We start from the raw sequence: 57,671 nt of genomic DNA, 5'->3' as shown, positions 1-57,671 counted from the left end.
ATCCCTATTCGATTCGGCGAGAAAGAAAAACAAGAAGAAGACGGAGAAGATAAAGATGGAAAGAAGAAGTGGAAGACTGTCAAGGTGGACAACATCATCAACAACCCTACACCACTTTGGACCAGGTCACCTAGCGACCTCACCGATCAGGACTACCTGGACTTCTACAAGGAGCTTTATCCATTTTCAGAGGAGCCTCTATTTTGGATCCACCTCAACGTGGACTATCCATTCAACCTCACCGGAATACTTTACTTCCCTAAGCTGAAAAAGGATTTCGAATTTCAGAAAAACAAAATACAGCTTTACAGCCGTCAGGTGTTTATCACTGATGAAGTGAAGGATATCGTGCCTGACTTCTTACAGCTACTCCATGGTGTGATCGACTCACCAGACATCCCACTTAACGTATCGCGTAGCTACTTGCAGTCTGACAGCAACGTGAAGAAAATCAATGGCTACATCACCAAAAAGGTGGCGGACAAGCTGGGAGAGCTTTTCAAAAAAGACCGCAAGGCATACGAAGAAAAGTGGAGCGACATAGGCGTGTTTGTAAAATACGGCATCATCTCAGAAGATAAATTTGAGGAGAAAGCCAAAGACTATGCTTTGCTGAAAAGCACTGAAGGCAAGTTTTACAACATAGACGAGTACAAAGCTGCTGTGGAGGCTAATCAAACCAACAAAGACAAGAGCGTGGTTTTCCTCTACACTACAGACGAGGAGCAGCAGCACGGCTATATAGAGACGGCCAAAAAACGCAGCTACAACGTGTTGGTGCTCGATGGCCCGGTAGACAGCCACTTCATCAACCATGTAGAGCAAAAGTACGAAGGAGTAACGCTCAAGCGCGTAGACTCGGACGTAATAGACAAGCTCATCGATAAAGACGAGAAGAAAGAATCTGTACTATCTGAGGACGAGCAAAACAAAGTAACCGAGGCTTTCAAAAAAGCAGTAAATGATGAGAAAAACACCATTACTGTAGAGCCAATGGCTACTGATGATCTGCCTGTAACGATCACGCTTCCAGAATTTATCCGACGTATGCGAGACATGCAGGCTACAGGCGGTGGCGGGCCAATGATGTTTGGCGAAATGCCACTCAACCTCTCTGTGGCAGTGAATGCCAACCACGCATTCACCAAGAAAATCGTGGCAGCAGAGAGTGAAGACGAGCAGGTAGCCCTGGCCAAGCAGGCATACGACTGGGCATTGCTATCTCAGGGCATGCTAAGCGGTAAGAAGCTTACAGACTTCATCAACCGTAGCGTAGAGCTGGCATCCAAGTAAAATAGCTATACACCTCCTCTGAGAAGAGGAGACACTACCAAAAAAGCACAGGCTGACGAGTCTGTGCTTTTTTTATGCTCCGCCAAGTGTAATTCGTCATTTTACAATAGATTATTCTATGAAAATAGTGATTTCAAAATAATCCATTGATTTCGGAACGACCTATTGCATTACTTCCATTCAAAGAATAGTTTACAAGGTATTACAGCTAAGACAAGTGAAAAAGTTAACCTAATTCTACTACTACTTTTTGAATAGCTAAACCCCAGATGCATGGCCTGTGTGCCATGCATTGGTTTTTTTTAATTCCCTACTGCACTTTCCTTTCTCCCCTTAATTGTACTTCTTTTCCCATGCATTCGCTATTTTTAGCGCTCTATGAAAATAGCCAACAAGCACTTAACTGTATCGTTTAAAGCCAAAGGAGCTGAACTAACCAGCATCAAAAAGAATGGACTGGAATACCTCTGGCAAGCCAATCCGAAATTTTGGGGGAGACACGCTCCGGTATTGTTTCCGATAGTCGGTAAGCTGGTAAAGGACGCCATGAAGTATCGGGGGAAAACATATGAAATGACCCAGCATGGGTTTGCTCGAGATATGGAATTTGAGCTGGATACTCATACCGGTGATGAGGCGGTGTTTTCACTAAAATCTTCCACTGAGACGCACAAAAAATATCCGTTTGACTTTCTACTTTCCATCAGCTACCGTTTGGAAGGCTCCGGTCTGCGCGTGACCTATACTGTAGAAAATAGGGGTGATCAAGACATGTATTTCTCTATTGGGGGTCACCCAGCATTTAATTGTCCGCTCACGGCGGATGAGTCTCGGACGGATTATTGGTTTGAATTTAACAACGCTGAGCAGCTGACCACACACATTATCGAAGGGGCACACTTTACAGGTGAAACTGAAGAGGTAGCTGCTCCTGATGGTAAAATTGCCATAAGAAAAGACCTTTTTGATAGAGATGCGCTGGTTTTTAAAAACCTGCATGCCGATCGGGTAAGTCTCTGTAGCCCTCAGAAAAAGTGGCTCACCTTTCACTTTGGGGAGTTCCCGTATCTAGGACTTTGGTCCAAAAATCAAGAGTCGCCATTCGTGTGCATAGAGCCCTGGCAAGGGCTTGCGGATCATGAGTTGCACAACCAGCAGTTTGACCAAAAGGAAGGCATCGTGAGGTTAGAAGAAAATGGCCAATTTAGCTGCGGTTACCTGATAGAAGTGCACGACTAAAGTGCCAGCTCACGAAATTTTTCTGTAGGTTTGATCGTTACACCTTCCAAATAGGAAAGCCCAAAGCATAGCCATAAAAGCCTCCGATACACAGGCCATCAGCTATGCATGCGACCTAAAATGTACATGCTACTCATGAAAAGAATACTTGTCATTTGCGCTGTTATTTTTACACTCCAGGTTTCGGCACAGGAGGTAGAGACTATAGACGACCTTTTTAAAGTCAACTACGAAACTCCACTGACGATAGACCTGGAAGAAAACGGACAGGAATCGCTGGACCCCGCAGATGATGACGGTAAGAAAAAAGAAAAAAAGAAAAACCCGAAAATCTACTATGGCATCAAGACCAAGCGTGGGTTCGCCAAGCAGGGATTTGGAGAGCGTACTGTAGTGGAGCTGTTCTTTTACCTAAAAGACAAGGATTACGTGGGGCCTGAGCCTTATGCCCGAGATTTTTACTGGTATAATTTTGATAAGAAAAAGATTGTCAATTCACTGCGGGTCAAGCGTAAAAATGCCGGAGTGCTACATGGCCACTACCAAAAACTGCTAGGTGAGCAAGTGCTAGAAGAGGGCTATTTCTACAAAGGCATGAAGCACGGCAGATGGGTGCGCTACAACAGGCATGACATACTCCAGGACAAGGAGATCTACTGGAAAGGCTGGCCAAAGGAGTCTTTGTTGTCCTATTATGATTTTGAACGCGAAAAATTACGGGAGGTGATCCCGGTGCACTTTGGAGAAAAAGAAGGCGAGTACTTTGCGTACTATCCCGATGGAGGCCTGGCTGCGGTAGGTCACTACAAGTTTGACCACAAAGTGGGCATCTGGAGGGAGTACTACGATAACCGGCGAGTAAAACGCGAAGTAAAATATCCCATAGAGCCATTTGATGACACCCCTCCGATCATCATCAAAGAGTGGGACCGCAAGGGCAATGTCATCTACGACCGCAAGAAGTTTCAGGCCAGCATCAACTAAAACTTAATGAGCGACTGCCGTGCGTAAGCAGTAAGAATGGCTGTGCCGGCAAGCAAGAGGCCTGCTTTCCACCCTATAAAAATAACACCCAGGGCAAATATCAATGACCACCACAGGATGTGAAGTAGCGAGCCCAGCAAGTATTTGATGGACACATAAAACACCTTGTCTTTGATGCCTTTGATGACCTTGCTTACCCCTAAGATGGGAGGTAAATTAAAGATGGACATAAACCCAATGAGTACTTTGGCAAGTATGCCCTTTTTTCGAGGCTTACGAGGCTCACCCGGAGTGCCCTCACCCATGGCTTTGAGCTCTTCGAAAGACAGGTGCTCATGTCTCGGCTGAAATATCCAGTCGCGTTTCTGCTCATAGTCCTCCCCATCTTCAGGAAGAATCAGCGTACTTTTCATCGCTTCGGCAAGATCTTGTCTGAGCTTATTGTACCCTTTTTGTTTGTGCTCGCGGTATAGCTCCATGTAGTCCTGCAGCTCAATGGGGTCTCCATATTTGATGAGCACCTTGGCCAGCGGACGGTAGTGCGAAAAGTAGTTGATCCCCGTGGGAATGATATACACTTTTGTTTTTGGATCTATCCTGTCACGCGCATCTAATGCAAGCCTCGCGGTTCCTTTAGACAGTGGACGTAGGTAGTACTCTATGCCATGGTTGCCCTCCGGAAAGATCAAAATGGACTTGCCCTCTGAAAGCATTTTGAAACACGTCTCAAAGACCTGATCATTTTGTGACAAGCTCTTGATACCATCACGAATTCTATAGATGGGCATCATATTGAGTGCATTCAGTATAGGGGTTGACCACTTGTTGAATACATCAGATCGGGTAAGAAAGGATACTGGCTTTTTGGCGTATGCCCCTACCAGCATGGCATCCATGAATGCCCCCTGGTGATTGGGCGTAAACAGCAGCGCTCCATCGTCGGGAATTTTCTCTTTGCCTATGAGTTTTACTCCACCGAAAAAAAACTTCAACCCAAGCCAACTACCATATTTGGTGAAGTAGTAAAACCAATGCTCTTTCATATTGAATATTATGCTATCGAAACGCGATAATTCCACCAATAGGCCATGGTCATGCCGCTGATAATGTGCCAAATGCCCCACCAGGCAGCCACTATCGCCATACCACCAAGCCCTTGAAAAAATGCAAATATAAGGAGTAATCCCAGTCCTGAATTTTGGATGCCTGTTTCTATAGCTAAAGACCTGCAATCTGCCTCGGGAAGTCGAAAAAGCCTTCCCAACTGATAACCACTCAACAATGCGGTGGCGTTATGAAAAAACACCAGAAAGACGACCAGGTAGATGTAGTTTAGAAAAATATCGATATTGGCTGAAAAGGCAATGATCACAATGGCCGCAAAAATCAATATGCTACCGTAGTGCATATAGGGCTGGAGCTTTTGAGCAAACGCCGGAAATTTCTGCCTTACACTCATGCCCAATACCAGAGGAATTCCCAAAATAATCACGATGGTTTTGAGCACATCACTAAAGCTCAAGCTCACCTCTCTTAACAGCGCGTTGGTAGGCTCATACATGCTCGCCCAAAAGGACAAATTGATAGGCGTCATAAAAATGGCCAGTATACTAGAAATAGCAGTTAGGCTAACAGAAAGCGCAATATTTCCTTTGGCCATGGAGGAAAAGAAATTGGAAATATTACCTCCCGGGCAGGCCGCTACCATCATCATACCCAGCGCAAAACTTGGGTGTGGCTCAATAATATAAACCAATAAGAAGGTTAAAAAAGGAAGTACCAAAAACTGAGAAATCACCCCCACTAACGTGCCAAGAGGCTGCGCCAAAACAAGTTTAAAATCTGCGGGAGTCAGCTTTAGTGCCACTCCAAACATGATAAAGCCCAGGCTGATATTGAGGATCAGGATATTCTGATCTGAGAAGTTGAGGTTTATGCTATCTATCGCGTCCATAATCAACCGCGAAAGTTAATGATTTCGCAATACATGCTCACTTCTGCAACGTATCAGCCAGTACTTTCTTGTATCAGTTTTTCCAATGGTATGCTTTCGGCTTGGTAAATGTACGAATGCCAGAAGCTCCCAAGGTGGACCCAAGCCCAGAATGCCTCCTCCCCGACCAGGGCACATTGGGGCTTACCCGATCGCAGCAGTTCCAGTAGGCGGTACCTACATCCAGCTGATCGAGGAGTGTACGTGCACGCGATTCATCTGCAGAAAACACTGACGCAGTAAGGCCATACTCTGTGTCATCCATCAGTCCAAGAGCCTCCGAATCATCAGTCACCTTCTGAATCCCGATGATGGGACCAAAACTTTCTGACTTCATAAGATCCATGTCATGATTGACGTCCACAAAAATGGTAGGCTCAAAGTAGAACCCTTTACCCTGAATGCGCTTGCCTCCAAGCAATAGTTTTGCACCTTTCGCCAGGGCATCAGCGCATTGCTTCTCGAAAACTCCCAATTGCTCACTACGTGTCAAAGGTCCTATAAACGTTTGCTCGCTCATGGGGTCACCGATCTGATAACCTTTCACAGCAGACACAAAATGACTCACAAAATCCTGATAAATGGCTTCATGCACATAGATTCGTTCTATAGCACAGCAGCTCTGCCCATTGTTATAAAAAGCTCCTTCCGCAGCATTGATAGCTGCTTGCTTTACATCTGCCACATCTTCCATCACATAGAGTGGGTCTTTGCCACCAAGCTCCAGTTGCAGTGGCACCAATTTAGGAGCCACAGATTTGGCTATCTCCAATCCTGTACGGTGAGAACCTGTGAAAAAGTAAGCATCCAGGGGCAGCTCCAGCAGCTGCTGACCTGCACTTCCGTCCCCCACTATCACATTAAACAGATGTCCGGGCAGCCCAGATTCCTCAAGAAGCTCCGCAATTTTTAGTCCTGTAAGAGTTGCATACTCTGAGGGCTTATACAGTACGGCATTCCCGGCGGTAAGGGCATACAAAAACACATTGTAACCAACATTATACGGGTAGTTCCATGCGGATATATTGGCTATTACCCCAAGCGGCTCATAACAAACAAACTCCAGTACATCTCCGGTACTGAGCACTTCACTTTCCAGCCACTTATGTGCATACCGCTTGAGATGTCGAACCCTGTCCAACGAACCAGTCACTTCATTTCTAGCCTGGCTAATAGGCTTACCCGTTTCTAGCGTCAGCAGACGGGCCAACTCATCCCTTTGGTCCTTTACGCGCTTTTCATAGCTATCCAATACTTTTAAGCGATCATTTATGGACACCTGAGCCCATTGCTTTTGTGCTTGAAGCGCGTGACCATGATACTGAGCCATCTTTTCGGTAGGAGTTGGCTCCACGTCCTTTATAACTTCTTCCGTAGCTGGGTTGATTATCTTCATAAATCGTCAGATTTCCTTGCTTTTACTTGTTCCAAAAAGTGATGATAGAGCTTTCCAGCATCAATCACACGATCGCCAAGTGTGTGAGAAAATTCTGGATGCCACTGAACCCCCATGACCATACCTTCTGGGGCCTTTGTGTAGCCAATGGCCTCTATGATGCCATCGTCCGGGCATTCAGCCAAAACTTCCAAATGCTTCCCCAGAGTCTTAACCGATTGGTGATGTATGCTATTGACGTGACAGCCATCACATCCCGAATAAATTTTAGACAGAATTTTTCCGGATGTAAAGCGTACCTTATGCATCACCCGATCATATGCTTCGGCATTGCGGTGCTCCAGTACCTCCTGACACTGTGTGGCCGTATCCTGAAACAGTGTACCCCCAAAGTATACATTCATCAGTTGCATACCTCTACAAATACCCAAAACTGGCTTACCACTATTCAGCGCTTTCTTTAATAGCTTCAGCTCGTAGTTATCACGTTGAGGGTCTCCATGCCACTTACCAATCGGTTTTTCGCCATAGCTCTGCGGAGCCAAATCTGTACCTCCCTGAAAGACAAACCCGTCCATTTCATAGAGGATATCATCGAGTAAATCTTCCTCCAGATCTGGAAGCAGCACAGGCAGCACACCTTTCGGGGCCACATACCGGGCCATGTCATTTTCTATATAGCTGAGGGTCTTCGGCCCAAACACCACCCGGGCCGGGTCCGGGTACATAAAACACGACGAAATTCCGATTTTTAGCATCGCTACAGGGCCTTTTGGTACAACATTAAAAAATCCTCCTGAGTCACTGGCTTGGGATTATTAGGGTGAGCAAAATCCATTACTGCTAGCTCACTTAGTTTTTTGAGGTGTTCATTGCCCACCCCAATCTCTCGTAGTTTTGTAGGGAGTCCGAGCCGGCGGTTTAGCTCCATCAAATACTCACTCAGCCGGCTGCCCTGTCCACTTCCTAATCCCATACTAGAGGCCATTTGATCAAACTTTTGTTCAAACCCAGAATAATTGAACTCCATACCGTACGGAAGATTGACGGCATTGGCCAGCCCGTGATGCGTATCTAGCAAGCTGGATAGCGGATGGGCAAGACTATGTACCACTCCCAGGCCTTTCTGAAAAGCCACAGCTCCCATGAGCGAACCCAAAAGCATGTCTGCTCGCACTTGCAGATCTGGCGCTGCCACTGCTTTTTCAATAGCTGCAGCAATAAGCCGCATACCTTCCAACGCAATGCCCTCACACATGGGATGGTAATTTTTGGCTAAAAAAGCTTCTATATTGTGCGTCAGAGCATCCATACCGGTGGCAGCTGTGATAAAAGCCGGCAGATCTACTGTAAGTTCAGGATCTGCAAAAACCTGCCGGGCCAGTAACTTCGGAGAAAACAAAATCCGCTTTTTTCTGGTGTCATCCTCAGCTATAATGGCACTGCGACCTACTTCACTGCCTGTACCGGCGGTAGTAGGTATGGTCACAAAATAAGGAACCCTACCTGTGACCAGGACGCTGCCTCCTTCCAAATCATCATAATCAAATAAATCTCTGCGATGATATACTCGCAACACGATGGCTCTGGCTACATCCAGCGCCACACCACCACCTATACCCACCACACAATCGCACCCACATTCTTTATAAACCTGATCTCCATGGAGTACATCAGATTTTACGGGGTTTTTGTGCAACTCACTGTATACATCAGCTTTTACTCCCTGCTGATCCAGGTTCCTGATTAGCTTTTGAAAGAAAGGAAGAGTGGCCACGACCTCATCTGTGACCAATAGCGGATGGGACAGCCCCTGCTCCAGTAAGTGAGGGCCAAGGTAGGCCACCACCCCTTGTCCAAACTGGATAGTTGTTGGAAAATCGAACGTGTACTGGTGGGGCATGTCACTGATTATTTACCCCACTTAAATTAATGTTTTTTGCGACCAAAGAGAAACCACAAATAGCTTATCAACAGAATCACCAAATAGACACCTGCGAGCGTGAGGTTATACCAGGTCATGGCTATCAGGGCTACTGTGGCTATGCCCAGCGCAGTAGCCGGTAGCAGTGGGTAAAAAGGTGCCTTGAAAGGACGAAGCAGGTCTGGCTCTTTTTTGCGTAGCGCAAAATACGCAATCATACTAATGATATACAGGGTAAGTGCGCCAAAGCATGCGAGGGTAATTATTTCTCCCGTTTTGCCAGTAAGTATCGCCACTATACCGATCAGCATATTTACGATCAATGCATTGGCCGGAGTTTTGGTTTTGGGATGTACAGCGCCAAGCTTTTTGGGTATGTAGCCCACACGGCCGAATTCCAATGTGGACCTGCCTGCAGCCAGGATAATCCCATGAAAAGAAGCCACCAGCCCAAATAAGCCTACGGTAATTAGCAGGTGATACAACACATGACGCTCGCCCACCACTTTGGCCAAAGCCAAAGGCAATGGAGAGTCTGAAGGTGACGAACTGCCAGGAGGATATACTACCGTTTCCCATCCGTCTATACCTACAGCAGATACAAAAGTCAGCAGACATAGTACTACTAGGGTCAGTATGGCAGAGCCAAAGCCTATGAGTACGCTTCGTTGAGGGTTTTTGGCTTCCTCAGCTACATTGGCTACTCCTTCTATGGCCAGAAAAAACCAAATAGCAAAAGGTATAGCGGCAAAAACACCTTCATATCCATTGGGAAGTGCATTGAGCTTTAAGTTGGCGAATTCTACCTCCGGGAGGCACACCCCTGCAAAGATCAGCAGCTCAGCTACCGCCAAAATAGTGATCATCAGCTCAAAAGTAGCGGCTGCCCTTACTCCTATTATGTTTAGCCCTGTGAAGAGCAAATACGCTATGATCGCAATAAGCGTGGAGTCCATTAGTGGAAAAAAAATGCCGAAATAGGCCCCAATCGCAGCGGCTATGGCAGGTGGAGCGAAGATAAACTCCACATTTTGGGCCATGCCGGCCAAAAAACCCATACGCTGACCCAGCGCACGATCTGCATAGTCAAACGCTCCACCGGCGCGAGGTATGGCACAGGCCAGCTCGGTATAGCTAAAGGTAAAGGTGACATACATGATGATAATGAAAAAGGTGGCTATTGCCAGTCCTAAAGTGCCGCCTTCTGCCAGCCCCAGGTTCCAGCCAAAGTACATCCCTGAAATCACATAACCCACACCCAGCCCCCACAGCATTAGTGGTCCGAGAGTACGCTTGAGCTGATTAGAAGGTGGTGGAGTGTTAGACATAGGCTTGATTTTGTACACACACTCTAAATTAGTGCGTACCCATCAGATATATGAAAAAAGGTGGACCTTTTAGGCCCACCTTACTCACTAATTCACCCCCTCACATTCATTTCTTATTATCTTTTCACCACCCGAAAAGTCTTATCCTGATTACCATTCGTTACATGTAGGAAGTAATTTCCTTTTGGGAGTTCTTCTATGTTGAATACAAGCTCACCATTGGCATCAGAGGCCCTTATGTTGAGCAGTTGCCCCAGAGCATTGTAGAAAGTCCACTGTAGTTGTTCAGCTCCCGAGCGCCCAAACTGCACTCTAAACTCTCCTTGCGTAGGGTTAGGAAACAATAGCAATTCTACCTGACGAGCCTGAGGAGCGAGAGCAATGACATCAAAAGTTTCATTTTGGCCATCAAAATCCGTTTGGCTGAGTCGGTAATACGTCATGGACGCTGATCGATAGTAGTCTTTGTACTCATAATCGTTCTGATTATTGGTAGTACCGTGACCTTCCACATACGCTATTACCTCCCAGTTTTCCCCATCGACAGAGCGCTCCACAGTAAAAAACTGATTGTTTAGTTCGCTAGCTGTGCTCCACTGTAGCAAGTGATATTGCCCTTCTATTGTACCAGACCATCCTATGAGCTGTACAGGCAGAGGGCCTTGTTGAGATTCTATCACTCCATCTCCATTTGGGTCGAAGCTAGAGTTGGTAGGTGCAGAGGATCCAGCAGAAGCAGAACCTGCACTGGCTCCGGTTCCATTGAGGCCACCAGCACCCTGGCTGTTGTCTGCAGTATAGTTGGATGCAGGAGCAGCCCCCGAAAAGATGGTGACTCCTCGTCCACCACCACCTCCTCCGCCATGCGGATTGGTGTTTACAGATGATTGCCCTTCACCTCCTTTTGCTTCCGTATTTAGCGGACAGTCCAGTGCCCAGTTGATTACTTGAAAGAGAATAGAACCGCCGGCACCCGCACCAGGCGCTCCTTCATTTCCCGCATCTGTGGAGGGGTAAGGAAACCCTTCTCCGTTTACAGAGATGGTAACGCCTGCCCCACATGGAACATAGATCGTATTTGCTTTGATGATGATGATACCACCACCATCACCGCCAGCTTCAGAAGCTCCTGAAGTGCCATCTTGCTGGCCACCTCCGCCGCCTCCGCCGAGGAATATTCGATCGGCAGAGATATAATCGCTAAGGTCTACACCTCCATAGCCAGCGGCACCTGTACCTGCATCGCCTGAAGGGTCATCATCACAGCCATCAGTTGGTGCGCTTTCATTGTAACCTGGGCCACCAATACCACCGGCAGTGAAATTTCCACCACCACCGCCTCCAGAGTTGTGTCTGCTACCACCTCCTCCGCCATTGGCAGATTTGCCTCTTGCGCGGGCATAAAGTGCATTTGTATTTCGGTAGATACTTTCACCTTTAGCTGCATACTCTCCATTATCGGTCCGATATACTTCTGGATTACATACCCGTGGAGTAGACTCGGCTACATTGTTAAGTGCTCCACCTCGGAATCCCTTGCCATCCAGATTGATGTCGTTATTTAAAGTAAGCGAGTCAAACACTTCCATCGCCAAGACTCCTCCGTAGTTTCCGTTCCAGTCCAGCGCTGTAAGGTCTGAAGTAGTACTGTAGTCGTCACTTTTAGGGAATGTCACCGCCTGAACACGGGCGTTTGGCCCGGTAGAATAACTATTGACAAAGCTTTGAGTCACAGTAATGCTAGTCGGGTTGGAGTAGCCAGTGACCACCACATTGTCGATGCCTGCATATTCATTGTTTTGGTCAATCACAAAAAATACAGCCAGTTGCAGAGTGGTACCGCTCACTTTAGAGGAACTAGCGGTGGTATATCCAAAATTTCCGTTGAGGTAGCTGTTGTTTTCTACGGTAGTAAATCCACCACCATCCAGATAATAGCCAATGAGCATATAATCGTCATTTTCAAGATTTAGCTGCCCTGCCAACAACGAAATATCAACATAAGCATAAGCCGAAATATCTATCGGGTTAGTTGCCCAAAACGAGTAGTTTCCATTATTGGCATCGGTGAAGTATGCAACCATTCCTCTGCCAGTAGGGCCGCCTGTATTTTGTATAGTAGGTGGATTACAGGTGCCTCCACTACAACCAGTAAACCAGTCGTTTACATTGTCCTCAAAATCTTCTGTCCATACCGTAGATGAGGTCCGGGATACGGATTGAATCACGGCTTCTTCGTACAGTCCTGCAGAGGCAATATCCCCAACATCTCCAAAGGAGGGGTTGTTGTTTGTATTGGCTCCGATCACATCATCTTGCATCTGCATGATGAGTAAACTTTCACCAACCTCAAAGAGGTCGTTGGACTCGTCCGCAGCACCCAGTGTAAGGGTAGTACCCGATATAGCAGAAAGGCTCGCATAACCATTGATTATAGATTGAGCGCTGCTTTGAAAGGCTGCCAGACTACAGATGAAAGAAAGAAATAAAAGACGTAAACTCATGCCGTGGGGTATATTAGTGTATGGCAAAAGTAGAATTGACTCAGAGGCTAAATCGGCATCTTTCTTTGTTTAGACTAATTGCTTCGTTAAATAATACAATCTGCTCGGCGAGTGGCTATCGACCATTAAAAAACCCTTCACTACTCATAATGAAGGGTTTAGCACATAAAATACAGGTGTTTACTTCTTTCTCACCAAAATATTTCCATTCATGTTTTTGAAAAGGTACTCTGGCCCTCCACCATTTATTTTTCCATACACCCAACTATTGATAGCCACTTCAAACTCGCCATTGGAGTTGCGTACATCTTTCTTACTGCGCTCCATTTCCATTTCAAAATCTGTGTAGATTTCACCTCTATCGGAGCGCAGCTTCGCTGTAGCTTTTACATTCGCAGGTAGCGTGACATCCACATCGCCATTGAGCGTCACGAATGACATGGGCTCTCCTGCAGTGACTTCCTCGAGTTGAACTTTTACTTTTCCATTGACTGTGTTGGCCACCACTGTGCCCGAAACCTGCTCAAACTCCAGCATCCCATTCACAGAAGAAATTTCAAGTACCCCCGATACACCGCTCACCTTTACCGTGCCATGTACTGTTTGCAGATTCAGGTTGCAGGTTGTTGGCACTCTCAGTGTAATGTCCATTTTACGTTTCCACGATTCTGTATGAATGTCCACCTGATTGTTTTCTTCTGTAGCCCTAAGCTCCACAGGATTTACAGAGATCTTCTTCATTCCGGCGGGCACGGCACTCTCGTCACAGTCATCACAGTCGTGATCCTTGTGATGGTCATGGTCTGTAGTTTTTCCGCTGGCTACTACTGTGACGATAACCTCTGTTCCATTGTACCCAGTCACAGCTATGTCTCCGTTGATATGATTGAGTGAGATGCTGGCTGCCTCTTTTGGGTTCGTCAGCGGTATCACAAATTGTTCTTTTTGGTCTTGCTGCGCCCTGGCCAGTGGCATCAGTGCCACGGCAACTATAAGTGCTATTATTATCCTTTTCATTTTGAGTTTATTTTAAAGTTTTCTTAAAAAAATATCGCCATTAAGTGTCTCGAAGTTGAGTAGAGGTCCATTCTTTCCAATTTGGATTCCATAGGACTCGTCCAACCTGAAGCTGGTTTTTGAACCATTCTTCTGCACTGTTTTAGTCAATTTCGGTGGTATCAGCTCGTGGGCAAATGATGTGTAAAACTGCCCATTCATGCTCTTCGCTGCCACTCTTGCGTTGAGACCTTCAGCAGTAAACACCCTCAGTTTACCATTGATAGAGCTAAACAAGCCATCAGATCGAGGTACCGAGTTATAGTATACCGTTACGTTTCCATTTACACTTCGAGCTTCAGTCACCTCAACGGCATCACGCAGTGTCACCTCCCCATTTACATGAAAAGCCGCCAGTTCACCTGATACTTTTTCTATAGTGATGCTTCCCCTATCCACGGTACTGACATGCAAGTCAGCATAGCTAGGCACCTCCAGCATCACATCAAACTGAAATGTATACCCTTCAGGGCCTCCGTCCCAATTATTGCCTTTACTGCACCCTGTCCACTTGCTACAGATATAGGGTGCCTTCAAGAAAAACAGGATCGAGTCGTTTCGTTTGATGACCTCCATGGTAATTTCATCCCAGCCTTTTTGCAAGGCGCTTTTGGAGTCGGCAGCCAGCTTCTTCTTCACCGAATAAGTGACTTCATTAGCCGTACTTCCCAGCACATTCACACTCCCAAAGACATTGTCTACTACTATCGAGACCGGCTTCCCGTCTATAGAGAGCCTTCCCGAGCCATTTTCCTGTTGCTCTTGGGCATTCGCCAAAATGGGTATGCACAGCAGTATGATCATTAGTTTTTTCATTTCAAATCGCTTTAAGTGTTTCAATAGTCGACTTGATTTTGGACTCCACACTTTCATTTACCTGAGCCGAATCCAGCAGCTGATTGAAAGAATCTACTGCCGCTTTTTCCTGCAGAAGGACCATGGCATCTGCCAGAGCTACCTGCATCAGTGGTGAGCTTTGCCGTGCGATAGACTGAATCAGGGCTCGGCGTACCTTGTCGTTTTCGCCGTAGGCCATGAGCGCTTCCAGCGCAGACAGGCGCACGTTGATACTCGGATCCTGATTGAGTGTGGTCACCAGCGCTTGTACCACTACCTGATCTGGATTTTTAGTAGGTAGTTCACTCGCCAGGCTCACCGCCTTAATACGTTCTTGTGCCTGCGGCTGCTCTATGAGGGTCAGCATGAGCATTTTTTTCATGTCTTTCACCTCCTGAGCGAGCTGCTCTGGCTCCTGACTGCCTGGTAATACCAGCGCCCCTACCAGCAGCCCCACAGCCAAAAAAGCCAGGCTCGGCTGCCAGTGAAGGCGCCACCACACAGTCAGGCGCTCCTGCCAGCCACGCTCTTGACCAGCCGCAGCAGCAGCATATCCATGTAGCCAGCCATCAAACCGGGCATCCATGGCTTCACTCGGCGCTGGCCGCTCCAGCTTTTCCAGCTGGCTCCAAAGTGCCTGATTTTGCTCCAGCTCAGCTTTGAGCTCGGGGTTTCCTGCCAGATACTCCATGAGCTGCTGCTCTTGATCCTCCGAGAGATGGCCCTGGGCCTTGTCCATCCAATACTGTATGGCTTGTTCTTCTGTCAGCTTCATATCTCAGTTTATTCTGTCTGTCAATTTTCCGTCTACCTTGCTATAAAGCTCCCGTAGTTCCTTTAGGGTACGGTGCACACGCACCTTCAGGGCACTTTCGGAAATCCCCAGTAGCGCTGCCACCTGGTCATACTTTAGCTTTTGAAACCGTGTGAGCTCAATCAGCTCACGCTTGGCCGGAGACAAAGCCTGCAGCGCCCGCTCCAGATTATTGAGCTCGTCGGACTTCTGCATATGATGTTCCCGGTTGTCGGTTTCTTTGAGGTGACTCTCCCAATCCGCCATGTCCTCTTGCCAGTGATAGCGTTTGTTTTTTCGGAAATGGTCTTTGTGCACATTGCGCGCCATGTGAAAAGCCCACGCTTCAAAATTTCCGCTTTCGGAGTAACTCTTGCGATACTTAAGCATACGCACGAATACGTTTTGCACCAGGTCTTCACTGGTGGCAGCATCACTGGTCAGGCCAAAGAAAAATCCAAACAGCCGGCGGCTGTAACGATGATAGAGCAGGCTAAGCTTCTCTACATCGCCGGATTTTACTTTTAGCATGATGGCATGATCTTCTAAGGAGTCTATCATCAAGTCATGGTTAACGAAAGGGAAACTGGACCTTTTGGCAGAGGTTACATCTACTTTGATATTTTTTATTCCTTGCGAAATATCGTGAGATCATTTACCAAAACCGATGGATCCCTTAGAAAATTAAAATTTGAAGCCCATGCTACTGAAATAATTACAATAAAGACCAGCGCCAAAAAGGAATATTTGGAAGGAGCATAGCTGCTGCTTAACTTACGAGTCACACCTATTTCACAGTAGAGTATGCCTAAAAAAAACGCACCTGTTCTTGTAAAAAATGATCCCTGGCTGGAGCCTTATGAAGGGGAAATTACTGACAGGATAGAGCGCTTCGAAACCCGTAAAAAGGAACTGATTGCTACCTATGGAAGTGTCAGAGATTTTGCGAGCGGATATGACTACCTGGGGTTTAACTATGACCGCAAAAAGAAGGGCTGGTGGTACCGGGAGTGGGCACCTGCAGCCGAGCAGCTGAGCCTGATAGGTGAATTTAACCAATGGGACCGTGAGGCGACCCCCATGACACGTAATGAAGGTGACATTTGGGAGGTATTCCTACCGGATAGTGACCACAAAGCCTCGCTTACACATGGCTCTATGGTGAAAGTACATGTGCGAACTCCCCATGGTGGTATGGATCGCATTCCTGCCTATGCCCGCTACGTCACCCAGGACGAAAAAACGTACGACTTCACTGCACGACTTTGGAATCCGGACAAGCCTTATCAATGGAAAGTAAAGAACTTTTCTGGCAAGGAAGCCTATGAGGCCCCCTATATCTATGAGTGCCACGTGGGCATGGCTCAGGAAAAAGCAGGTCTGGGTACATACAAAGAGTTTGCAGACAATATCTTGCCTAAGATCCACGAACAAGGCTACAATGCCATACAGGTAATGGCCATACAGGAGCATCCCTACTACGGCTCTTTTGGCTACCACGTGAGCAACTTCTTTGCGCCAAGCAGCCGGTTTGGCACCCCGTATGACCTCAAATATCTAATAGACAAGGCACATGAATTGGGAATAGCCGTAATCATGGATATCGTGCATTCCCATGCCGTAAAAAACCTCGCCGAAGGGCTCAATGAGTTTGATGGATCAGACGACCAGTATTTTCATCCAGGAGGACGGGGAGTACACTCGCAGTGGGACTCCAAACTATTTAACTACGGCAAAGAAGAGGTGCTTCGTTTTCTGCTCTCCAATGTCAAATACTGGATCGAGGAATTCAAAATAGATGGGTTTCGGTACGATGGAGTCACCTCCATGCTCTATTTCCATCACGGCGATGTGTCTTTTGATCATTATGAAAAATACTTCCGAGATGTAGACTGGGACGTGCTCACCTATTTTCAGCTAGCCAACACACTGATCAAGGAGCTCAATCCGCATGCCCTGTCCATAGCAGAAGACATGAGCGGCATGCCAGGACTATGCAGGCCGGTAAGTGAAGGGGGAATGGGCTTTGATTTTCGTCTGGGCATGGGCATCCCTGACTACTGGATCAAACTACTCAAGCACAAGCAGGATGAAGAATGGAACATCCACGACATGTGGGGCACACTTACGAACAGACGCTTTGGCGAGCGCACCATCGCTTATGCAGAATCACACGACCAGGCGCTGGTAGGCGATAAGTCTATCGCATTTTGGCTCATGGACAAGGAGATGTACTCCCATATGCACAAAGACCATGACAGCCTGATCATAGACCGTGGAATTGCTTTGCACAAAATGATTCGCCTCTTTACACTGGCGCTAGGTGGCGAAGGGTGGCTCAATTTTATCGGCAATGAGTTTGGGCATCCGGAATGGGTAGACTTCCCGAGAGAAGGCAATGACTGGTCTTACCAGTATGCACGCAGGCAGTGGAGCCTGCAGGAGCATCCTGATTTGCGCTACCAGCATTTGTACAACTTTGGCAAAGACATGGTAAACACCGCCAGAAACAACGGCCTGGTAGAAGCACTTCCTGCCCGGCAGCTCAATATGGACGAGCAAAACCAAACCCTGATTTTCGAGCGTAATAACCTCATTTTTGCTTTTAATTTTTCACCTACCAATGCGGTGCCGGACTATCGGTTTAGGGTACCAAAGGCTGGAAAGTATCAGGTGATATTAAACTCCGACAGAGGAGAATATGGCGGCCATGATCGTATAGACGATGAGATGAGCTACCCGACGGTCACCTTGTTTGGAGAACACTTTCTGAGTATCTACCTCCCCAACAGGGTGGCACTCGTACTCAAAAGAAAAGACTGACTCATGTAAGGGCATCAAAGGCATAGCGCGCCGTATCCCAAAATCGATCAAGGGCAATGATCCGGGGTTTAAAAAATGAAATAAGCTCCGGCCACTTGTCCTTATTAAACACAGACGTCTTTGGTAGCTCTTTGTAGATCCTACTAATCACCTTGCCGCTTTCGGTGGTGTAGTGCTCCTGCCACTCCCACTCTTCGCCAAGCTCGGTGTGCAGCATAGTTTTAAGTTCTAAAAACTGCTCAAAAAACAATTCTCTTATTCCTGGATCAGAGTGCTCCATGGTGATAGCGATGGTAGCAGCTTTACGGCCAGTATCCATCCGAAAATAAACGTCCTTTAATCGAGTATTGTAGTTGATCCAGTTTACCCGCATATAGTCTACAGACAGCACGGGCTTCATATACAGGCCAAAAGTGGTCCAAAACTCCTGACGGAGGCGCGAAGCTTCTTCTCTGGTAAACATGGCGGCAAAGGTATCGATTACATGATTTTACATTACAGAATCTGCCAACAAGCGGATTTGTCACATATTTGTAATGACCCTGTTTTTTTCAATCAATCACACAAACCCAACACCTCATGAAAATCATTGCGTGCTTCCTTTTGACAATTACCGTACACACGATCAGCGCACAAAACCTGAAAGTGATGACCTACAACATACGTCTGGACTATTCTGCTGATGGCAAAAATGAGTGGTCCGACCGAAAGGAAAAACTACTCAGTCAGGTACAGTTTTTTGAGCCAGACATCATGGGTATACAGGAGGGACTACCGCATCAGGTTGCCTATCTCGACACAGGTTTGTCTCAGTACAAATACATCGGAGTAGGAAGGGACGATGGCAAATCCAAAGGTGAGTTTAGCGCCATCTATTACAAATCTTCCTTGGAGCTCCTTCAATCTGGTACATTCTGGCTCTCTCCCACCCCAGAAAAGCCTTCCAAAGGCTGGGATGCGGCATTGCCCAGGATTTGCACCTATGGTTTGTTTGAGACCAGTAGCGGACATGCCTATTGGGTATTTAACACCCATTTTGACCACCGCGGTGAGCAAGCACGCGTAGAATCCATGAAGGTCATCCTATCAAAAATCGAAGAACTCAACACCGAAAACTTTCCGGTCATCGTCATGGGAGACCTAAATGTAACTCCAGATGAAGCCCCCATCCTGGAAATGAAACAACAACTAAGCGATACACGCGATATCGCCAAAGTGGTATACGGACCAGACGCCACCTTCAATGCCTTCCAATTTGACGAAACCCCTACGCGAAGAATTGATTACATCGCTGTGTCCAACCAAATCATCGTAGAAAAATATGCCGTACTCACAGGGTCTTTTGAGCAAAAATACATCTCCGATCACTTCCCGGTATACTGTGAAATTGGTGTAAAATGATCAAAAGTTGGTGTAAAATGACCTTATGTTTTTTATCAGAATGTCATCCACACTCCCTAATTTTGAGTGCAATAGAGGTCGCCAATCCCAATCGTTTAACTGCAGCCAATCGTTTTGGCATACCCCATGCAACTTGACCCCTGGCAGGCCCTCTGTTATGTTCGAAAACGATAAGAAGACATGATGAACTTTGACGTGCTAAAACAGCAACTAGAGGGGGATTTTTTTACAGACGAGACCACTCGTCGCCTTTATGCTACAGACGCCTCTGCCTACCGCGAAATACCACAAGCGGTGGCCATTCCCAGGTCAGACGATGACATTGAAAAAATTATCCGCTTTGCCAACGAGCACGGCACCTCTGTAATACCACGAACTGCCGGCACCTCACTAGCCGGCCAGGTAGTAGGTGGTGGTATCGTCGTGGACATTTCGAAGCATTTCAATAAGATCATTGAAATCAATGCCGAAGAAGGTTGGGCGAAAGTGCAGCCGGGCATCGTTAGGGATGACCTCAACAAGCACCTCAAAGAACATGGCTATTTCTTTGCACCCGAAACCTCCACAGCCAACCGAGCAATGATCGGCGGCATGATCGGCAACAATAGCTGTGGCTCAAACTCCGTGGTATATGGCAGTACCCGTGAGCACCTCATAGAAGTAGATGCCATCCTCTCTGACGGCAGCCGCACTTCCTTTGGCGAGCTAGACCAAAATGCCTTTACGGCCAAAGCCAATGGCATGCACACATCGGGAGACCTGGAGACCAACCTCTACCTGAGCATTCGCGAAATGCTGTCTGATGCGAAAAATATTGAAGCCATCGAAGCAGACTTTCCCAAGTCTTCGGTGCCGCGCCGCAACACCGGATATGCCATCGACATGCTGGCCAACATGGTGCCATTTAAAACGGATGGCAAAAACTTTAACTTTTGCGAACTAATCGCCGGATCTGAAGGCACCCTTGCTTTTGTCACAGCGGCTAAAATAAAGCTAACTCCAATAGCACCTCCTCACAAGCGACTGGTCTGCATCCATTGCAACTCCATAGATGAGTCGCTGCACGCCAACCTGGTGGCACTCAAATACAAACCCACAGCGTGTGAGCTCATGGACCACTTCATACTGGAAGCTACCGAGCGCAACCTCACGTACCGCGACTACCGCTTTTTTGTAGAGGGAGAACCCAAAGCCATACTCGTAGCGGAGCTAACGCTAGAAACTGAAGAGCAGGCGGATATTACAGCCAGTGCACTGGTAGAAGACCTCAAAAACAACCAACTCGGTTATGCTTACCCAATTGTAACCGGAGACGACATCAAAAAAGTATGGGGGCTACGCAAAGCCGGACTGGGGCTGCTCTCCAACGTAGTAGGTGATGCCAAGCCCGCCCCGGTGATAGAAGACACGGCCGTGGATGTCAATGACCTGCCGGCATACATTGCGGAGTTTAACGAAATTCTCAAAAAACACAACCTCACCTGTGTGCATTACGCGCACGCCGGATCTGGCGAACTGCACCTCCGCCCTATTCTAGACCTGAAAACCGAAGAAGGTGTGAGGCAATTTCGAGTAATCGCTGAAGAAATCGCCCAGTTGGTAAAAAAATACAAAGGATCACTCTCTGGCGAACATGGGGACGGTCGTCTTCGTGGGGAATTTATCCCGCAAATGCTAGGTGAGCACAATTACCAACTCATCAAGCAAGTGAAGGAGACCTGGGATCCCAACAACATCATGAACCCGGGCAAAATAGTCAACACTCCTCCGATGGACACCAGTTTGCGGTATGAGAAAAACCAACAAACGAGAGAGTTTGACACCATGCTGGATTTTTCGGAGACACTAGGCTATCTACGTGCTGCGGAGCAATGCAATGGCTCCGGCGACTGCCGCAAGACCGAACTCAGCGGGGGCACCATGTGTCCATCGTACATGGCCACCCGCAACGAAAAAGAAACCACCCGCGGACGCGCCAATGTACTACGCGAAATGCTCACCCGGTCTGACCAGGCCAACCCCTTTGCACATGAGGAAATAAAAGAGGTCATGGACCTCTGCCTGAGTTGCAAAGGCTGCAAATCTGAGTGCCCTTCCAATGTGGACATGGGTAAGCTCAAGCAGGAGTGGCAGTACCAGTATTATAAAGAAAAAGGCGTACCGTTCAGAAACAGGCTCATTGGGAATTTTTCTAAATCCATGAAACTGGCCTCACTGGCGCCCTGGGGATATAAGCTAACATTTAGCAACAAGCTCACCTCCACATTGGCCAAGTCTGTGATTGGCTTTGCGCAAAAGCGTAGTATGCCAGAGCTCTCCAAAGTCACCTGGGAAAAATGGTTTAAAAAGCAGTTTCAGCCTACGGTGATCAAGCCTAAAAAAACGGTGTACATCTTCATAGACGAGCTGATCAACTATAGCGAGGCGGAGATTGGTATCACTACGGTAAAGTTGCTAGACAAGCTTGGCTACAAGGTCGTTTACCTGCAGCATGAAGAGTCAGGGAGGAGCTTTTTGTCAAAGGGATTGCTGGATCAGGCTAAAAAATTGGCGCAAAAAAATATAGCACTATATCGTGATCACATCACAGCCGAAACACCACTAATCGGTGTGGAGCCTTCGGCAATCCTCACGTTTAGAGACGAGTATCCGGACCTGCTCCGAGGAGAGGAAAAGGAAGCTGCCAACAGCATTGCTCAGCACACCTATATGATCGAAGAGTTTTTGGCGAAAGAACTTGACGCTGGGAATATCGACCTTGAGCTTTTCGAAGAGCAAAAGTCACTGATCAAACTTCATGGACACTGCCAGCAGAAGGCATTGTCGTCGCTCACGCCAGTGAAAAAGATCCTGACCAAAATGGGTAGTAATGAAGTGCACATGATTCCGTCTGGCTGCTGTGGCATGGCGGGCAGTTTTGGGTACGAAAAGGAGCATTTTGATCTATCGATGAAAATAGGTGAACTGGTGCTGTTTCCAACGGTACGAAAGCAACCGGAGGATGTGATCATCGCTGCAGCGGGTACCAGCTGCCGCCACCAAATCAAAGATGGTACTGCGCGCAAAGCGAAACACCCGGTAGAAATCATCTGGGAAGCCATGAAGTAATTGGGCTTAGTGCACGCTATAAGAACGTGCTCTTTTAACCAGAGTACATTAACTTTAGTGTGATGATATTATCTCAAGACGAGACAAGTTTTTGCATAAACACCATCCGTAAGGCTTTGCCTGATGTGCAGGGAATTTACCTGTACGGCAGTGGAGCCACAGACCAATTTACAGATGAAAGTGATATCGACCTGGCCTATCATTGCTTGCCCAAAGCCCGTGTGCTGACGGTAGTAGAAGAATGGGAGTTGGCCGCCAGTCTGGCAGCGAAATTGCTCAGAAATGTAGATCTGGTTAATCTGGGTGCTGCACATCATGTATTGCAAATGGAGGTAATCTGGAAAGGCAAACGCCTATACTCTGCAAAAGAAGATGTTTCCGAATTTTGGGAGACAACCTATTCCAGTATGTACTTACAATATCAGGATGATATGAAAGCGGTAAAGGATGGTATTTACGAAAGAGGTCACATACGATGAGTGATGTATTGCTTTTGAAACTATAATCTTGATAGCGTCCAAAAAATACTGGATCGTGAGTCAAAATACAGTGAAACCTTTACAAGAATAATGCTAATCCTCAGCAATGAAGTCTAGCGCCTGCGAGCAACTAAACCCTAATGCAATGAGCCTTTCAAACAGTCTAAAATTTCTCGATCAGCTAGCTCAAAACAATTCTAAAGAATGGATGGATGCCAACAAAAGCTGGTATCAGGAGTGTAGGAAAGAATTCATTGCTTTTGTAGATGAGCTCATCCGCGAAATGCAAACGTTCGAACCTGCTGTAGCTGGCCTAGAAGGCCGCAAGTGTATCTTCCGCATCAACCGTGACATCCGTTTCAGCAATGACAAGTCCCCCTATAAAATCAATTTTGGAGCCGCTATATCAGAGGGTGGCAGGCACTCAGAAAACCCGTCGTATTACTTCCACCTACAGCCTGGAGAAAACTTTATGGGCGGTGGGATCTACATGCCCCCAGGGGAAGTATTAAAAAAAATACGTCAGGAAGTAGACTACAACCCCGAAGAGCTCAAACAGATCGTAGCACAGCGCAAATTCCAGGACTTGTTTGGGGAGATACGAGGTGAAAAACTCAAGACGGCCCCTAAGGGTTATCCCAAAGACCATCCGAATATTGAATTTTTAAAACTCAAAAGCTACGTGGTACTACATCCGCTTGCTGATGCAGAAATCAGTGGTGAGGCGCTACTAGAGACTACTTTGGAGTGTTTTCGGGTGATGAAACCCTTCAACGACTACCTGGCCGTAGCAGTGAGCTAAAAAATATTTTTAAATTATTTCACTGTGTGTTTGCATTAGTAACTTCTTGTGCTATTTTTGCCATCCGTTTTTGAGGCGCTTATCAAAAGCAACACACAAAAACGACCTAAAAAGGTCTTCAGACGAGAAGATTTTTCAAAGTAAGGGCGCTTAGCTCAGCTGGTTCAGAGCACCTCGTTTACACCGAGGGGGTCGGGGGTTCGAATCCCTCAGCGCCCACTTTTACAAACCCAGTCTTTTGACAGTCTGGGTTTTTTTATGTCTAATTCAGCTCCTGATATTTTTGGCATTTTTCCTTTTTTTGAATGCCATCAGGAATGGTTAATTTTGACAGCACATTAGGGCTCGGGATGTAGCGCAGCCCGGTTAGCGCACCACTTTAGGGTAGTGGGGGCCGCTGGTTCGAATCCAGTCATCCCGACCAAAAGCAGAGCACTTGCGGCTCTGCTTTTTTATTTTCAGGCTTTCCCAATCCCTTCCCCTCATTTTGCGTAAGCTATAAGGCAAAACGGCATACACATCCACATCATGAGCAAAAGCAAAGTAACGATAGGACACGTATTTAAAACCATCGTATGGCCCCGAAGAAAAATCATTGGCGTAGGGCTGGTACTGATCGTCATCAGCAGACTCGCCAGCCTGGTGCTACCAGGAGCCAGCAAGTACCTCATGGATGAAGTCATCGCCAATGGCGACATGGAAATGCTCAAAGTGCTGGTTTCAGCGGTACTGGCGGCTATTGTGGTGCAGTCTGTATCTTCATTTTTGCTAACACGCATACTGAGTGTAGAAGCACAGCACCTTATCGCACAACTGCGCGTAAAAGTCCAACGACAAATCATCTACCTACCCATCCGTTTTTTTGACAACACCAAAAGCGGCGAGCTGGTCTCTCGCATCATGAGCGACGTAGAAGGTGTGCGCAATCTGGTAGGCACGGGACTGGTACAGCTGGTAGGCGGGCTACTCACAGCGGTAATCTCTCTGTTTTTACTGATCTCCATCAGCCCGATGATGACCCTTTATGTACTGGTGCCTGTAGCCATTTTTGCTCTGATCTCCTTAAAAGCCTTTGGCTATATCAGACCTATTTTTCGCGAACGCGGAAAAATCAACGCCGAAGTAACAGGCAGACTCACCGAAACCCTAAACGGCGTGCGTGTGATCAAAGGGTTTAATGCCGAAAAACAAGAAGTCAAAACCTTCGAAGAAGGCGTAGAAAAGCTCTACCTCAACATCAAAAAAAGCCTCACTTCTACCAGTGTAGTTACCAGCTCAGCTACCTTTCTCCTTGGACTGGCCAGCACAGGCATCATGGGCATCGGTGGATACATGATCATAGAGGGAGACATCTCGGTGGGTGACTTCCTGGCATTCACACTGTACCTGGGCTTCATGATTGCCCCAATTGTACAAATGAGCAATATCGGCAGCCAACTTACAGAAGCCTTCGCCGGACTAGACCGCACCGAAGAAATCATGAACATGACCCAGGAAGACGATGGCACGTCACGCACCATCCGTATCCCAAAAATCAAAGGGGACATCCGATTTGAGCATGTCAGTTTTGGCTATGAAGCAAACAAACCTGTCATCAAAGACATCTCTTTTACAGCTCCTGCCGGATCTGTAACTGCACTGGTAGGCACCTCCGGCTCAGGCAAGACTACTATCGCAAGCCTGGCAGCCTCTTTCCTTACTCCAGACGAAGGCACCGTCACAGTAGACCAGGAAGACCTCTCTCAAATCGTATTGGAAAGCTACAGGAGCCAACTGGGCGTTGTGCTGCAAGACGATTTTCTGTTTGAAGGCAGCATCCGCGAAAACATACTTTTCCCCAGACCTGATGCCACGGAAGCTGAACTGGATGAAGCGGTAAAAGCTGCCCATGTAAGTGAGTTTACCGACCGATTTGAGGATGGGCTGGACACGCTGATAGGCGAGCGTGGTGTAAAACTATCCGGAGGACAAAAGCAGCGCATCGCCATTGCCCGCGCTATACTGGCCAACCCTAGAATCTTAATACTGGATGAAGCCACTTCCAATCTGGATACCGAAAGTGAAAACTACATACAGGAGAGTCTCAAGCGACTAATGGAAGGCCGCACCTCTTTTGTAATAGCGCATAGGCTGAGCACCATCAAGCGTGCAGATCAAATCCTGGTGATAGAAGACGGTAAAATAGCGGAAAAAGGCACCCATGAAGAGCTAATAAGCCTTCAGGGCAGGTACTATGAGCTCTACACCTACCAGGCCCGAATTTAGTGGCTTAGCCACTTGTTTCTTGATAATTAACATTGAGTCGTTATCTTTAACGCCCCAGTCCGCTAAAAAGTGAATAACAAAACCTGATAGCAACAATTAACAATACGCTACAACCATAAGATTTAACACATGATTATAGGCATTGGAGGAGTCAGCAGAGCTGGAAAAAGCACTTTAGCGGCACGATTGGCAGATTTTTTTAAACGAAACGGACAAACCACCGATATTTTTTGCCAGGACGAGTATGTAAAACCCAAGATCTCCATCCCCAAAGTACAGGGCGTACCAGACTGGGAGCGTCCCAGCACCATCAAGTGGGACAAGCTTACGAAAGACATTGAAAAATCCACTGCAGACATAAAGGTTGTTGAGGGGCTTTTTTCCTTTTACCCGGCCTCACTGCGAAAAATGTATGATCTAAAAGTCTTTTTAGAAATCAGCAAGGAGACGTTTCAGCAGCGCAAAAACACTGATCAGCGCTGGGAAGAAGAACCTGACTGGTACGCAGAGCACGTATGGAGGTCTTATCTCAAATACGGCCAAACCAAAGGTGACAAAGGAGAGTATATGATACTATCCGGGGAATCTGAAGTAGACCTGCTAAAAATCGTCTCGGGCACCACTTCAGACTAAATGACCTCCAGTATATCAAAAGTTCTACCCTGAAAACTCACTTTATCACCAGGCGTAGCATTCAATAGCGCCTGACCCAGTGGAGCTACAGGTGAGAGGCAAACCACTCCATCCACAGCCCCCAGGCTAACGGATAGAAAAAAGTGGCCATTTTCCGTTTTAATCAGAGAACCAAGTGCGGCTTTGTCCAGCTCTTTTTCGGGCTTAATACCCCGAATAACCTGCTCCATTTTGAGTACCTGATCTAACTGACCAGCGACTTTCTCTTTTTCCAGGTGCATCATAGCCCTGCCGGTTTCATATTTATCACCAGCACTGCTCTTGGTTTCGTTGTTTGCAGCGTCTTGAAAATTTCGGAGCTCAGCCAGCAACCCTTCTTTTCGCTGCATCAAAGTAGCCACACAGGCTTCATGAACCCGCATTTTCTTTTGCATTAAATCCACATCCATGAAGCCCGAATTATTTACAGTTCGAATTTAATTCCCTGAGCCAGCGGCAGCTCTGTAGAATAGTTGATGGTATTGGTTTGTCGGCGCATGTATGCTTTCCAGGCGTCAGATCCAGACTCTCGCCCACCACCGGTTTCTTTTTCTCCACCAAATGCTCCACCAATCTCAGCACCAGAGGTCCCAATATTGACATTGGCAATACCACAGTCAGAGCCTGCATGAGACAAAAACAGCTCAGACTCTCGCATGTTGGTAGTCATAATGGCTGAAGACAAGCCTTGAGGCACGGCATTTTGCATGGCAATGGCCTCCTCTATCGTGCTGTACTTCATCACATACAAAATTGGAGCAAAGGTTTCATGGCAGACAATCTCATAATCTCTCTGCACCTCATAAATGGCCGGCTTCACATAGCAACCCGAGGCATACTGATCACCAGTAAGCACTTCACCAGCAATCACAGGTTTACCACCTTCTGCCAGTATTTTGTCGAGTGCCTGCTTGTACTGATTCACCGCATCTTTATCGATGAGCGGCCCCACATGATTGTTTTGATCTAAGGGATCACCGATACTAAGCTGCCCATAGGCTTTTACCAGCCGCTCTTTTACCTCCTCATACATGCTATCATGGATAATGAGCCGGCGCGTGCTGGTACACCGCTGACCAGCGGTACCCACAGCACCAAACACCGCTCCCGGTATGGCAATATTGAGGTCGGCATTTTCGGTGATGATCATGGCGTTGTTGCCTCCCAGCTCCAGGATGGTTTTGCCCAGCCTGCGCCCTACTGCTTCGCCCACGGCCTTTCCCATACGAGTAGAGCCAGTAGCCGATATCAACGGGAAACGCCCATCATCGGCCATTTTTTGTCCAATTTTAGCATCACCTATCACCAAACCACACACACCTGGGTGCACTTGATTGGCTTCAAACACAGACTGCACTATTTTCTGACATGCAATTGCTGAAAGTGGAGTTTTTTCTGATGGCTTCCACACGCAAACATCTCCACACACCCAGGCTATGGCGGCATTCCAGGACCACACTGCCACTGGAAAGTTAAAGGCTGAAATAATGCCCACCAACCCTACAGGATGCCACTGCTCATACATCCGGTGTGCCGGACGCTCACTGTGCATGGTGAGCCCGTATAGTTGCCGTGAGAGCCCTACAGCAAAATCACAGATATCGATCATTTCCTGCACTTCGCCTAGACCTTCCTGGAGAGACTTCCCCATCTCATAGGAAACGAGTTTTCCTAAGGCGTCCTTATGCTTTCGCAACTCCAATCCTATCTGCCTTACCACCTCACCTCGAGCGGGCGCAGGCTGCATTCGCCAGGTCTTGAAGGCCTCCTCTGCAGCATGCACCACCTTTTCGTAAGCAGCTTCATCAGCAAGCGTAACTTCTGCAATCGCCGATCCATCTACTGGAGAATAAGAGGTAATCCGACTGCCAGTGGTAGGCAGCCACTTGCCGCCAATCGCGGCACCAGGGTTAGTCGCCTCTACTCCAAGGGATTTTAGAATGCCAGCAATGTCCTTAGTAGGGTTGTTCATAAGTCTTTTTTATTTGGTTATGTTGTTTTTTGGGTAAGCAAATCTACAGAAACTACCCACTGAATCAGCACCCACAAAATAAAAAAAGGGTGGATCAGCATTGCCAATCACACCCTTTCAAGGAATTATAACTAAACTACCAACCTATACCGTAATATGCCTTTTCTCCATTGGGATAAATACCCTCAATCAGAATACCTTCCCCCCGAGCAGAGTTTAGTGCTGCAGTGAGATCATCAACAGACCGGATAGGACGCTTATCGATCTTTGTAATCACAAATCCCTCCTCGATGCCTGCATCTTTCCATTTCCCACCAGCTATACCTTTGATTTGCAATCCTGAATCTAGTCCCAGCTTATCTTTTACAGCTCCTGAAACGGGCTCCAGTGTAGCACCCTCTACCTCAAAGGCACTATTGGCTTTTACCACTTCTGTGGTCATAAACTGGTTTTTCAGAGTAGCCTTTACCGTCTTTGTTCTTCCATCCCTGATGAATGTAACATCAATTTTATCACCAGGACGATGCAATGCTACCTGCTCCTGGAGCTGTGCGGTATTCGAAACTTTTTTACCATCTATGGCAATGATCACGTCTTTGGACTGCAGGCCTGCTTCTGCGGCTGCCGTACCATCATTTACATTGGCGATATACACACCTTTTAAGACATTTAAGTCTTCTTTTTCGGCCAGCTCAGCACTCACATCGCGAATTTCAATACCTAGCAGTGGACGCTGTACCGCACCAAAGTCCTTTAAATCCCAGATCACCTTTTTGACCAGGGTTGCTGGCACCGCAAATGAATACCCCGCAAAGGCTCCCGTAGGGGATGCAATGGCTGTGTTGATTCCCACAAGCTGCCCTTTCAGGTTTACCAACGCTCCACCGCTATTCCCAGGGTTTACCGCAGCATCGGTTTGAATAAATGCTTCTATCTGCGTCCTGCTTCTGCCTCTCGCCAGGATATTGATGTTACGAGCTTTAGCACTCACAATCCCTGCCGTCACGGTAGACCTAAACTCGAACGGATTGCCTATTGCCAGCACCCACTCTCCGATCTGAATACCTTCTGAATCACCAAAAGCCATATAGGGTAAGCCTTCAGCTTCCACTTTGATCAGTGCCAAATCTGTATCAGGATCTGTGCCGATCACTTCAGCCTTAAAAGTGCGGTTATCGTTTAAGAGCACCTCCACTTCGGAGGCTCCTTCCACCACGTGGTTGTTGGTAGCTATATAGCCATCTTCGCTGACAATCACACCAGACCCAGCCCCCTGACCAGGAGCACGCTCTCGCCGGTCATAGCGATCCCCAAAATAGTCTCTAAAAAATTCCTCCATAGGATTGCGTGCAGCATTTCCACCAGAGGCCTGATAGGTGGTTTTGATATGTACTACCGCCGGTGTGGCAGACTTGGCAGCATACACGAAATTGAGCCCTTCCGGCACCACAAAGTTTGTAGTATCCAGCTCATAGTTTGTAAAACTTACTGGATTGGGGTTGTTCACAGGTGTCACCCCGTTGTTTTGTGAGGTAGGCACCAAAAGGGTATATCCTCCTATCGCTATGGCTGCCCCTATAAAAGAGGTCAAAATCATAGCCATAAACATCTTTCTATTGCTCATATTCGATCCTGTTTAGTCCCGTTCTAAAGATTATACTGTGTTTAAGGTTACTTTGTTTTCCACTAACGTAGGCTCAGCCCAAAGTGTGGTGGTGGTTAACAATTCTTAACAAGAAAAACCCTGTAACAGCAAAAACCCTGGCTATTGCCAGGGCCTTTACCTTTACTATCACCTAACCTTACTTAATGGATATGGTTTTTTTAGTCACTTTTTTCTCATCCTTCGGAACGACAATGTTTAACACGCCATCCTCATAGGAAGCATCGATCTTGTCAGAGTTTACACTGTCTGGAAGGTAGAATGACCTACTAAACGTACCATAATAGCTCTCTACACTGTGGTAGTTTTTATCATTCTTTTCATTCGCAATCTTTCGTTCCCCACTCACCGTGAGCCGGTCATCATCCACGTCAATTTTGATATCATTCTTTTTTACACCCGGAATGTGAAACTGAATCTCGAAGGCCTTGTCCGACTCAGCCACATCTACCTGAGGTGTGAAGCTTGCAGTTGATTTACTATCAAAAAGCTCATCATTGAAAAACCTGTCAAAGAAACTATTGAATGTTGCAGGTCTGTAACCGTTGGTATTATACTTTATAAGTGCCATAATTTTTAAGATTTAGTTGTTTCAAAATCAAATTCACTGAGGAATAGACGAATTCCATGCCAGCCCATGAATTCCGTAAATTCATGCCATTATGGCCGCTTTAAACAAAATAAGCTAAATTAAGGCGTCATTTTGTCAGTTATAAGCTGCTATTTTGACTAAAATGGAGAAGTTGAAATTTTTTTAACCACAAGCATTGCAGATATAAAGGTGACCGATTAAGTTTGCATTCCTTTTTGAAAGGCACTCCTGAACGGGGAGTGAAAAGAAGACTGAAAACAAATGATTAGCACTTCTATTGTGTCAATAATTTTCAGACTCTTTTAACGCAAATATTCCTCAGTAGCTCAGTTGGTTAGAGCATCTGACTGTTAATCAGAGGGTCGTTGGTTCGAGTCCAACCTGAGGAGCAAAAGCCACTCAAATTTGAGTGGCTTTTTTTGTGCCCATTCGGAACCCTACAGAAATAGCAGCCCACCAAGAATCAAGTCACTAACTCATAACCCTGTACACTGCTTCAACAGGAGTTACAGACAACCTCATCCACTTAGCGGCATTTCGAACCGAAAACACACTTTCACCTTTTATATGACTGGACATTAATCGCTTACAAAGTCTTCTGAACTTACTGTATAAATCCGCTTTTTACAATTAATAGTAACTTAACAACAAGGCCACTTATAGCAAATATTCAAAAGATAGCTTTACAGTCGTAAAATCATGACTGCAAAATCTGTTTTCGCTATAATCTGTACACTTTTTAGCATTCTGGCCTCAGCCCAAAACGATGGTGTAGGCATTGGCACCACCTCCATTTCTTCGGACGCCATATTGGAAGTAAAATCCAACAATAAAGGGCTTTTGATTCCACGACTTTCAACAACGGCCATCAACGCAATGGACGCCAAAAGCGAAGGACTGATGGTATTTAACAACACTACTAACCTCTTTCAATACTGGAACGGAGATAAGTGGCTCCATTTTTTAGCTGTAGATGATACAGGCCCCCTCACGCTCAACAACATACAAATCGCAGGAGTGGCCAATGGAAACCAAGCCCAGGACGCCATCAATAAACGCCAACTAGATACCGAGATCAATGACCTGTACGACTCACTCGCAAGCATTATATGCGCCACACTGAAAGCCACCACCAGCGCAACCATTCATTCCAAAGACTACCGATCCACCAACATAGGCAGACAGGCGACTACCTCCACTGGAGACATCCAAGTCCAGCTATCTGGAGCTGTAAATGGTTTGTCATACAGCTGGAGCGCTTCTACTAGTGCTTCGGACATATCTGTGCTGATACTGGACGGACACAGCCCAAAACCCAGAGTGCGCATTTCATCAGATTCAGAAATTGTCAATGGCCGGAAAATAACTGTGAACCTGGAAGCCACTATCCAATGCTTGCTGTGCGATGAGCAATACGAATTAACAGCCACAGGCTCTATCATTTTTGAAGACGAGCAGTAAGACCATCAATCTTTAAACCCGCCATTTCGAACCTTCTTCCAATGATCGAGAGGGGGCATTTTATCATTAATAACCACCTCAATTTGCCTCTTCATTGCATAAAACGACATTAATCTTCAGATTTAATCACTGAACTAATGTCACACCAACCGTTTTAAATACATGAAGTTACCGCTATTCCTATGCTCGATATTCACCAGTCTCTTAATAGGTCCGCTATATAGCCAATCTGATGGCGTGGGCATAGGCACTACCAATGTAGCGCCTCACGCCATCCTGGAAGTAAAATCTGAATCTAAAGGTGTTTTACTCCCCAGAGTGACATCACTTCCGTCCATCACCGACCCAGCCAACAAAGGCCTATTACTTTATAATAGTATCGAAAGCGCTTTTTACCGTTGGGATGACAACTGGCAAAGGCTTATTCACACCAACAGCTCAGCATCTGTAACCACTCTGACTGCTACAGGTAATATCACAACCACAGCAGGCAACCTATCCATATCCGCTGGAGATGTGCAGGTTTCATCTGGCGACATAAACCTGGATCAGGGAGACCTCCAGCTAAATGCTGGCAATGCCTCCATCTCAGGATTGGTAACGGCAAATGCACTAAGCGTGAGCTCAAGCATCTCTACAAACACAATAGACGCCAATGGAAATATCACCACCGATGGGCAGTTTGTAGGAAATGGGACCATCCCCAAGGGTGGCATCATCATGTGGGCAGGCACAACAGTACCTTCAGGCTGGGCGCTGTGTGATGGCACAAATGGCACAGTAGACCTATCCAACCGATTCGTAATAGGCACGACTACAGACAACATAGGAAGTGGCACGTACCGAGCAAAACTGGACCCTTCGATTAATAGCGACTTTTCGCACTCCTCATCCAACTGCGATAAAGAACCCTACATCTACTCCGGAACTGGCCAACACACCAAAACCGGTACAACAGCTGAAGATTTCACAATCAATAACGTGAAAGCCAATAACATCGTAGCAGCCCACCAAAAGATATATCCTGACTATGAATTGATTGAATTCTACACCCATTCGAAAAATGACAACTCCAACTACTACCTAAACAACGAAAACTGCCGGGCTGGAATACGCTACTATAAACTAGCCTATATCATGCGAAAAGATTAATAAACTTCTTGACACACAGCAAGCGGGGCATTACCTCAAAATTATTTTTCTCTGTAATGTTTCCCGTTATGGCTTACCCACATTATATTCACCGAGTCAAATTTATGTTTCACCTAACCAATCAATGATGAAAAATCTGACACAAATTGCCGCAATTGTATTATTTGCAATCTTTAGCCATGCTACAGTCGCTCAGAAAGGCGCAGCTGTAGCTCCTTCCAATTTTCAGTTTGCACTTTCTGCAGAATTTTATTCTTTAGTATCGCCCAATGCCACGCTCAGCAACATGACCGATGGATGGTCTGAAGCGGCGAGCTATGACGAAACTGCGGAGCTCAAAGAGTCCAATCCGGTGGCCTATTTCAATTACATGGCCAAAACAAAAATGCTCGAGAAGACGAAAAAAACGTTTAAAGAAAAGCTCGACATTGAAATCAAACCATTGGAAACTCTGAAAGGAAAAATTTCCTACAATGGATCTTTTCCGTCAGAAGCCAAAGCCAAAAAAGTGCTCAAGAATGCTCCTGGAGAAGAGTACTATATCTCCTATCGAGTAGACATGTTTAAAGGGGGAGTAGGAGTAGGTCCGGCAGGAGTATCCCTTGGCGGCAACTTCAAGCCCACGACTACCATTACTCTGACGATTTTCAATGCGAAAGGAAAAGAACTTCAAGAGTTTGAAATCAAGGAAAAAACAGACATAGTAGTGGGTAAAACCAAGGCATCCGTAGGAAATGTGGAAATCGGCGATGGGATGGACCCGGACGTAGTGCTGGAGCGAACACTGACCGTCTATGAAAATGCGCTAAACGAACTGGTAGCGGATTACTTAAAAGACAACAAAAAGGCCTATAAATAAGCAAAAATTAAATCAACTAAAAAGCCTGGGCAAACGCTCAGGCTTTTCTTATTTAAAGACTCTTGTTTACTTAAACAAAGGAGCATTTACTCAACTCTCATGATAAATGCTAATATGTAATATTCTGGTCGGTTATCAGTGCTTGATACAAGGTTGACCTCTTCATAATTTTCAACGTAACAATCAGAATTCGTCCGATAGTAGTTCGGGTTGCTTGAAGAAGTACAATTTCGGGTTGTGGTTCCGCCGCAATTGTCATATTTAGAATTATTGGCAATATATGTTTGACCAGCGCCAAGACAAGTATTTCCGGCTACATTACTAAAGGAAACGTAAGAATTTGCATCCCCACAACTACCTTGCACCAAAATTTCACCGGAAAACCTGTATTGGTGATCAGAACACCCCGCAGCCTCATCTATGGTATACTCCTTAACTCTTTCGTAACTCACATTGGTAGTGCTCAAGTCATTTGCGCCTCCAGTTTTTGTGCTCTCACTTCCGGTTCCTGCTAAAATAAATCTACCAACTAAATTAGGGGTGGTCATTGAATTAACTGTTCTCCCATCGCATAGTGCATAGCCATCAGGAACTGCACTCCCAGACCACATCATTATTCCACCAATTGGCACTACTCCATATCCTTGAAATTGTGTCGCCTTCACAGTACCGTTTACCTCAAGCGCTTCAGTAGGTTCCGAAATTGTCCCGACCGACACATTAAAAGGGGTTGCGACATAGGACACATTCGTGTTATTTTGGATTTCTTCCGTAACCCAGGGATTCACATAATTCCATTTATCATTGTAGAAGTATGTTAGGCGATGTGTAACTGTATCATAAAAAAGCAGGCCGTCCTTTGCACTAGATTTAATACCGAATAATGCCTCTGGGCCTGAAGTTGGCAACAAAACACCCCTATTGTGATTAGGTGAATGAATGTCTAATATGGCTGAAGAATGTGGATGACTTGTCCCAATCCCCACACCATCCTGACTATACGTAGTACTTGCAGCTATTAAGCATAGGCTTAAGAAGAAAAAAGATCTCATGAACATTAAGGTTGGTTAGCAAATTCTATCTTTAAAATTAACTGAATCATGCCAGTGCAAGGAAATTTTTGATGGAAAATATTTCCGGATTGATATCTAGAAAAAACTCACAAATTACAAATGATATCACCACCTATAGTCACCGTGGGGTGGTCGGCGGCTAGTTGGACGCTCCCTGCTTTAGAAATCAGAGTTTAGGAAACGAACTATTTATTCTGTGTTTTAGGAAGGCATGAAAGAGGAGCGCGTGCGGACGGTTGCATTGGGGTGGGGATTTCAGGATATTGCTGACCTACCTGACAAGAAGGAGAGTCGCTGATTAAAACCATTGACCACAAGGCTGCCAAAATTAATTTGATGTAACAAAAAGAGCCTCACTTCTCTCAGGCTTGGTAATCAGCTTTGTACTGCTTCTTGAAAATGCTGCTTAAATGATTCAAACAACTCAAAATACTTTGATAGTATTTCTTTAAAGTCTTCTAAAGAGGTGGCTAATGGACGGCTATACCTTACGTTCCCTTCAAACTCTGCATCAACCTCTTTTGATAATGTCTGTAAATCACCTTTGTAAAAGTTATTATTGTCTCCTTCCTTCCAAACTAAATAGCCAAAATCAACAATTCCACTTTTAAAGCCTATAAAAAAACGCACAGTATATTCCTCAAAAGCGGTTTCTTTCATAAACGTTCTATCTCTTGCGATGTATTTAAAGCCAGAGTCAAAGGATTTAATAATAGGGTCTACTTCTTTTTTGTTGAGATTGGCACTATTATCAAAGTCACAGAAACGTTCACATAGCTTTGCGTACTCCTTATCTAGTTCTATTTCCTTAAGTATTCCTAAAATAAGCTCTTGCATAAAACTACTCGTCTAAATATTTGATTTTTATGTTCACACCCTTGCTTGTATTGAAGTCGCTCAATACTTGCTGAAATTCGGTACTTGATTCAAAGAAGGATTTATTTGATGATGGTACCTCTAGGAAATAATCTCCATCTAGTGTAGTACCTGAAGGGAACTTACTTGAGTTCAACTCAGCTCCGTTCGGGTATTTCGTTATTAACTCATTCAAATAATTCCTAAATGTATTAGACTGTATTTCACTAAGTGTAGTAGCCTTTCTTGAAATTATTTCTCCAGCTTTTCCACCTGAAGGAGGTATATATGTATCTAATCGTTTTCCTGCTTTCCCATCAACTCCTTTTAAAACTACTTCAACAAAATTATCACCATATTTAAACCTCCCCTTTTTATTAAAGTCATTTCCTCGTTTAAATAGAGCTTGTATTTCTGGCCAAGTCGGCTTGGCTTTTCCTGATGCTTGAATTGCATCTATTGCAGCATCTGGATCAGCAAGTGCATCAACATTCTTTCTGATGGCATCATCCACCCCTGCATCATCCAGCACCATCCACGCATCCACCAACTCCACATTCTCCTGGAATGCTTTGACCAGTGCTTCATCTCCTGTCTCCAGGTCTTTCAGTAAGGCATCGCTGTTGGGAAGTTCGGCTAACTTCAAGCGATTTCGGAGCTTAAAGATATAAAAGCGCACTGATTTGCTGCTCACCCCAAACCTGGCTCCCAGCCTCAGGATTTGGTCGTCGGTGAAGTTTAAGTCTGTCAGCAGCTTGACGAATCGCTCGGGACTGTCCCTGACTTTGTTCATCACCGCTTTGGCCCGCGCTCCCAGCTTTTTCGCTGCTGCATCTGCCCCAAAGGCTGTGATGGCACCCAGTGCACAGTCGATAGCGCCCTGGGTGGAAACTACTTCCTGATAGTTGCGCATTTTGCCGTTGGAGTAGATGGCATCTCCCAGGCACGAAACCGCTGCTTCCAGGTACACTTTGCCCAACATGGCCTCCACCCCTGATCGGGTCATCTGCACTTTGTCTAGCTGAGCCCATGCTTCGGCCGGACGGAGGTCGGGGTTGTCATAATACAGGAGAATCAGCTGGATGCTCCCATCTACTGAGGCTCCTACCACAAACTCCCCGCTTTTCTCAGCAATGAGGGCAGATGAAATCTCCAACCCTTCCGCTACCAGGGCATCAGTAATGGCTGGAAGCAGCACGGCACTGCCGGGTAGTTAGCGGCTAGGGGCTAATCCTTTCTTAAAAATCAGAGTCTAGTAAACAAACTCCATATTTCGGGTAAGAGGAGCACAAACGGACGCTTGCGCTTGGTGGGGGCGTTTGAACGAAAGAGGAACTACTTTACTCCAAAAAATGCCCAGTGAATGTCCGGTACACGATCGTCTTTTAAAAGCAATTTGGATTTGCCAAGCTTCTGACCTTTGATAATTTCAGCAGCATATAGTTCATCATAAGTCCGGTAAATCACAGTGTTATCTTTTATTAAAATCACTTCACTATCTGCCTGGTTGGTTTCCAGTTCAAAGTATTCTTTCGTGTAGGCATTATAGAAGTACAAAATTCCAGGGGCATAGGGGTAATTGCCTTCGCCATATTCCGGATAGTAATCCCATCGCTCCTTTGGTGATAAGCCACTTTCACGATAAGTCCATTTTTCAGCACCGGGAAGATTTTTTCCTGCGATATGATCGTTAAAAACGTATCCCGAAATCCATTCTCCAAAGCCTCGGGGTTTTTGCATATTACCCTGAATAGTCACTTTATTCCAACTATTGTTTTCTTTATTCAAATAAATAATCTCACTAGACCCCAGCTTAGGACTTGCTTTTTCATACTTCCCGTGAAGAACAAAGATTTTAGAGTTGTTTATGGGAATAACATGTCGTTGGTAGGATTTAAATTGATATTGTTCAGGTAGCGCATAAGAAAATCTTGGGCGTTCATCACGATCTCCTACAAGAGGAATTTCTAAATTTCCATTCTGCTCATTGCTATAAACTAAAAAGTAGTCTTTCCCATCAATCATGCCCCCTGGAATACCAGTGAGTTTAGCATGAATAAAGTCTTTAATATCAGCCTCTTTTATATTTAGATTCTCTAAGTCTACTTTATTAAAATAACTGCCCTTCTTATTGGAAAACATATCCAGCAAAAGACTCTCTTCTGTAAGGGATAGATAGTACTCAAACTTCCCTTCTTCTATTTTAATAGGAACTTCAGAAAACCGGACAGAGTCTTGATAATCAATAAAAAGCAGCCGATGGTTATGGCCTAAATGCTTTTTTCTTATCGAATTGGACTTATGTATTACGGCCAAGTTTTGCTCCGGATATACTTTCACATTTTCCAAAAAATCGTCTTTGCTGGACAATAATGAAATGGTATCTAACGAGCTTTCGGAATAGCGCCATAAATAGCTTGCAAATTCTTCATCTGTATTGTCATACGGATGCCCCGAGATAAAATATAAATTTTTAATATCCTGAGCTTTTGCACAAAAGCTAATAAATAGTACTGTGTACAGTATTAATGTCTTTTTCATTATTTAGTTTATTCTGCTCGGCCGCTGACAGCTCCGACATAATTATGGTCATGAATATTGGTTCTCCTTAATTCCCATTCAGGCTTTTCTCCCTCCCTGGTAGGTGCCACTAATCTATAATAATATCCTCTGGAGTTTCCGTTGTAACTTTTGATCCAAACCGCATCTAAAAAAGATTCCGAACCTGCATCCAGATCCCCCCAGTCAAAATCAAAGCTGTCACTGGAAGCATAGGTATAAGTTACTGAATTGGTATTGTTCCCTTCTTCCTGATCGGCATGGCCTTCCACTAAATCGGTTGGATTTGCCGTATTCCAAGTATTTACAGCTACCATTTCTCCTGCAATATGAACTTCTGCAATATTGAATTTCTCACCGGTCAGGAAGTCATATCCTCGATCCACATTGGCCTTCCAACTCCAGAGCTCCTGGGCAGTCGGCCGTTGCCCTCCGGCCAACAGATCTAACTGGCACAAACCCCAACCATGAGGTGGTCCCCAGTTCGGGCAGCCCTGACTGTCCGTCCATTCCGGCCCATAATTCGTGCCATTGTTAAAATGTATGTAATTGGATTCCTGTCGGATCAACCGGGTAAAGAACCAGGTGTCATCGTAATCTTCTTCTTCAATATAATCCTGTACCGCCTGTGCTGTAGGGTTCGTACCGCGTATATGAAAAATGATCGTGTCCCTGGATTCGCCTATCTCCGTGTAGAGTGTAGCCCGGCCACCACGTATCCTATCACCAAAATCAATTTCCCATTCTTCATTTAGATTGGTTTCATACCATCCATTGGCAGGAAAATAATCTTCGTCCTGCCGGATGTCCCTGCGGTACTCGATCTTCAATCGCAGCTTTACTTCTATTTCGCTGGTGCTTTCTGATACAGCTTCTACAGATAAAGCTGGCATCTCCGGTTCGGCAGTTATCAATACATATGCCCCTGCTTCTATTTCTTCTCCATCATCCCGAAGCACAATAGTATATTCCACTTCTTCTTCCTCTAAATATTCACAAAGCATTTCTTCACAGGTTGCCAGTTCATCTTCGGTAAGCTGGGTTAATAAGGATTCTTGCGTAGTGTCCAGATCTTGGCATATTTCGTCTAAGGTTTCCTGATTGTCTTCTGTTTCAAACAAGCTGGTTAAAAAGCCTGAAACATCTTCTACTAAGCCATTGAGAGCTGTTTGGATTCTTTCCAGTTGCCCTTCATCATCAGGTAAACAACTCGGCAGTTCCTGCAGCCTTCTGATTTCTTCCATGTCAAGTGGGCCTTTCCCATTATTGAGCAACCAGTAGTCTATCTCATTATCAAAATAGGTGATCAGTTCGGTCATTAATCTGGCCTGGACTATGAGCAGACTATCTGGTGATATTTGATTTGTAGAATCGGAAGGTGTAGGATTTCCGGTATCTGAACCACCACTTCCAGAGCCACCTTGAGATACATTCTCTTCACTATCGACCACCCAATCATCTCCATTATTGTCCACTCTGCTATTCCCCTCCACTCGCTGCAAGGCAGCGATCATGGCGCTCACTACGGTCTCGCGGGCTTCTTTGGGCTTGGCATAGACGGTGCTGCCCAGCTGCTGGTCGCTGGTTTCTTTGGCGATGAGGTTTACTTCTTCTTTGGTGAGCTCCAGTAGCTCGTATACTTCGGTGGTTTTGCCTTCTAGCTTGAGCTCTACGGTATAGCCATCGTCCTGAGGAATAAACAGGATGTGGGCGGCCAGCAGCTGATCGGTGGTGATGTTATTGAGCTTTTTGAGGCGGATGTTGCGAAATACCCGTGGCCAGAGTTCGTCGCTATCGATGTAGCCGATGGTGAAGGCTTCTATCTGATTGCGCTCGGCAAAGCCAGTAGCGAAGGCTTCCAGGCGCTGGTCGTTGGCGATGTTTTTGATACCGACAGCATGCATGAAGGCATCCAGGTCGGTGAGCTGGCGCATGAGGTCACGGGCACGCTCTTCGGTGATGGTGACAGGCGGGAGCTCGCGGGTCTGGGTGGGGTAGTTTTGCGCTACTCCAGCCAGGACCATAAAAAGCCACAGAAAGAATATTATTATTCGACTAGTCACGAGGCTCAGTTAGTTGATAGTTAGGATTAGCAGCGAACCATTCGCGAACGCCGAGTAGCGCTTGTCGGTAATTGCGCGTATCCAGATCACCAGAGGCACTTACCGCGACAGGAAAACCTTCTACGTGCGGAGCCAGTAGTTCCATGATGCGATAGCCACAACGAATGGGCCTGTACTGATCAGGATCGGCAGGTTCGCAGTTACGCTCATCGTTGTAGAGTTCTTTTACCAGCAAATCAAAAACCTCTTTTTGACGGGTATATATGAGTCCTGGCAAAATATCGTACACTACATCGCTATTGACTGTCAGCCCGTTCACTTTTTGGATCAGTCTATCGATGGCCTCTTCATCACCCAGCCGGGCTAGTGCCAGGTATGCAGCCCACCGAATGGTCGCCTTATTTCCTGCCGTGGTGAATTGTCGGATTTCCTCTGTCGCTTCGCTAGCGTTGAGCCTGCCCAACAGCTTGAGCAAAGCCTCTTTGCCCGGAATACCAGCATCTAATTTACTGATGAGTACACGTAGGTCCTCATCAGAGAACAGCGCTCCATCTTGTGTAGCCAGCAACTGTAATACAATGCCCTGCAGGGCCAGATCGTTGTCCGAAAGCCCTGACATTAACACTGAAAACGCATTTTGCCGAATGGCAGACGAAGAAGATGCACCTACTACTACCTCTGCCGCCTGATAGGCAACACGCCGAATGATTTGCACGGTGTCCTCGGCGCCTGTCTGTATATCCGCTACCAAACTGACATCATTCGCATTCGTTCGCAACCAGCCATATGGTAATGCAGGAATGGTACCTGCTGCTGCCTGTGGGCGAATGGCTGCTAGATAAGCTGAAAAATCCTCATATGACTGAGCACTGGCAGGGCTCACAAAAAGCAAAACAGATATTAATATCAAAACACACTTTTTAAGTTTCATATCACATTGTCATTTCAAATTCCTTATCTAAACTAAAATTGAAGAGCAGCACCTTGATCCTGGCCTGAGCATCACCATAGAGTAGTGTAGGCGGTGGATTAAAGCGCATCATGGCATCCACTGCCACATAGATGTCTGCCAGCGTTACTGATCCTTTTTTGATAGGCAGCTTGTAAGTCAGAAGGATTTTTGCCCAAAGCTCCAGCCACACACCGGCTTCCATCACCATAAACTCGGGCTTGTGCTGAATGATGGCCTGAATACCTGCCGCAGCACCCGCGTCGATCAATAAGCCAATAGCTGCCACACCTACGTCGAGGTTTATGGTAGTCCTGAAGATAAATTCCAGTCCCAATCCCAGTTCGATAATGTTTTGGTTCATATCCAGCCAACCTGTAGGCCCAAACCCTACACAGGCCATCACAAAACGTATCTTTTCTTCTTTGCTACCAATAGCTACTCGCCAGGCCCCGGGCTTCACATCTATGAGCAGACTCCCTGAAGCACATAGTGCTTTGGTTTGTATTACCGCGGAAGCAAAGCCAAAAAAGTGCTTTTCTGCAGAATTATACTTCAAAGAAAGTTCAGCCTGAATGGCCGCATCTTTGTCCACCTTGTTTACGCTCGGGTTCTGATTGACAAACTGTGCGTTGCCATCGAAGCTAAACGCATAATCGCCTGTAGCATAGGTACTCATAGCTGCCTCTATTTCGAGGCGCATCTTATCCCCGTTCTTAGGCCCATACATGATGAGGTGCAAGTAGGCGCCGTAGTTGGTATTTGCATCAGGCTTCAGCTCACCGAGCCCCTCGGCAGACATATGGTGGTACACCCGCCCACGAAGCGCCATAATTTCCAGCGGACCGATTTTGGCACCTTCAGGCTCTTTCATCTCACCAGACATCTCTCCGCCGGCTTCTGCAGTACTGGCCGAAGGCCCATCCTCACCCTGCTCTGGACTAGCGGCAGCAGCCGCTCCACCCACTTCTACCATCCAGTAGCTCACGCCTTCTTTTCGGCCATTGATGTAGATCACATTGATGGCAAACGTGTTGGGCTTTTTAATAAGTGCTTGCACATCACCGGCAAACCCATCGCCATAGATCGGGTGATCTTTCATAAAATGAATCAGCCCGTTAATGTCGAGAGCCGGAGAGCGCACCTTTACAGGAATGGGGTCAAAAAGCAGGTCCTTCGGGCTACCTCCGGAGAGGAGTTTGGCCCCTGCTGCACCGAAATCTACGGGTACATCGATGCCTATTTGGTCTCCAAGCGCATTATTGGCCAACTCTCCAAGTTTATCAGCAGCCATATTAGCCACCGCTCCACCGATGGCATCTATGGCAGCCTTGCTGATATCATCCGCTATTTCAGCTGGCTTAATACCTTCGATAGCATCACTACCCACCTTACGGATGGCAGACATCATCTTGTCCAGGTCCACACTCCCTTTCACATCCTCTCCCATACTCTCAAACTCTTCTTCAAGCCCAGCCACTACCTCATTCATCATGTCGGCTGGTTTCTTATCGGAATTGAGAGCCCCCATCACCACGGTACTGATGGTGTTTTCCAACACCCGATGCGCCCGATCACTTAGATTAGCAGACACAAAGCTGGTGAGCGGGAAGGTGATATTTTCGTTGACGGCAGCACTGAAAGAGTTGGACACTCTGGCAATTACTCGTGCTTTTACCGATACCACTACTTCACCTACTACTTCAGCAATGTTAGGCGCCTTGTCCTGCAACTTGCTGATCACTCTGTTGGCAGCTTCATCCACTGCACTGTTTACAGCATTTTCAATTTGAGTCTCTACTGTACCCGTCAGCTGATTAGACTTCTTGAGGATTTCACCATTGATTTTATTGGTCAGCCGGTCCACAGGTTCGAGAATTTTTTCGGCCATGGAAGTGAGCTGATCTGAGGCAAACTTGGCTGCAAACCCTTTCAGGTCTTTCATGATATGCGCCAGGTCATTCAGCTGCCCGTTATCCTTTTTAATTTCAGTAATGAGCAACCCGATTTTTTCAGCCTGCTCCGGGTTGCTCATCATACCTTGCAATAGCTCCAGGTAAACGATGAGTTCTTCTTTGACAGTGGCAAAATCTACTTTTTCTTCAGACTCATCGGATTGGTCTACCATGTCGGACACCTCATATTCCTGACCGCCCATAGCGGATGCTGCTGCCGACAATGCTTGCTGAGCAGATGATTCCAGAGCAGCCTTTTCAGCTTCTAGCTCTTTGACCATATCGGCTTCCAATGCCGCCATTTCTGCTTCTATAGCTGCCAAGCCATCCTGAGATGCTCCCAGGTCAAATGCACCCTGAACCTGCGCAGGAATGTAATCTTTGTCGAGCAGAGGGTTTTTGTGTAGCGAATAGAGGTTAAAAGCCGGCGCCCCATCATCTCCGGCTACATCTTCACCCATTACTACTTTTCCGGAGATAGCTATCCCATAGGCATCCTCATTTCGCCCGGCACTCAACGCGTCTATGGTGACAGGGTAATCTTTGAAGGTCGTTTTTACCTGCTCTGCAAGTGCTACGATGCCTTCAGGAGTAAAAAAACCTATCGAATAATTCCCCCAAACATTGAAGTTTGGTACACCCTCAAAAGAAACATCCAGTGATGGCCAGGACAGATCCAATGTCATCTGGATGCGTTCCTTATCCACGATCTGTGCTTTTTTGATGGCTATATCCAAGGTGAGGTCACCACCTTCAGGGTTGTGCTTAAAAGTAGTGCCCGCTATATCCGCTACCACTCCGGGGCGAAACCCCTTGTTGCACAACTGAGACTCAAACGTGAAGGGCTTTTCGGTAGATATTAATGGAATAAAAAATTTCCCTTCCAACTTGCTTGCTGCATCTACATTTTGATTGGACAAGACAAGTTTTAAGGAAGTGTATTCGGCAGGAAAAGTATTAAAATATGCTTCTGACCCTGATAAATCCAGATTTACATCTAAGTGCACGCCAGAATGTACGACCCAAAGCTCGGCACCATCCGTTTCGTTCTGCTTGATGGTTTCTTCCACGGGCACATCTACATTTAACTGGTCATCATAGTCAAACCCACCGGGAAGCGACACCCTGGCCTCCTCGAGGTAGATCCCTTTCCAGTAAGGATTGTCTGCATGCTGGCCTGGAGATTCATTGTCAGAAAAATCAATGACACTGGCTAAAGGCTGGATAGCAATGCCAGCGCCATCCATTGCCAAAAAGGTTTCTGTGTCTTCGGCACGAATCACACCTACTTGCTCTGCATCGAAGAATGCCCACCGTGCACGCTCCATGGCTGTAGACTGCACATGGGTTGGAGCTTTTACTGCCCCTTTCAGCTCAAAGCGGAATTTTTCCTGATTGATATAAACCCTACTGCTTTCCGAGATACGAAGGGCAAACCCTGATGGGTCAAATAAATCATATTCCTCTTCCGCCATAAACAGGTTACCAAAAGGAGTAAACCCATTGAAACTAACCCAGGCCTCTTTGGATACCAACTGTGTACTGCTCCCTTCCTCCACTGGAAAGGGAAGGTCCCAGTGAAACTTGCCACGAATGCGCAGGCCATCTTTGGTGAGTTTAAATGCGTCGTAGATAAACTCTCCCGCGCCATTGTCTTCAAAGTGTGGAGCTAATGAATAGGTGCGTGGCTCAATCTCAGTAACTATCTCTCCTGCTTCGAGGTAGTAATACCCATTGCTTTCGCTGACCACCAGATCTGTAAATGATACTTCTACCCAGTCGTCTTTACTGTCCGAAAGCAAAGCCCTTCCCCCTCCGCTAAGCGCATTCAGATCTTTATTGGAAATATAGTCTACGAGTACAGTGCTGTTACCAGCATAAAACTGCTCCACCAGGCTAGGACCGAAAAATGTAGACACCTCACTACTCGCAACTTCTACATCACCTGAAAAAGCCTTTACCTGCCAGGCATAACGCTGCTCTATTTTAAGTCTGCCGATCTCCTGAGGTTGCTGATTTGGTATGGTAATTAGAGGCGTCTTTTTCGAAAACCAAACCGGATTGGCAATGATCCCTTGCTCCGGGTCCTGGTTTTCGTTGAGCTCCTTGATGGTGAGTTCATAATTGATGCCAATACCGGGCACCATCTGGCTGGGACTCGACCAGATCACTTGAGGCACCATGCCCCTACTAAACCCAGCTTCATCGTCGGGGTATAAGAGGGAAATTTTACCACCCGTGGGATAGCCATAATGAAAATAGCAATACTCACTGAAGCCGTCGTTTTTATAATAGTTTCGGCCTTCTTGCTCCAGGGCTTGCACACGATAGATATAGGTTTTGCCTACCTCCAGTAGTGGCTGAGTAGGTCCATAGGTGATAGAAGTATTGTTGACAATATCACTCTGATACACTTGCAGTGCCTGGCCATTGGCCACCGCACTCAATGGGTTGGCATTGACATCCAACAACTCCCACATCGTCAGCTGATAGTCTACATTCTGGCCGTTTGGGTTTACAGTGTTGAAGGACTGCCATGTAATTGGAAACTGAGCAGACGTGATAGGGTCTATGATTTTATCACATTCCGGACTCAAGGTACGCGGAGGATCCATGAGCTGAATCCATACCTGACTGCACACCTCCATAGACAAAGGGTCCCCAGTGTCATAATCCAGCACCTGCAGGCAAAAAGAATACATGCCCTCGGGCAGCCTGCCGGAGTTAATCAGGGCATTGGCATCTCCCTTTATGTTTAGATTTTGAAAATTGAAGTACTCGGCCCACTCACTACCGGAGAGCCGGTATGGCTCTCCGGGTAGTACAGTGATAGGCGTGGTAGGAGTAAACCCCGGCTTGGTTTGCAGGCTCACATTGGTGCCTGAAATGGTGAGTTTTAACTTAAAAGTCCATGATGCTTCATTGAAGTCATTGAAAACAATGTTGCCTACCAGACGCTCGCTACCTACTTCTATGTAGTCACTGAAATACGCAGAGTATGGGTGTGAAAGCGTGGGTGTTACATTAGCCGGGTAATGCTCTACCTGGGCATGCGTCACACAAGACAACAACCACAAGAGCAAGGCAAGCGAACGTGTTTTAAGTAATGAAATAAGTCTGAAAGCAATCATGGGCCAGGCGATTCGTCAGTGATTAAAGGTCGTAGCATGCAAGTCTGCCTTCAGCAGACTTCAGGTAAAGCTTGTTGGTCACGGCATCTACGGTAAAAGTTGGTGTCCTATCCGCAGTGACTACCATGCCTTGCTCTTCACCACTTGCCAGGTCTATTTTCACAAAACCAAGCAGCTTGTCACGCTCGGTAAGTATCAGCTTGTAGTCCTCGGAAGCCGCCTGCGCACCAAAACGCATTTTAGCCAGCTGGCTAAAATCACCCGCCGCACCGGTAGCAAAATTGGAAATCATTGCCTGCTGCTCGGCTTTGTTCATATAAGAGTCATTCCCCTGTACGGCGCCAGTGAAACCATAGGCAAATGCCGACATTCCCGAAACCATCGCTCCAACTTCAGCTGCAGCACTCAGTGTTCCCAGTGCCAGTTTAGCCCCCAGGCTTTGGTCTGGAGCCTCGTAGTATTGATGGTAAACTTTATTACCAGAAGCATCCAGCAGTGTGACATTCTGATTGCCCGTCACCGCATACTTTTCGCCTACCAACCGAACGCCTGAGGGCACTTCTCCCTTGAAATCGAAACTACTTCCTATTACCGACCAGTCCTTCTGCGGCAGATCCACGCGAATGAGTTTGCCCTCTGCAAGGAGCACAAAACTTTGATCAGAGTCTTTCACAAAGCTCACCGGAAAGTCGCTGGATAGATACTTTGATCCTGTCCACAGCTCTTTTCCATTTTCTTTACTCAGGAAATTAGCACCTTTACTGGTGATATAAAAAATGGCATCTCCCTGATCCTCAATATGCGAAATATAGCCGGTAACTACAGGGCGCTTTTTCCAAAGCGGTTTGCCCGCTTCATCTACATAGTTGAAGTAATTGCGTCCGCTTCCATCATCTCCTACATAGATCATCCCATCGCTGGTAGGGTACACCCCCACGAGCTGGTCACCTCCAGTACCTATTTTTTCCTTTTTCCACAAAGGATCTGGTGAGTCGTAAGAATATCTATTGGCCGAAAGCGTATGCAACAATAAGTAATCACTTTCACCTAGTGCTACACCGGAGTATTTGGATTTGCTATACTGAATGGGTTTTTTCCATATGGGCTCACCTGTAGCTACCTGATGGGCTTGCACACTGAACTTACCTACCCCACCAGATACAGTAAGTGCTGATGGCTCGGCGTTCTCAGCCTTAAAAAGATCTGATGGACTTCCGCTCACTGCAAAAACTGTTGCCTCATCTGGGCTGAAAAAAAGGTCGATATAATCCTTTTTTGCTTCTGCTTCCCAAAGGACTGCTCCAGTTTGTCCATGCAGTCGAAAAAGCCTGGAACCATTGGCATACAAAATATGCCCTTCACTATCTATCACAGGCTGAGCCAGCGTTCGTCCTTTTGCCTTTTCCATGGGGGTATTCCACAGCTCTTTTCCATCGTTGAAATTGTAGAGAGCCACACCGTCTCCCGACGCTTTGGAATAGGTAATCATGATCCCCCCTACTTCGCGGACCAACCTACGGCTTAGTACTTTTTCAATGCCCTCATCTCTGGAGTCAAATACCAGAGCACCGCTAAGGCCATTAATGATCAGAGTCTTGGCATCAGCACCTTTGTCATCTATCAACACCAAAGGTGTTCCGGGAATGGTATTGTAATATTCTTCTTGAATTTTGGTAACATCAGATAGCTCCCAAATCTTGGTGCCATCTCTGGGGTCAAGCCCAAAAAGGCCATTGTCACATGCGGCAATCACAATGCCCCAGTCGTTTACCTGTATCCATTTGACTTTCCCCGATAGGGATGATTCCCAATCAGGCGTGAGAACCTGTGCATAGGCAGCACATAAGTATAAGGTAGCAAAACAAGTAGTGAGTAATTTTTTCATAGTATGTGTGTGTTTGGTTAGATTCTAAAACTGTAGTTAAATGTGATTCTTAATTCTTGTATTTGAGAAGATTGCTCCTGACGGCCATTTTTCAATATATAAAAGGCGTTGAGGCCAAAATTGTGCTGCTTAGCCGGAGACCATGAAGCAGACCAACGTATGTTGTTGATATTGCTGTTTAGCGTTTTTCCTAAATGGCTATTGAGTACGCTCAGCGAAAGGCTGTTTCGTACTTTGTTTTCGAAAAATGACCTACTCAAACTGAAAATAGGCCCATAAGTAGTATTGGTAGTGCCTACAGATTCAGATTGGTTGTAAGACAATGAGGTGTTGGCCGAAAAAGATGGCCCCAGGGTAAAAGAGTAACCGGCATTGGCACTTTTGAAGTTTGAGGCATTGCCCTGATTGTCATGTGCATCCTGGAAGTTGGCGGACACGAACAGCGTGTTCTTTTTGCTCCCACTGCCCACCTGATAGTTGGAAGAAAACATTGCAGATTTGGTCACCTGAAAAAACTCAAGCGTATCAGACAAGATGTCTGTACGAATCAACAACTGACGCGTACTGGTGCTGAAGTTGGAATAACTTAGGTTGAAATTGAGCCGCTCTGATGCAGTGATGGTGGAAGAAGTGCTAAAGATAACCCGACTGACTTCCGCTACATTTTGATCATTTAGGTTGTTGTGCTGGATGCCCGTACTTGCCGAAAGATTCACTTTGTTGTTAAACAGTGGCAGGGAAAAGCCTGCGGTGATATCCTCCAGGTCGTTGTTTAGGAAGGATGATCCATGCGTGACGTAACCCGGATCTACGCGTCTATACGCCAGATTGATCTGAACCTGATCTCCTTGGTACGTCAGCTGCGACTTGAAAGCATTGGTAAAGGTGGATGAAGCATTGGGCTTATACAGGCCTGCCAGGTTGTTGATAAACGAGTAATCGTTGATAAAAAGCTCAGGAATTCGGGTGTCTCTGGTAAACAAACTGTAAGCATACTCTCCCTCTACTACAAATCGCTGAAAAATAGTAAACCCGCACTCTGCTCCCATGACCAAATTCTCTTCAGGGGTAGGTACCATCTCTTCTGAAAGGCTGTCTGCCAGAGTGATGGAGTGCACATCATCTAGTGATTTGAAAAACATTACCGCAGCACGCTGCTCTGAGGTTTCGAATCCGACTTTGGCCCCAAACCCCATACGTCTGTACGTCGGTGTGGCAAAAATTTGCCCATCTTGAGCAAACTTGTCTACTGGCTTGGCAAACCGGCCATAGACCGCAGATACCCGAAGTGGATTGTCTTTAGGTTCGTACTCCACTCCTACCCCAAAAAACAGATTTCCGGCAAGGGTATAATCCGAGAAATTTAAAGTCCGATGACCCAGATGTAGCGTGACACCTTTGTATGATGGGCTTATCCCAAACCTATTGAAAGGCTGCGGCTGAGAAAAACTGCGATTTTGCTGGCTAATGGTAAAAGAAAACGGCGCTTGAATGATATCCAATACGCTCAAATTCAGATTAGCATTTACTTGCCAGAAAAAAGGATCTCGATGCATCGGAGTACCTTTTGCATGGTAGTAGGTATTGGTCACAGTTATACCTCCGCTATAGCTCAGCAAATTATCCTTTTGGATATTTTCCAAATCCTGTGCTCCAAGCGCCAGGGACCACAACAGTCCCAGAAGAGAAAAATAATGCCGATATGTTGCTTTTACAGCCATCATTTTTCGCTTTTATAGATCCAGGGTTCCTCGATTATAAATGGCATAGCATCACTTCCCTGCACTTTCTCCAATAGCTGTTGTGCTTCAGTGAAGCTTTTGGTTTCATCGGCATATATAAAAAACCAGGTGCCTGAAGCGCTCTGTACCAGTTTAGTGCTGAGTTGAGCTTCTCTCAGCAGCAGTCGCTGAAAGGCCTTTGCATTTTCAAACTTCTTCAATGCTCCTACTACCACGTAATAGCTCATGGAGTGATCAGCACTATCCACTGCCGAAGCCTGTAGCTTTTGCACTGTCTTCTCGAGATCTTGCTGGTACGCTTCTACAATTTCCTTTAGCCGCTGCAATTCCTCATTCTGACTTTGAAGCTTGCTTTCAGCTTTTTCAAGCTTACCTCTTACCCGCTCATTTTGCTGTGCGATAGCATCTAGCCGCTCCTGATCTGCGAGCGATTGGTGTGATGGTCTGGCTTTAGCCTGCCGAGTAGCAGGAGCTTTAATGGCACGGTGCAGTCTGATCCCAACAGTAAACTCATGCGTAGAACCACCTATGATGCTCAAATCTGTAGTCGGGAATTCATAAGCATAGCCAAACACATATTGATCTTCGAGCTCAAATCCAATGCTGGCGCCCGCACCAATGTCGTGTCTATAAACCAAATTGGTCCAAATGAAATCTTTGTAAGAAGCATAAAGGTTGGCATCATACTGTGAGCGCAGGCCCTGTACAGTACGGACCAGCACATGTGGGCGAACTTTGTAGTCATTACCAATAGTGAATGTATACTCAGCAGTGGTATAAAAATGACGAACCAGCGTATAATCGAGGCTGCGAAAAATAGCTTCTTCTTCGTGCTTGAAGGTATTTTGAAACATCTGCTCTCCAGAAAAACCAATTCGCAGGTTTTTCACCTGATAGGAAAAACCAATGTTGCCCTCAAAAACGGTATGTTGATCAACCTTTTCCAATAGGCCTGGATCTGAAACGTCCTCTGCACGAATACGGTCGAAAAACACTCGGTTGCGAAGTGCAGTGAAGCTCATACCAAACCTCAACGACTGATTTGGTGTAAGCCCAACTTCATAGGCGCCCGTCAGTGCTCCGCCTGTTCGACCAAGTACGTTTGTCACATCATTGATAAAGGTGACCCCCAGGCCTACCGGATGATTTTTCAATTGACCGTCCAGCGTAAACACCTGGGTTTCCGGTGCTCCGTCTACTCCTGCCCACTGCTTCCGATACAGAAAATAGGCCGAAGATTGCTCATACCCGGCCATCGCCGGGTTGTACAAATAGCGATTGAGGTAAGCATGAGTGTACAGCGGTGTCTGCTGGGCTGTCAGCTCCCATCCTAGAAGAAACAAGGTCATAAAAAGCCCTGTTTTTACAGCTATTGTTAAGGTAGATTTCGTCATGATCGGCCTCATTAGTTGTTTCGAATTATCGTTAGTGCTCCCTGGTATTTTTGGTCAGATTCTGAAAAAGTGATGACATAGAAGTAGGTGCCATCCGGCAAAATGTCATTTCCATAGGTCCCCGCCCAGTCATTGTCATAGGCTTTTTCCTGAAAGACAAGGGAGCCGTACCGGTCATAAACACGCACGTTTACATCTCCGAAGGCTTCGACATTTTCTATTACCCAAGCATCATTTTGCCCATTCCCATCGGGGGTAAAGACATTGTTTGCTACGATTTTAAAATCATCATTAACCATTACCAATACTGTATCGCTATTTTGGCAACCGTATTGATCGCTCACTGTGACCTCATAACTTGTGGTCTCCATAGGTGTAGCAATCGGGTTTGGAATATTGGAATTGTTGAGGCCGTCTAATGGGTACCAGCTATAGTCTACACCTCCACTTCCATGCAACTGTACTGAGTACCCTTTACTGATGCTCGTGTCCTGACCAGCACTTACCTCAGGAGTGGCATATACCTGTACAACATTTGAATACACATCTGTACAACCTTCAGCCGAACGAGCAGTGAGAGTGATTTCATAATCGCCATCTGTAGCGTAAAGATGCGTGGGACTTTCGGCAGCTGACTCTTCGCCATCCCCAAAATCCCAGGAATAGGTAAGGAGGCCTTCAGAAATAAAGGATTCGTTGTTGGGCTTTACAGCAAATCCGTCACAAACATTGACTACCGAAAATTTAGCAACTGGAAATTCGTGAACTACCGCCGTACCACTGCCAGAAGCTACACATCCTTTATCCGACTTTAATCTCAGATTGACGTCATAGCTACCATGGTTGAGGTATTGTTTTACCGGATTGGCCAAAATAGAATTTGTTTGATCACCAAAATCCCATAAATACTCCTCTATAGTTCCTTTATTAATCGAACTCTTATCTACAAATTGAGAAGGTGTACCATCACAAACAGACTCCACACTATATGCTGGCTCCGGCAGTGGGTAAACCGTTACTACTTTAGTCACCGATGACACACAGCCCTGATCGGAGGTACCCGTTATGGTCACAGCGTATTCCCCATCGCTAGTATATTCATGTTGTGGATTGATATCGTTACTTAGGTTGCCGTCACCGAAATTCCATTCGTAATCAACAGAGCCGGTAGAAATGCTGCTATTATTCACAAAGCTGACCTTTTCGCCTAGACAGACATCATCCATATTGAAATTCACCTGTGGTAGTGGTGACACCCGAATTACCTGCGTTTGCTCACTTTCACAGCCATCTGCATTTACTACAGACAATGTGACATGATAGAGGCCAGGGCTTTGATAGGAGTGCGTAGGACTTTCTTCTTCAGAAGTAAGGCCATCTCCTAAATCCCATAAATAAGAAAGGCCCTCACCAATAGAAGTATTGATAAATTTCGCCTCCTGATCATGGCATATGGATTCAAAAGTGAATTGCGCTTGCGGCTGCTCATATACAGCAACCTGCTGCTGCTGACTCGTGACACACCCTTCGGCGCTGGTGGCTTTTAGGCTCACAAAATAATCACCAGATGCCTCAAATGTGTGCGCTGGATTTACCACTGTGGCAGTCTCACCATCCCCAAAATCCCACAAGTATGTAAGGCTTCCTGATGTGATGTAGCTGTCGTTTGAAAACTGAGTGGCATTCCCGTGACAGACTTCTTTAAATGTGAATGCCGTTTCTGGAAGCGGAAATACCCGAACAGTCCTGGCAATATTGTCCGCACAACCTTTCTTAGTGGTAATATTCAAACTTACCTCGTAAGTCCCGTCTTCAATGTACCGATGACTTACGTTTGAGTTGGTGCTACCTTCACCATCTCCAAAATCCCATGAATAGCTTGCAATGCTCCCTTCCGCTACTACGGACAAGTCTGAAAAATCAACATCATTACCAAAGCAGACATCCTCGTGGCTAAATCTGGCTGTAGGTATTGGATTTACCTTCACCGTTTTTGAAAGTGAATCCACACACCCGCTAGCTGATGTGGCTGTCAGTTTTACCGTGTAGACCCCAAACTCTTTGTACTGATGACGCGGGCTGGCCAAAGTTGAAGATTCACCATCTCCAAAATCCCATGCGTATGATGCTCCGACAGTTGTTGTATTTGTAAAAGAAGTAACAGTGCCTTCACACACTTCCGCACTCTCAAAAATTACCTGAGGCAATGGATTTACGATCACCTGGAAGCCCTCGGAATGGGCTAGTTCACAGGTGCCACTTTGTACTTGAACACGATAAAAAGTGGTAGTGGTTAAGTTCTCAAAATTGAGCTGGCTTGTGGTGTTTGATAAATCCGTCCAGGTAGTTTCATCTTCTGATTGTTGCCATTTCAAAATTGAGCCTACATAGTCGTTTAGCGTTAACGCTCCTGAGTTGATGGCTGTACAAACTTCCGAGGTTCCATTGATAACTCCTGCTACCGTAGGCGGATCAACTGTAATTTTCACAGAATTACTAATTACCTGTTCACATACGCCACTTTGAACCACAGCACGGTACCAGGTAGTGGCATTTAGGTCGTTATAATCTAAGGCAGCAGTCTGTTGATGAATAGGCGCCCAGGGTTGCTTCCCCGTAAGTGAGTATTCCCAGCGCACAATGTTGCCAACGTATCCAGTGAGATTTACTGTACCAGCATTGGTTCCTTCACATACAGCTACAGCTCCTGTCAATACTCCTGCATCTGTGGATGGACTTACCGTAACTGTAGCGATGCTTGAGTAATCGCTGCTGCAAACTCCATTGGCAACAATTGCCCGGTAGTAAGTGGTAGCTGTAAGGTCTGTAACGGCAAGGCTGCTGCCGGCATGGCTCAGGCTAGTCCATGGGCCGAATGCTGAAGTGGACGATTCCCAGTCCTGTATCGTACCGACATAATCACTCAAAGTTAGTGTGGTGCTGTTGGTGCCACTGCACACTTCCTGGCTGCCACTTAGCTGGCCTCCATCGCTTTCTGCATCTATCTGTATCTGGGCACTGCTGGAGGCTACCTCCTCACAAACGCCACTTTGAACGATCGCACGGAACCAGCTGGTTTCCTGCAAATCGCTGTAGGTAAGCGTTGTGCTCGTTTCATCTATCGTAATCCACTGGTCACTGCCTGTCAGGCTGCGTTCCCAACGAATGACATCTCCGGTGTGGCCACTTAGGCTTAAGGTATAGTCGGTGTTGTCTGAGGCACACAGAGTGGTAGCTCCTGATACCGTCCCACCAACAGTAGATGGACTTACCGTAACAGTAGCGATGCTTGAGTAATCGCTGCTGCAAACGCCATTGGCAACAATTGCCCGGTAGTAGGTGGTAGCTGTAAGGTCTGTAACGGCAAGGCTGCTGCCGGTATGGCTCAGGCTGGTCCATGGGCCGGATGCTGAAGTGGACGATTCCCAATCCTGTATCGTACCGACATAATCGCTCAGAGTTAGTGTGGTGCTGTTGGTACCACTGCACACTTCCTGGCTGCCACTTAGTTGGCCTCCATCGCTTTCTGCATCTATCTGTATCTGTGCGCTGCTGGAGACAGCCTCCTCACAAACGCCACTTTACACAATCGCTCGGAACCAGGTGGTTTCCTGCAAATCGCTATAAGTAAGTGTTGTGCTCGTTTCATCAATCGTAATCCATTGATCACTGCCTGTCAGGCTACGCTCCCAACGAATAACATCTCCGGTGTGGCCACTTAGGCTTAAGGTATAGTCGCTGTTGTCTGAGGCACAGAGGGTGGTAGCTCCTGATACCATCCCACCAACAGTAGATGGACTTACCGTAACTGTGGCAATGCTTGAGTAATCGCTGCTGCAAACGCCATTGGCAACAATTGCCCGATAGTTGGTGGTAGCTGTAAGGTCTGTGACGGTAAGGCTACTGCCCGTATGGCTTAAGCTAGTCCATGGGCCGGATGCTGAAGTGGACGATTCCCAATCCTGTATCGTACCTACATAATCACCCAGAGTTAGTGTGGTGCTGTTGGTACCGTTGCACACTTCCTGGCTGCCACTTAGTTGGCCTCCATCGCTTTCTGCATCTATCTGTACCTGGGCGCTGCTGGAGGCTACCTCCTCACAAACGCCACTTTGCACGATCGCTCGGAACCAGGTGGTTTCTTGCAAGTCGCTGTAGGTAAGCGTAGTGCTCGTTTCATCTATCGTAATCCATTGATCACTGCCCGTCAGGCTGCGCTCCCAACGAATGACATCTCCGGTATGGCCACTTAGACTTAAGGTATAGTCGGTGTTGTCTGAGGCACACAGAGTGGTAGCTCCTGATACCGTCCCACCAACTGTAGATGGACTTACCGTAACTGTAGCGATGCTTGAGTAATCGCTGCTGCAAACTCCATTAGCAACAACTACCCGGTAGTAGGTGGTAGCTGTAAGGTCTGTAACGGTAAGGCTGCTACCCGTATGGCTTAAGCTTGTCCATGGGCCAGATGCTGAAGTGGACGATTCCCAGTCCTGTATTGTTCCTACATAATCGCCCAAAGTTAGCATGGTGCTGTTGGTGCCACTGCACACTTCCTGGCTACCACTTAGTTGGCCTCCATCGCTTACTGCATCTATCTGTATCTCTGCGCTGCTGGAAGCTACCTCCTCACAAACCCCACTTTGCACGATCGCTCGGAACCAGGTGGTTTCTTGCAAGTCGCTGTAGGTAAGCGTAGTGCTCGTTTCATCTATCGTAATCCATTGATCACTGCCCGTCAGGCTGCGCTCCCAACGAATGACATCTCCGGTATGGCCACTTAGACTTAAGGTATAGTCGGTGTTGTCTGAGGCACACAGAGTGGTAGCTCCTGATACCGTCCCACCAACTGTAGATGGACTTACCGTAACTGTAGCGATGCTTGAGTAATCACTGCTGCAAACTCCATTGGCAACAATTGCCCGGTAGTAGGTGGTAGCTGTAAGATCTGCGACCGTAAGGCTGCTGCCGGCATGGCTCAGGCTAGTCCATGGGCCGGATGCTGAAGTGGACGATTCCCAGTCCTGTATCGTACCGACATAATCACCCAATGTAAGTGTGGTGCTGTTGGTACCGCTGCACACTTCCTGGCTGCCACTTAGCTGGCCTCCATCGCTTACTGCATCTATCTGTACCTGGGCGCTGCTGGAGGCGACCTCCTCACAAACGCCACTTTGCACAATCGCTCGGAACCAGGTGGTTTCTTGCAAGTCGCTGTAGGTAAGCGTAGTGCTCGTTTCATCTATCGTAATCCATTGATCACTGCCCGTCAGGCTGCGCTCCCAACGAATGACATCTCCGGTATGGCCACTTAGACTTAAGGTATAGTCGGTGTTGTCTGAGGCACACAGAGTGGTAGCTCCTGATACCGTCCCACCAACAGTAGATGGACTTACCGTAACTGTAGCGATGCTTGAGTAATCACTGCTGCAAACTCCATTGGCAACAATTGCCCGGTAGTAGGTGGTA

The 57,671-nt window shown here is 46.5% G+C and carries 41 protein-coding genes and 3 tRNA genes (1 of these 44 only partly in view); 16 read left to right on the top strand and 28 right to left on the bottom strand.

From position 1 onward, the window contains the following. The 3 genes from htpG to C7460_RS08015 all read left to right on the top strand — a co-directional run. Positions 1-1,293, top strand: the 3' portion of a protein-coding gene (gene htpG / locus C7460_RS08025; protein ID WP_115867571.1) for a molecular chaperone HtpG. The gene continues 600 nt to the left of window position 1, outside the view; the window shows 1,293 of its 1,893 coding nt (coding positions 601-1,893); its start codon lies off the left edge, out of view; it ends in the stop codon at positions 1,291-1,293. A 378-nt stretch (positions 1,294-1,671) separates the two neighbouring features. Continuing rightward, a complete protein-coding gene (locus C7460_RS08020) occupies positions 1,672-2,532 on the top strand; it encodes an aldose 1-epimerase family protein (protein WP_115867570.1) in 861 nt (286 codons plus the stop codon). A 135-nt stretch (positions 2,533-2,667) separates the two neighbouring features. Then, complete coding sequence (locus C7460_RS08015; protein ID WP_147302888.1) at positions 2,668-3,516, top strand: toxin-antitoxin system YwqK family antitoxin; 849 nt, start codon at positions 2,668-2,670, stop codon at positions 3,514-3,516. Here the strand turns inward: C7460_RS08015 and C7460_RS08010 are convergent. From C7460_RS08010 to C7460_RS07960, 11 genes are all read right to left on the bottom strand, one after another. Continuing rightward, positions 3,513-4,559 (bottom strand): lysophospholipid acyltransferase family protein, encoded by a 1,047-nt coding sequence (locus C7460_RS08010; protein ID WP_115867568.1) that lies wholly within the window; start codon positions 4,557-4,559, stop codon positions 3,513-3,515. The genes C7460_RS08015 and C7460_RS08010 overlap by 4 nt on opposite strands. An 8-nt stretch (positions 4,560-4,567) precedes the next feature. Next, positions 4,568-5,470 (bottom strand): bile acid:sodium symporter family protein, encoded by a 903-nt coding sequence (locus C7460_RS08005; protein ID WP_115867567.1) that lies wholly within the window; start codon positions 5,468-5,470, stop codon positions 4,568-4,570. A gap of 73 nt (positions 5,471-5,543) precedes the next feature. Next, a complete protein-coding gene (locus tag C7460_RS08000) occupies positions 5,544-6,905 on the bottom strand; it encodes an aldehyde dehydrogenase family protein (RefSeq protein ID WP_115867566.1) in 1,362 nt (453 codons plus the stop codon). Beyond that, complete coding sequence (locus C7460_RS07995; protein WP_115867565.1) at positions 6,902-7,663, bottom strand: gamma-glutamyl-gamma-aminobutyrate hydrolase family protein; 762 nt, start codon at positions 7,661-7,663, stop codon at positions 6,902-6,904. Before C7460_RS07995 ends, C7460_RS08000 begins: the two co-directional genes overlap by 4 nt. A 2-nt stretch (positions 7,664-7,665) precedes the next feature. After that, entirely contained in the window at positions 7,666-8,808 is a 1,143-nt protein-coding gene (locus tag C7460_RS07990) for an iron-containing alcohol dehydrogenase (protein ID WP_115867564.1), read from the bottom strand. A gap of 26 nt (positions 8,809-8,834) precedes the next feature. After that, positions 8,835-10,157 carry an ethanolamine permease gene (eat, locus tag C7460_RS07985; RefSeq protein WP_115867596.1) on the bottom strand — a complete coding sequence of 441 codons (1,323 nt, stop codon included), beginning with the start codon at positions 10,155-10,157 and terminating at the stop codon, positions 8,835-8,837. A 116-nt stretch (positions 10,158-10,273) separates the two neighbouring features. Further along, positions 10,274-12,661, bottom strand: a complete 2,388-nt coding sequence (locus tag C7460_RS07980) for a T9SS type A sorting domain-containing protein (RefSeq protein ID WP_115867563.1) — start codon at positions 12,659-12,661, stop codon at positions 10,274-10,276. Positions 12,662-12,841: 180 nt separating this feature from the next. Next, the gene (locus tag C7460_RS07975; protein ID WP_115867562.1) at positions 12,842-13,678 is read right to left on the bottom strand and encodes a DUF4097 family beta strand repeat-containing protein; all 837 of its coding nucleotides are present in this window, start codon (positions 13,676-13,678) and stop codon (positions 12,842-12,844) included. 12 nt (positions 13,679-13,690) lie between these two features. Then, positions 13,691-14,533 (bottom strand): DUF4097 family beta strand repeat-containing protein, encoded by an 843-nt coding sequence (locus C7460_RS07970; RefSeq protein WP_115867561.1) that lies wholly within the window; start codon positions 14,531-14,533, stop codon positions 13,691-13,693. Between the two features lies 1 nt (position 14,534). Then, positions 14,535-15,329, bottom strand: a complete 795-nt coding sequence (locus C7460_RS07965; RefSeq protein WP_115867560.1) for a HEAT repeat domain-containing protein — start codon at positions 15,327-15,329, stop codon at positions 14,535-14,537. Between the two features lie 3 nt (positions 15,330-15,332). Next, positions 15,333-15,908: an RNA polymerase sigma factor gene (locus tag C7460_RS07960; protein ID WP_115867559.1), complete on the bottom strand. Its 576-nt coding sequence runs from the start codon at positions 15,906-15,908 to the stop codon at positions 15,333-15,335. Between the two features lie 243 nt (positions 15,909-16,151). On the opposite strand from C7460_RS07960, the gene C7460_RS07950 reads away from it, so the two are divergent. Further along, positions 16,152-18,170 (top strand): alpha amylase C-terminal domain-containing protein, encoded by a 2,019-nt coding sequence (locus C7460_RS07950; protein ID WP_115867557.1) that lies wholly within the window; start codon positions 16,152-16,154, stop codon positions 18,168-18,170. A 1-nt stretch (position 18,171) separates the two neighbouring features. On the opposite strand, the gene C7460_RS07945 is transcribed toward C7460_RS07950, so the two are convergent. Beyond that, complete coding sequence (locus tag C7460_RS07945) at positions 18,172-18,633, bottom strand: DUF4268 domain-containing protein (RefSeq protein ID WP_115867556.1); 462 nt, start codon at positions 18,631-18,633, stop codon at positions 18,172-18,174. Positions 18,634-18,749: 116 nt separating this feature from the next. Here C7460_RS07945 and C7460_RS07940 point away from each other — a divergent pair, with 116 nt between their 5' ends. From C7460_RS07940 to C7460_RS07905, 8 genes are all read left to right on the top strand, one after another. Continuing rightward, a complete protein-coding gene (locus C7460_RS07940) occupies positions 18,750-19,571 on the top strand; it encodes an endonuclease/exonuclease/phosphatase family protein (protein WP_115867555.1) in 822 nt (273 codons plus the stop codon). Between the two features lie 180 nt (positions 19,572-19,751). Then, positions 19,752-22,679, top strand: coding sequence for an FAD-binding and (Fe-S)-binding domain-containing protein (locus C7460_RS07935; protein WP_221409473.1), 2,928 nt, complete (start codon positions 19,752-19,754; stop codon positions 22,677-22,679). Between the two features lie 62 nt (positions 22,680-22,741). Then, positions 22,742-23,158, top strand: a complete 417-nt coding sequence (gene mntA / locus C7460_RS07930; protein WP_115867553.1) for a type VII toxin-antitoxin system MntA family adenylyltransferase antitoxin — start codon at positions 22,742-22,744, stop codon at positions 23,156-23,158. Positions 23,159-23,303: 145 nt separating this feature from the next. Continuing rightward, complete coding sequence (locus C7460_RS07925; RefSeq protein WP_115867595.1) at positions 23,304-23,960, top strand: DUF2461 domain-containing protein; 657 nt, start codon at positions 23,304-23,306, stop codon at positions 23,958-23,960. 144 nt (positions 23,961-24,104) lie between these two features. Beyond that, positions 24,105-24,179: transfer RNA gene (locus C7460_RS07920), tRNA-Val, on the top strand. A 127-nt stretch (positions 24,180-24,306) separates the two neighbouring features. After that, positions 24,307-24,384, top strand: a tRNA-Pro gene (locus tag C7460_RS07915). 104 nt (positions 24,385-24,488) lie between these two features. Beyond that, a complete protein-coding gene (locus C7460_RS07910; RefSeq protein WP_115867552.1) occupies positions 24,489-26,225 on the top strand; it encodes an ABC transporter ATP-binding protein in 1,737 nt (578 codons plus the stop codon). Positions 26,226-26,354: 129 nt separating this feature from the next. Then, positions 26,355-26,858, top strand: a complete 504-nt coding sequence (locus tag C7460_RS07905) for a uridine kinase family protein (protein WP_115867551.1) — start codon at positions 26,355-26,357, stop codon at positions 26,856-26,858. Here C7460_RS07905 and C7460_RS07900 read toward each other — a convergent pair. The 4 genes from C7460_RS07900 to C7460_RS07885 all read right to left on the bottom strand — a co-directional run bounded on the left by C7460_RS07900 (position 26,855) and on the right by C7460_RS07885 (position 31,103). Next, complete coding sequence (locus C7460_RS07900; protein ID WP_115867550.1) at positions 26,855-27,307, bottom strand: 3-oxoacyl-ACP synthase; 453 nt, start codon at positions 27,305-27,307, stop codon at positions 26,855-26,857. The genes C7460_RS07905 and C7460_RS07900 overlap by 4 nt on opposite strands. A 14-nt stretch (positions 27,308-27,321) precedes the next feature. Next, entirely contained in the window at positions 27,322-28,869 is a 1,548-nt protein-coding gene (gene amaB / locus C7460_RS07895; protein WP_115867549.1) for an L-piperidine-6-carboxylate dehydrogenase, read from the bottom strand. A gap of 136 nt (positions 28,870-29,005) precedes the next feature. Continuing rightward, the gene (locus C7460_RS07890; protein ID WP_115867548.1) at positions 29,006-30,493 is read right to left on the bottom strand and encodes a Do family serine endopeptidase; all 1,488 of its coding nucleotides are present in this window, start codon (positions 30,491-30,493) and stop codon (positions 29,006-29,008) included. Positions 30,494-30,671: 178 nt separating this feature from the next. Next, positions 30,672-31,103 carry an Hsp20/alpha crystallin family protein gene (locus C7460_RS07885; RefSeq protein WP_115867547.1) on the bottom strand — a complete coding sequence of 144 codons (432 nt, stop codon included), beginning with the start codon at positions 31,101-31,103 and terminating at the stop codon, positions 30,672-30,674. A 336-nt stretch (positions 31,104-31,439) separates the two neighbouring features. Between C7460_RS07885 and C7460_RS07880 the strand changes: the two genes are divergently transcribed. The 4 genes from C7460_RS07880 (at position 31,440) to C7460_RS07865 (ending at position 34,596) form a co-directional block, all read left to right on the top strand. Continuing rightward, positions 31,440-31,513, top strand: a tRNA-Asn gene (locus C7460_RS07880). 310 nt (positions 31,514-31,823) lie between these two features. Further along, positions 31,824-32,585: a hypothetical protein gene (locus C7460_RS07875; RefSeq protein ID WP_115867546.1), complete on the top strand. Its 762-nt coding sequence runs from the start codon at positions 31,824-31,826 to the stop codon at positions 32,583-32,585. A gap of 162 nt (positions 32,586-32,747) precedes the next feature. After that, positions 32,748-33,737 carry a tail fiber protein gene (locus tag C7460_RS24040; RefSeq protein ID WP_221409472.1) on the top strand — a complete coding sequence of 330 codons (990 nt, stop codon included), beginning with the start codon at positions 32,748-32,750 and terminating at the stop codon, positions 33,735-33,737. Between the two features lie 124 nt (positions 33,738-33,861). Beyond that, positions 33,862-34,596 carry a hypothetical protein gene (locus tag C7460_RS07865; RefSeq protein ID WP_147302887.1) on the top strand — a complete coding sequence of 245 codons (735 nt, stop codon included), beginning with the start codon at positions 33,862-33,864 and terminating at the stop codon, positions 34,594-34,596. A gap of 86 nt (positions 34,597-34,682) precedes the next feature. Here C7460_RS07865 and C7460_RS24035 read toward each other — a convergent pair whose 3' ends face one another. The 12 genes from C7460_RS24035 to C7460_RS23690 form a co-directional block, all read right to left on the bottom strand. Then, positions 34,683-35,648, bottom strand: a complete 966-nt coding sequence (locus C7460_RS24035; RefSeq protein ID WP_221409471.1) for a tail fiber protein — start codon at positions 35,646-35,648, stop codon at positions 34,683-34,685. A gap of 396 nt (positions 35,649-36,044) precedes the next feature. Beyond that, entirely contained in the window at positions 36,045-36,506 is a 462-nt protein-coding gene (locus tag C7460_RS07855; RefSeq protein ID WP_115867544.1) for a hypothetical protein, read from the bottom strand. Between the two features lie 4 nt (positions 36,507-36,510). Next, positions 36,511-37,722: a hypothetical protein gene (locus C7460_RS07850; RefSeq protein ID WP_115867543.1), complete on the bottom strand. Its 1,212-nt coding sequence runs from the start codon at positions 37,720-37,722 to the stop codon at positions 36,511-36,513. A gap of 137 nt (positions 37,723-37,859) precedes the next feature. Next, on the bottom strand, positions 37,860-39,065 hold the full coding sequence (locus C7460_RS07845) for a hypothetical protein (RefSeq protein ID WP_115867542.1): 1,206 nt from the start codon (positions 39,063-39,065) through the stop codon (positions 37,860-37,862). A gap of 8 nt (positions 39,066-39,073) precedes the next feature. Continuing rightward, a complete protein-coding gene (locus tag C7460_RS07840; RefSeq protein WP_147302886.1) occupies positions 39,074-41,146 on the bottom strand; it encodes a hypothetical protein in 2,073 nt (690 codons plus the stop codon). Continuing rightward, positions 41,139-42,056, bottom strand: a complete 918-nt coding sequence (locus tag C7460_RS07835) for a HEAT repeat domain-containing protein (RefSeq protein ID WP_147302885.1) — start codon at positions 42,054-42,056, stop codon at positions 41,139-41,141. Before C7460_RS07835 ends, C7460_RS07840 begins: the two co-directional genes overlap by 8 nt. A 22-nt stretch (positions 42,057-42,078) precedes the next feature. Then, the gene (locus C7460_RS07830) at positions 42,079-47,181 is read right to left on the bottom strand and encodes a hypothetical protein (protein WP_147302884.1); all 5,103 of its coding nucleotides are present in this window, start codon (positions 47,179-47,181) and stop codon (positions 42,079-42,081) included. A gap of 22 nt (positions 47,182-47,203) precedes the next feature. Continuing rightward, entirely contained in the window at positions 47,204-49,066 is a 1,863-nt protein-coding gene (locus C7460_RS07825; RefSeq protein WP_115867538.1) for an outer membrane protein assembly factor BamB family protein, read from the bottom strand. Positions 49,067-49,083: 17 nt separating this feature from the next. Next, positions 49,084-50,790 carry a hypothetical protein gene (locus C7460_RS07820; RefSeq protein ID WP_115867537.1) on the bottom strand — a complete coding sequence of 569 codons (1,707 nt, stop codon included), beginning with the start codon at positions 50,788-50,790 and terminating at the stop codon, positions 49,084-49,086. Beyond that, positions 50,787-52,202: a PorP/SprF family type IX secretion system membrane protein gene (locus C7460_RS07815; RefSeq protein ID WP_170147931.1), complete on the bottom strand. Its 1,416-nt coding sequence runs from the start codon at positions 52,200-52,202 to the stop codon at positions 50,787-50,789. The genes C7460_RS07820 and C7460_RS07815 overlap by 4 nt, the downstream gene beginning before the upstream one ends. 11 nt (positions 52,203-52,213) lie before the next feature. Continuing rightward, positions 52,214-55,693: a PKD domain-containing protein gene (locus tag C7460_RS24445; protein ID WP_115867535.1), complete on the bottom strand. Its 3,480-nt coding sequence runs from the start codon at positions 55,691-55,693 to the stop codon at positions 52,214-52,216. A gap of 90 nt (positions 55,694-55,783) precedes the next feature. Continuing rightward, positions 55,784-57,671, bottom strand: a 1,888-nt coding sequence (locus C7460_RS23690; protein WP_170147930.1) for a hypothetical protein, incomplete at its 5' end; no start/stop codon positions are given.

The sequence above is a fragment of the Marinoscillum furvescens DSM 4134 genome, assembly GCF_003386095.1.
In the GTDB taxonomy this organism is placed as follows: Bacteria; Bacteroidota; Bacteroidia; order Cytophagales; family Cyclobacteriaceae; genus Marinoscillum; species Marinoscillum furvescens.
This window is presented reverse-complemented; position numbering and strand designations above follow the sequence as displayed.

What these genes read in the sequence shown, in the direction of transcription:
- C7460_RS08020 (WP_115867570.1), top strand. Translation starts at nt 1,672, where the DNA reads ATGAAAATAGCCAACAAGCACTTAACTGTATCGTTTAAAGCCAAAGGA.
- C7460_RS08015 (WP_147302888.1), top strand. Translation starts at nt 2,668, where the DNA reads ATGAAAAGAATACTTGTCATTTGCGCTGTTATTTTTACACTCCAGGTT.
- C7460_RS08010 (WP_115867568.1), bottom strand. Translation starts at nt 4,559, where the DNA reads ATGAAAGAGCATTGGTTTTACTACTTCACCAAATATGGTAGTTGGCTT.
- C7460_RS08005 (WP_115867567.1), bottom strand. Translation starts at nt 5,470, where the DNA reads ATGGACGCGATAGATAGCATAAACCTCAACTTCTCAGATCAGAATATC.
- C7460_RS08000 (WP_115867566.1), bottom strand. Translation starts at nt 6,905, where the DNA reads ATGAAGATAATCAACCCAGCTACGGAAGAAGTTATAAAGGACGTGGAG.
- C7460_RS07995 (WP_115867565.1), bottom strand. Translation starts at nt 7,663, where the DNA reads ATGCTAAAAATCGGAATTTCGTCGTGTTTTATGTACCCGGACCCGGCC.
- C7460_RS07990 (WP_115867564.1), bottom strand. Translation starts at nt 8,808, where the DNA reads ATGCCCCACCAGTACACGTTCGATTTTCCAACAACTATCCAGTTTGGA.
- eat (WP_115867596.1), bottom strand. Translation starts at nt 10,157, where the DNA reads ATGTCTAACACTCCACCACCTTCTAATCAGCTCAAGCGTACTCTCGGA.
- C7460_RS07980 (WP_115867563.1), bottom strand. Translation starts at nt 12,661, where the DNA reads ATGAGTTTACGTCTTTTATTTCTTTCTTTCATCTGTAGTCTGGCAGCC.
- C7460_RS07975 (WP_115867562.1), bottom strand. Translation starts at nt 13,678, where the DNA reads ATGAAAAGGATAATAATAGCACTTATAGTTGCCGTGGCACTGATGCCA.
- C7460_RS07970 (WP_115867561.1), bottom strand. Translation starts at nt 14,533, where the DNA reads ATGAAAAAACTAATGATCATACTGCTGTGCATACCCATTTTGGCGAAT.
- C7460_RS07965 (WP_115867560.1), bottom strand. Translation starts at nt 15,329, where the DNA reads ATGAAGCTGACAGAAGAACAAGCCATACAGTATTGGATGGACAAGGCC.
- C7460_RS07960 (WP_115867559.1), bottom strand. Translation starts at nt 15,908, where the DNA reads ATGATAGACTCCTTAGAAGATCATGCCATCATGCTAAAAGTAAAATCC.
- C7460_RS07950 (WP_115867557.1), top strand. Translation starts at nt 16,152, where the DNA reads ATGCCTAAAAAAAACGCACCTGTTCTTGTAAAAAATGATCCCTGGCTG.
- C7460_RS07945 (WP_115867556.1), bottom strand. Translation starts at nt 18,633, where the DNA reads ATGTTTACCAGAGAAGAAGCTTCGCGCCTCCGTCAGGAGTTTTGGACC.
- C7460_RS07940 (WP_115867555.1), top strand. Translation starts at nt 18,750, where the DNA reads ATGAAAATCATTGCGTGCTTCCTTTTGACAATTACCGTACACACGATC.
- C7460_RS07935 (WP_221409473.1), top strand. Translation starts at nt 19,752, where the DNA reads ATGATGAACTTTGACGTGCTAAAACAGCAACTAGAGGGGGATTTTTTT.
- mntA (WP_115867553.1), top strand. Translation starts at nt 22,742, where the DNA reads ATGATATTATCTCAAGACGAGACAAGTTTTTGCATAAACACCATCCGT.
- C7460_RS07925 (WP_115867595.1), top strand. Translation starts at nt 23,304, where the DNA reads ATGAGCCTTTCAAACAGTCTAAAATTTCTCGATCAGCTAGCTCAAAAC.
- C7460_RS07910 (WP_115867552.1), top strand. Translation starts at nt 24,489, where the DNA reads ATGAGCAAAAGCAAAGTAACGATAGGACACGTATTTAAAACCATCGTA.
- C7460_RS07905 (WP_115867551.1), top strand. Translation starts at nt 26,355, where the DNA reads ATGATTATAGGCATTGGAGGAGTCAGCAGAGCTGGAAAAAGCACTTTA.
- C7460_RS07900 (WP_115867550.1), bottom strand. Translation starts at nt 27,307, where the DNA reads ATGGATGTGGATTTAATGCAAAAGAAAATGCGGGTTCATGAAGCCTGT.
- amaB (WP_115867549.1), bottom strand. Translation starts at nt 28,869, where the DNA reads ATGAACAACCCTACTAAGGACATTGCTGGCATTCTAAAATCCCTTGGA.
- C7460_RS07890 (WP_115867548.1), bottom strand. Translation starts at nt 30,493, where the DNA reads ATGAGCAATAGAAAGATGTTTATGGCTATGATTTTGACCTCTTTTATA.
- C7460_RS07885 (WP_115867547.1), bottom strand. Translation starts at nt 31,103, where the DNA reads ATGGCACTTATAAAGTATAATACCAACGGTTACAGACCTGCAACATTC.
- C7460_RS07875 (WP_115867546.1), top strand. Translation starts at nt 31,824, where the DNA reads ATGACTGCAAAATCTGTTTTCGCTATAATCTGTACACTTTTTAGCATT.
- C7460_RS24040 (WP_221409472.1), top strand. Translation starts at nt 32,748, where the DNA reads ATGAAGTTACCGCTATTCCTATGCTCGATATTCACCAGTCTCTTAATA.
- C7460_RS07865 (WP_147302887.1), top strand. Translation starts at nt 33,862, where the DNA reads ATGATGAAAAATCTGACACAAATTGCCGCAATTGTATTATTTGCAATC.
- C7460_RS24035 (WP_221409471.1), bottom strand. Translation starts at nt 35,648, where the DNA reads ATGAGATCTTTTTTCTTCTTAAGCCTATGCTTAATAGCTGCAAGTACT.
- C7460_RS07855 (WP_115867544.1), bottom strand. Translation starts at nt 36,506, where the DNA reads ATGCAAGAGCTTATTTTAGGAATACTTAAGGAAATAGAACTAGATAAG.
- C7460_RS07845 (WP_115867542.1), bottom strand. Translation starts at nt 39,065, where the DNA reads ATGAAAAAGACATTAATACTGTACACAGTACTATTTATTAGCTTTTGT.
- C7460_RS07830 (WP_147302884.1), bottom strand. Translation starts at nt 47,181, where the DNA reads ATGATTGCTTTCAGACTTATTTCATTACTTAAAACACGTTCGCTTGCC.
- C7460_RS07825 (WP_115867538.1), bottom strand. Translation starts at nt 49,066, where the DNA reads ATGAAAAAATTACTCACTACTTGTTTTGCTACCTTATACTTATGTGCT.
- C7460_RS07820 (WP_115867537.1), bottom strand. Translation starts at nt 50,790, where the DNA reads ATGATGGCTGTAAAAGCAACATATCGGCATTATTTTTCTCTTCTGGGA.
- C7460_RS07815 (WP_170147931.1), bottom strand. Translation starts at nt 52,202, where the DNA reads ATGACGAAATCTACCTTAACAATAGCTGTAAAAACAGGGCTTTTTATG.